Genomic DNA, 57,400 nt, shown 5'->3' on the forward strand with positions numbered 1-57,400 from the left:
TAGTCAGGATCGAAATTAGCATCTAAATTTTGTTTGATGATATTAACACCGCAGGTTTCAGCGCTCACTTCATACATGCCGTAAGTCGGTGGGTTGATTAGAATACTATCAATACCGGGCTCACAGAATGTGCGGATCAGTAATTCGATAGCTTCATCGGCACCACGAGTGGTAATTACATTATCCGGGTTAACGCCTGCATAATCCGCGTAACCATTAATAACAGCTGTAGGCTGAAATTCCGGATAACGATTCAAACGGCTGCAATCTAAAGCATAGTGACCTGAATCTGGTGCTTCATTGGCATTTAGCCAAATGTCACCTGTACCGCCAATCCTACGTGCTGACTGATACGGCGTTAACTCTTGTACAGTCTTTCTGGCGAGTTTCGTTATCTGCTGGCTCATGCTGTTTCTCCCAAGCGTTCGATTCTGATTGTGACGGCACGTTTATGCGCGTCGAGTCCTTCTGCATCAGCCAGACAAGTGACCGTCTTCGCCAAGCTCTTGAGACCATCTTGAGATAACTCCTGAACAGTAAAGCGTTTAGTAAAATCAGCAAGCCCTAAACTTGAATAGGTTTTAGTGTAGCCATAGGTTGGTAGCACATGGTTAGTACCACTTGCATAATCACCGACAGATTCAGGAGACCAGGCCCCTAAAAAGATAGAACCAGCATGTTTCAATTTTGGTAGTAAACTACGTGCATTTTCTGTTTGCACAATTAAGTGCTCAGGTGCGTACAGGTTACTAATTGAAATTGACGTGTCTGTATCTGTAGTGATAATGATTAAACTTGATGCAATAGACTGTACGGCAATGTCTTGACGAGAAAGACAGGCCAATTGTTGCGATATTTGTTCAGAGACTTGAGCAGCAAGTTCACTTGATGATACAACCAAGATTGATTGTGAGTCTGGACCATGCTCTGCTTGTGATAATAAATCAGCAGCGATAAATCCGGCATCAGCCTGTGCATCAGCAATCACTAGAACTTCTGATGGACCGGCTGGCATATCAATTGCCGCGCCGTTTATATCAGTACTGACTTGGCGTTTTGCCTCGGTAACAAATGCATTACCTGGACCAAAAATCTTATCTACTTTAGCTATTGATTCAGACCCATACGCCATTGCTGCGATAGCTTGAGCACCACCAAGTTTGTAAATTTCGGTAACACCACACAACTGGGCAGCAAATAAAATCTCGTCTGCAATCGGTGGTGGTGTTGTTAGTACAATGCGTTCACAGTTAGCAATGTTAGCGGGTGTTGCAAGCATGAGTACAGTTGATGGTAGCGGTGCACTGCCACCCGGGATATATAAACCAACAGCATCAATTGCAACGGTATGCATTTCACATACAACACCTGGCATCGTTTCTACACGAATTGTATCTTGAACTTGTGCTTCGTGGAAAAGATGGATGTGTTGCTGCGCTTGCTTGATCGCTTGTTTAGTTTCATAATCTACTCGTTGACTTGCTGCTTCTATCTCTGCCGCTGTTACGCGTAAATTATCGACTTCAACTTTATCAAACTTTGCTGTGAGTGCTTTTAATGCGTTATCACCTTCATTTCTCACTTGCGCAATAATGTCGGTAACAATGCTACCAATTTTTGCTGAGTTTGATATTGCAGGGCGCATTAATAATGCGGATTGTTCTACCTGGCTTAGTTGATCCCATACTACTGTTTTCATGCTTGATCCTCCCTTAACATTGCTGCTGCATGCGTGCTACTAACCTAGCATTTTCTCAATTGGTAATACTAAAATTGAACTTGCGCCTAACTGTTTAAGTTCTTCCATCGTTTCCCAGAATAGTTTCTCTGTACTTACTAGGTGTACTGCAACCGTGTCTTCAGTTGATGCTAATGGTAATACCGTTGGGTTTTCAGCGCCAGGAAGTAGGGCAATGACAGTATCGAGTTGTGATTTAGGTGCGTGTAGCATGATGTATTTGCTTTCTTTTGCTTGCATTACACCTTGGGCACGAACCATTAAGCGGTCTACTAATGCTTGTTTATCTGCTGATAAAGCCGCTTTAGCTTGAATTAAAACCGCTTTAGAGTGGAAGATATCTTGTACTTCTTTAAGACCGTTTGCCTCAAGCGTTGCACCTGTAGATACAAGGTCACAAATTGCGTCCGCAATACCAGCACGTGGTGCAACTTCAACAGAACCATTAAGCATGACTGATTTAAAGTTAACACCTTGTTCATCTAAATAACGTTTTAGTAATTCAGGATATGACGTTGCAATACGTAAGCCTTCTAAAGAGTGGGGACCTTGGTAATCAAACTCTTCTGTTGCAGCAATTGATAAACGACAGCCACCAAACGTCATACGTTTAAGCAGTTTATATTCAGCTGGTTCACCCAGGCGTTGACGCTCTAGTTCTTTTTCTTCTAATTCGTTTTCGCCAATGAAACCAAGGTCAGCAACGCCATCCATGATTAAACCAGGGATGTCATCATCACGTACACGAAGTAGGTCAACTGGCATATTTTCACAGTGCGCGATCAAACGTTGTTCGCGCATGTTAATTTTAAGGCCCATTGCTTTAAGTAGGTTTTGAGATTCAGTGCTAAGACGGCCTGATTTTTGAATTGCGATTCTTAGTCTTGGTTGGTCATTTTTTGTGTCTAACATAGTCATCCTTAAACCTTGTCAAAATAATTGTCTATAAACGAAAAAACCCCCGAAAGTTCAATCTTCCGAGGGTTTTTCTAAATAAGTTCCGGAAGCTTGCATGCATACACCTCCAGTTAACAGCCTGAAAGCTAATCAAATATGATGATGGTGATGCACGTTTACTTTCAGATTGTTATTCATATGAGTTATCCAGTTAGTATGTTGTTACTAATAAGTGTGGTTGAGTTCACAATAGCAATCTAGGATAAAATTGCAATGCTTTTTTAACGATTATTTGTAACTATTGTTTATAAAGTGTTTATATTAAAACCATATGAAAATAATATTCAAACATTACAGTCATAAAACGTAGGGTGATTATTCATTTGAATAAGCAAGGTCGATGTCTTTGTTCATCTGTAATTTAAGGTTTTCAAGATTAACGTTTGCTTTAACAAAGTAGCTAGGAGAAAGTTCGATTGCGCGCTCAATAAAGTACTCGGCTTCACGATATCGACCTTCTAGTATCAGAAAGTAACCGATGTCATTATAAGCATGCTCGGTAGGCATAACTTGCTTTAATGTTTGCAATGCTTTGCTATACATACCTTTACGCGTGTAAACCAACCCTAAATTTAGCCAGGCGCGTTTAAATTTATTATCTATGTCAATCGCTTTCTTATATTGAATTTCGGCTTCAACAAAATTACCTGCTAAATAATAAGAGTAACCGATATTAGTGTAAACGGAGGGGGTTTGTTCAGATAAAGGGATCACAAGCTGTTGAGTTTCAATGGCTTGTTGGTGCTTTCCTTCTAGATCTTGTATCACAGCAAAAGCACTGTAAGCGGGCAAGGGCGAGTTGCTATCAAGAGATACGAACTTGTAATCGTTGTTCAGTGTATTTCCTAGTCTTAATTGGTCGGCTGTAATTGCCTTGATTAATAATTTAGTTGCTTGTTTTTTTTGTTTTTTCTCTAGATATAATATCCCCAGTTGTGCTTGAGCTAGGTGATGATTAGGTTCTTGTAATAGCAAATGTTTAAAAGCCGTTACAGCGAGTTCATCATGGCCTTGTTTTACTTCCAGCATGCCAATATTATAAAATATTTGTGTGTTAGATATTTTATTTACTTCAGCTGTGTCGTCTTCGTACTCTTGATCTAGTGATTTAATATACAGCACTATCGCCTTATCAAACTGCTGATTTTGCTCAGCATAGCGAGCATTTTTTATTAACGTTTCGCGTGATTCTGGGGGGATGTCAGCGAGTGATCGTAATTCTGGTTGCCCGCTTGTTGTCGTACAACCAGATAGCAATATGATCAGTATTAGGTACAGTTTAATCATTGTCATTATCCTTAATATTAAAATGCTTTATCCCAAACCTTTATTACATTTAGCACTGCCGGACCAATGGCGACGATAAAAAAAGACGGCCAAATACAGCACATCATAGGGAATATCATTTTCACACCTAATTTAGCGGCTTGCTCTTCAGCTCTTTGTAAGCGTTTTTCTCTGTATTCGTCAGCGTATACTCTGATAGTGGCTGCCACACCAGTACCTAACTTTAAGCTCTGTACTATGACCGAATTAAGCCCGCGAATATCTTCAAGACCTGTTCGGTTGCTGAACTCTTGAAGTGCTTGTTGTAATGTTAGGCCGTACCTTACTTTGCTACAGACAAGGCCAAGTTCAAAAGAAAGATTAGGGTGGGAAAGTTGTAACTCTCTGCTTACTCTTTGAAATGATTCAAGTAAACCAAGGCCTGCTTCACAACATACGACAAGTAAATCAAGTGCGTCAGGAAAGTATTTACGTAAATCATTCATTCGACGGGTTGCAAGTTTAGATAAAATTATACCTGGCAATAAATAAGAGATACTTAGAGCAGCAAAAATAATGAATACAGCGACCTTATTAGACAAGTTTGGTATCTGCCTCACACTAAAAATCGCAATTGTTAACCCGACTAATAAAGCGAATAATTTTATGGCATTATAAATCTTCAATGCACTTTGGGAGTGAAACCCTGCATGAATGAGTAGCTCTTTTGTAGATGAGTCTCCCTGGTAGCGTTTATTAATAAATGGGATAGAATCAAGTTTCTTCATTGTATGCTCTAGTGATGATTCATATCCTTTACTCACGTCTACTGAGGAGGACGGTGTGTTAGATAGTTTGTTAAGTTGTGCTCTAACAGGTGAGTACAGACCGGAAAATAAATAAGAGAGGGCAACCGCTAACGTAATACCTGTTATGCCTGCAACTAAATAAATACCCCATTCAATCATATCTGGGTTAGATGTAATTGATGCAATTATTATTTGGATTTGTTCCATTGTTTAGACCTCTATCTTAATAAGTCGGCTTATCCACCAGATCCCTATAAACATACCAATCCCACCCCATTTTAATAAATTTAGACCTTCTGGAGTGCCCATTAATACGTTGGCATAATCTGGAGATATGACATATAAACCAGCAAAAAGAATGAAAGGAGTCAGTGAGAGGATCCAGCCTGAAAGTCGTCCCTCTGCAGATAATGTTTTAACGCGTCTTTGGAAAGTAAAGCGCTGGCGAATGATTTTAGACAGGTTTTCTATATTTTCAGCTAAATTACCACCCGTTTCTTTTTGTATTGATACGGCACTAGAGAAAGCCATCGCGGATGTAGTTGGCACGCGTTTAACAAAAGAGAGCAAGGCGGTGTGAATATCATTACCATAATTAATACGGTTGAACATTATTCTAAATTCATTAGATAAATCACCATCCGTTTCTTCAAATACCAACTTCAATGAATCACTAAAAGCGTAACCTGCCTGTAACCCACGTTTTAAGACATCTAACGCTTCAGGAAATTCACGTTCGATGTTTTCCATACGTTTATTGATGTTTCTATTGATAATCATATGCATGATACACAGAGTGAAAATAATGGAAAATATGGACACAACAATATCGAGAGTGATAAACCATATTGAAGCAGCTACAATGCAGCAAGATGCTAGGGTTATCAATAAGTACTGATAACCCAACAAGTTAGAACCCGACAATTCCATTTTGTAGCTTAGGTTATTTATCCAAGGTCGAGATTCAAGCCATTGTAAAAAAGGGGGTAATGTCTCAATCTTTTTATTGAGTAGAATTTCAGCGGCAATATCATTATTTTCATTTGCTAAAGAGTTTAAGTGTTTACGAATGTTTTTGGCACTTGCGCGTTGTGGATTATAGACAGAGATAAATAAGCTTTGGAATAAAAGAACAACAGTCCCAAATACTAATAATAAAAATAACAGTTGATTATTCATAGACCCTCACCTAAAACCCATTATTTGCCAAGTCAGATGTGAATACACTTTGTGGAATTTCAATTCCTTTGGACTTTAAGTCTCGAATAAATGTAGGGACAACACCTGTCGCGATAAATTTACCTCGGATTGAACCATCTTCAGATTTACCTTCACGCCTAAAACAGAATATTTCTGACATGGTAATCATATCGCCTTCCATACCTGTTACTTCTTGAATACTGGTCACTCGTCGTTTCCCATCTTCTTGGCGTTGCAGTTGCACCACGACATCTATTGCTGAAGATATTTGAGTTCGGATATTTTTGATCGGCATATCAAAGCCTGCCATGCATACCATATTTTCTAATCGTCCGAGTCCATCTCGTGGGGTATTTGCATGCAAAGTAGTCATGGACCCTTCATGACCGGTATTCATCGCTGCTAACATATCAATGGCTTCACTGCCGCGGATTTCACCGATGACAATTCGGTCTGGGCGCATACGCAAGCAGTTCTTCACTAAATCGCGCTGATTGACTTCACCCGTGCCTTCTATGTTCGCGGGTCTTGTTTCTAGCCTTACAGTGTGTGGCTGTTGTAATTGAAGCTCTGCGGAATCTTCAATCGTGATGATCCTTTCATCATTAGGAATAAAGCCTGAAAGAATATTCAATAGTGTTGTTTTACCGCTACCTGTACCACCAGAAATGAGGATGTTAAGTTTACCTACAACAGCTGCATTGATTAAATCAGCCATGCTTTGACTAATAGAATCGTATTCAATGAGTTGTTCTACTTGTAATTTATCAACGGTAAATCGACGAATTGACAGCGCTGGGCCATCTAAAGCAAGTGGGGGTATGATTGCATTAATTCGGCTGCCATCTTTTAGTCGGGCATCAACCATAGGTGATGATTCATCAATTCGTCTTCCTACGCCAGATACAATGCGGTCAATGATACTGAGTAAATGCTTATCGTCATGAAATTGAACAGCGACTTGTTCTAGTTTACCGTTACGCTCAACAAATATACGGTCATAGCTGTTTACCAAGATATCGGCAATACTTGGATCTTCGAGTAGTGTTTCTAATGGGCCTAAACCAAGTATTTCATCTGTAATTAATTTAATTAAAATGTTTCTAATATTTAAATTTATAGGTCTAGTTTGTTTATTTAAAAATAAAAAACAGGACTCTTCAATTTTTTTCTTTGCTACATCGTGATCTAACGTTTCGAGTACCGATAAGTCAAGTTGAGTGAGGAGTTGGCTGAAGATTTCTTGCTTAGTTTCCATATCAATACTTGTGAGCATTGAAAAAGGGTCATTATGATTGTTGCTGACAAATTCCATTATTGTCTCCTAAATATTTTAGAAAGTATTGATTGCTCTTTATCTGGAAGATTGAGCGGGAACAACTCTCTTATTATGTTTGATATTTCAGTTTTAATTACTTTGTGGTTGGCGACTTTTAAAAGAGGTGATCCTGAATTTATCCCTTCATTTGCTAACTCATAGTTATTGCTTACAATAAATACACTGTCGACATCGAGAACGTTTTTAATATCATTGATTGAAATATTGTTATTTTTGCTTGAAAATCGGTTAACGATAATGTGCAGTTTGTTAGTTGGGATCCCGAGGTTCATTGTTAATTGCTGTATGAGCATCTTCGTTTCACGCAGACTGAGAATATTCTGTTGCACAGTGATGATGATGTTGTCTGATAGGTTAATTATCGGTATTGCGTATGGCTCAAGGCCTCGAGATAAATCAATTAATACTAAATCATGATTTAACTTTATTTTCCATATAAGTTGAGGAAGTTGGTCTAGGGCACCTATATTCGAATTTAATAAGGTGAAAGGCTTACTGGGCAGTAAGCCTAGATTTCCTCGTTTTGACATTATAGCGTTAATCGCAGTGTTATCTAATTGCTCTAATTCGGATAGTGCATCAGTGATAAAGTAATTAGGCTCGAAATTAAACGTATCAGCGAGTGTTCCGTAGTTTAGATCAGCATCTATGACCGCTATCTCTTCAGTACTTAAATTAGCACTGAGCTCAGCTAGGCAACTGGTAATAAAGCTTGCCCCTGAGCCAGGTTTACCATTTATGATTGTAAATACAGGTGCAATTTTACTTGTTTTTATCAGCTCATTTGCTGTTTTTAATAAAGATAAGTAGAGTTCTTTTTCGACATCTGCAATCGAAATTATGTCCTCTACATTGTAATTAATAGCTACCCTAACCAGATCGTTTTTAATCTTATCCGCCAGTATGATAAATTTTATATCATGATTTGAAATTGTCTCAATCATTAATTTAGTTATATTATCATCTACGGCCACTAATATTATTAGATTGAAATTGTTTAAATTGTCAGGTAACGATGCTGAATACGTGACATCGAAGTTAGATATTAGAGCACAATAATTTTTTAGTTCAGGTTCAATGCTTGTATTATTACAAACGATTAATACGCTTAAAGGGTAAGGTAATATCATTGGCTGAAATGTGACCTGATCATGACAAGGTAATGTTTTATCAAATCCAAGGATGTTATTTGAACTTGGCTTGTTCATGTTAGATTCCTTTTTAAAATATAAACTACAACTTAGGTGAGTTAATTAAGTTAAGTTTAAACAGGACTACATTGAGTCAATCCGAATCTTGTAACTCCAAGGCTTTCTCGGGGTAATGTGGTTGAAAAAGTGGGAGAGCTTAATGTAAAGGATAGACCTGGAATTAATAATTGATGCTGATAATTAATTATATTTGCTCTTACATAACGAATGGTACTGAAAGTTGTTACGGGTAGACCTGTTACGCCAAGATATTCAACTTGTATATTTTCTGCAGTTAAGTTTGTTATAAGCGGGTTATTATTAAATAGTGCTGCATTCATCATGTCCGTATGAGAGGCAATATTAGCTTGGTCTAAATCACACACGACAGCTAATCTAGCGCTTCGCCTAGTGACTTCAGTGAGCACATTCCAAGTGAAAAATAAGCGCGCTACTTCTAAAACTGCAAATAGTAATAGAAAAAATAAACTGCCGACTATCGCGAATTCAACAGCATATATACCACGTTGAGTGCTAAATTTCTTATGTTGGGCATATTGTTTGGTATTCATAAAGCCCTCATTGTATAAGTTGAAATTAATGGGAAACTTAAATCAATATCGTTGCCAAACCCAAATGTTGAAAGCGAAGTTGCAAAGATCGGCTGCCAAGGATAGGAGACATTGAGTGTAACGAAGTCTCCGCTTGTTGTAATTGTTATAACACTGGCTGATAAGTTAGGTAATAGCTCTGTCGTTGAGGTTAGATCACCATAAGTAATGAGTTTTTCGATATCAGCTTCAACCTCAGGTGAGACAGACACAATCCCAGTAGCGAGCCTCGCATTGGTCATTAAATAACGATTGGCGTTTCGGATAGTGTTATTTAGGGCTGTGTATTGATACAGTAAGCGCCCAAATTCTGCCGTCGCAAAAATGAAGAGTAATAAAAAAGGCACGATGATGGTGAACTCAACGGTAGCTAGCCCGGTTTGTTGCTTTTTATGTTTGATGAGCGTTTTCATAGTGCACCTTTACGAGTCTGTGCTGCCATTAACATGATATAAAACGTATTTGAATAAACCGTCCTCATCAACAGGGTCTCCTGAGGGGGCTCCTTCTGCGGCACAATTTTCGATAAATTCACCGACTACATATGACCCTGGTCCGGTATGCTCTGTTGTTTGAGTCAAGAAAAAGCAGGCGACCCCTAAATAATCTAAATCGTTCTGGCCGTTTGTTTCCCCCGTGCAACTGCCAATGACGACATTTAGTACTCTTCTATCTGTGAGAGCGGGACTGCTATCGTTTATAGATCCTCCCATGCCAGTAGCTGGACTATGACAAAAGCTGTTGTTTTCACTATAAGTTTCATAGCTATAGCGTTTGTCCAAAGCATCGGTCTCGAGGCCTGTACCTGCGACGTCTAATTCAATATGAGGTCCTTCGCAGGTATCAACATCTCTAGGGTGGTCATCTTCATTGAGTTGATTTCCATTGGGCCATTGGCCCATTCGTGTATTTAGTCCGTCAGATACTGGACCTACTTTATTGCCTGGTTCTGTTGGAACTGAGCCATTATTTTCACCTAAAGAAAAGCAAGACTCACCGTCGACTTCTCCAGCCAATGCTTTTTTTATATCATTAGCACCACTGGCGCCATCTAAACGAATGAGTTGGAAATTACCCGGACCAATAGGAGATGAACCTGTAGACCCCATCTTCATTACATGCAAGTCACCTTGGGTGAATCCGTAATTAGCATCGGCTGGATCGTCTGCGCATACAACTAATGGCACGAGGTCATCAAAGCAGTCCTCGAGGTGTGTACTTGGACCTGCCATGGCTGTTGCCGATATTTCCTTGTTAAAGCTTACCGCTTGGGCTAAAAAGTTGTTAAGTACCACTTGAGATAAAGTCACCATGACATATTTAGCGTCTGAACTTGTACTTGAAACAAATGGATCTGGTCGTAATGAAAATTCAACTTGAAGCTGATTCGTAATCGAATTACTTGTTATATTGATGTTCCCGTTACTGATATCAATCTCAGTGAGTAGTTCATGTTGGTCTGAATGCGCTAAATTAAGCCTGAGTATGTCTACTACGGCGAGTCTCGCTTCATCTTGGGTTGCGCTATCTCCAACTTCTTTCGCTGCATGTAGAGCCGCGCTATCAACAAGGTTTTGTATCTTACCTTTGTTTAATAACATATGACCCCCATCAAGCACTAACGCGGCCAAAATTACTAATGCAAATAAACTAACCGTGAACATGATTAATATATTGCCATGTTGCTTATAACGATTATTGAAATGTCGATTAGCTATCATATTCACACCTATTCCGCCTGTTCTATGTCACGAGCTGTCTTAGCGTCATACGTAGTTTGGTGGTAGCTCTTAATGATATTTTCGCCATAAATACCAGATATACCATTCACAATGCCGTCATTTGAAACAGGGGCTTGTGGATCTAATATCTGAAGTTCTTTAATGTGCAATGTCGATGCAGATAATTGATAGTCAGGTATCTGGTTACACGCGACAAATAATGGTGTTAATAAAAGTATAAGGCTAATGTGTTTCATGCTATTTCCTTAATTTAACTGATGACCATACTGTTCTTCTGTACCACCTGTATTCGGTGTGATAGCTGAACTATTGGAGTCATCTTTTTCATTCGGAGATGTGCTATTTTTAGCGCTTTCTTGATCGGTCATTTTCCCAAGTAAGTAGAATTCCATGTCAGATACAGGAACAAAACCATCGGTAGGCAAAGGCACACCTTCTTTATTAAACGGACGTACTAACCTTGGTGTAACCATGATGACTAGCTCCGTTTGGCCACTAATATATTCATGACTACTAAACAATTGGCCAAGAATTGGGATGTCGCCTAAACCAGGTACTTTAGATACCGAGTCTCTCAAGTTGTCACTGAGTAATCCGCCAATTGCGATTGACTGACCATCAGCAAGTTCAATGGTAGTTTCTGCTGAACGTTTAACTAAGGAAGGAACTATAATTGTCGCAGACGACCCAATTGGTGAGACACCTAAACTATTGACGTTACTAATTTCACTTACAAGCACTTTCAAGCTAAGGTTAATTTTTCCAGAGTCAAGAATAGTAGGGACGAAGCTTACTCCGACACCGAAATCTCTATACTCAATCGTAGTACCATCTTCACTTGGTACTGGAATTGGGAATTCACCACCAGATAAAAACTCCGCCTTTTGACCACTTAATGCCGTGATATTAGGTTCTGCTAATATTTTTGCTAGACCGTTACTTTTAGCAATATCCAAGGTGAAGTTAAATAGCATATCACCAGTTAAATAGCTGGCGAATATACCGGAATCTATAGAAGGAAAGATAGCTGAATTACCTGAGATTGCGCCGCCTGTGAAGTCCGAGCCGGTAAATGCTAATAAAGTATTTGCGTCTAAATTACGTGCTACTTCGGTGCTGACTTCTGCAACGGTTACTTCAAGCATGACTTGTTGTCCACCGCCAATCGATATCATATTAATAACAACACTTTTGTTTTTAGTTGTGGTTGCTGCTGTGGCATACCCCTGTGCGAGCTTAATTGCGGTATTCATTTTTGATAATGAAGTAGACTGGCCACTCACGAGTAGTTGTCCTTGGGATGTCTGCACACCTATTTCTTCATTAGGTAAAAATTGATGTAAGCGTTTTCTTAGGCTGTTTAGATCATGCGTGACTTCTAAATTCATTACCTCAACTAAATTGTCCTTTTCATCCCAAATCATGACGTTAGTTGTACCAAGTTGTTTGCCGACAATGTACAGCTCGCTACTACGCAGTATTAATATATCTGCTATAGCGGGGTTACCAACAGAAACACGATGTATTGGTTGTTTCATGTTTAAATTTTTAGATTTGAAAATAGGAATTTTAACACTATCATCATCTAACGCAGTTGGTCCGCCTGCAAAAGAGGTGCTTGTAGAGAGACAAAATACTAGAAATAATGAAAGACACTTTAACCGTTTACAATATAAATTTATAACTTGAAGAAATACCATCATATTCGTCACCTATCTAGGGCTTATCATTAGATCTTAAGTTGAACGGACTCTTGCGCCGTTCCACGGATGATTTCAACTTTTCGATTATTCGATTGCTTACTACGTACTCGAAGGGGTTGTATTTTTTTTATTGGTTTAATGACTGTATCGATAGGTTGTGTGGCTAACTCGGGATCGCTACTGTTGTTGGTGTTTACTGCAGTATGATTATCGATTGGATTGCGGAGTGCTAATTGTAAACTGCCTTGGCTTTTTGCTGTTAGCAGTGACTCAGCCTGTTCTAAGCCAACTTCGACGGTAACTGCTCTGACTAATTGTGGTGTATTTTCACTTTGTGCCGCACGTTGATCAATCGCTAAAATCTTGATATTTGCGAGAACAACTTCAGTCGTGATTTTACCGTTACTTTCCATCGTGCTGAGAATATCGACTCTGTTACCAGGTAAGAGAAACCCTGCTACACCGACAACGTCATTTACACGAATGGTGATAGCACGCATATTGGCAGTAATTAAACTGGCTAATGTACTGCCTTCACCTTTGACAAATAAGCGTTCTTTGCGAATCAGGTCACCTCTGTATATTGGATCTTTCGCGATCATACCGAATATATCTTCTGGGTTTTCAATGGTACTTTCAGTTGAGAGTGACTTAGGAAGTGCCTTGAGTATGATGTGCTTTGAATCAATTTGTGTTCCTATGCTTAAATCCATTGTTGCAATTGCGACATAGACTTCATTTTCTGCTGCTTCCGGTTTATTAATTTCTAACCAGTTACGTGCAACCATTATTGCACCAATACCAAATACGGCAGATAACAAGATAGAGAGTAGTGTTTTTTTATTCATTTGGTACCTACCTATCTGATAGATTAGTGGATTTAACTAACAAAATAATGTTTCCAAGCCGTATCGATCAATTGGTTATCAACTTCAGGATCAAGTTCGTTAAACTTGATTTGATCGCTGACAATACTCAATAAATCACTGGGAAAGCAGGGCAGGAACGGCTTCTTTGTTACCAAGTGATGGGTATTAATCAGATAATTGAATGTTTCAGTTGTACAGGATAATTTGAGGTCAGCGCAAACGTTAAACCACAACGTTTGATAATTACTTAGTGTAAGTGGGTTGAACTCAATTTTATAACCAAGACGACGTAAGAAGGCCTCATCAACAAGGGCTGCTGGTTCTAAATTGGTTGAGAATAATAATATAAGCTCAAATGGTATTTCAAAATGGACGCCGTTAGGTAAAAACAAAAAGTCTCTGCGTTCTTCTAATGGAATAATCCATCGGTTGAATAATTCCACTGGCGTAATCTTTTGCCTGCCAAGATCATCGAGCAATAAGATGCCGTTATTGGCTTTCATCTGCAAAGGGGCTTTGTAGGTTTTACTCGTCGGGTCGAAATTTACTTCTAGCATTGATTCTGTCAGTTCACCGCCAGTTACCAGTAAGGGACGATGACATAAATACCAACGCGGGTCATGGCCTTGATCTAGATTAAACAGCGTTTCTGAATCCTCGCTCGATGTACAGTCAGCAAGGTCGTGTACTTGAGGGTCATAAACTTGAATTATGTTATTGTTTATTTCAATCGCCGATGGTATTAGCACATCATCCTTAAATAATTTATTTAAATTACGACAGAGGTAGCTTTTACCTACACCTGGTTTGCCATATATCAATATCGGTTTTGTTGAGTTTAATGCTGGACCTATTGCGCTGGTTAATTCCTCAGAAAACATTAAATCTTTAAATGTTGCGTTCATACGTTGTTTTGTTATTTGGGTATGTCTACTGGTTTGCTGGGTGACAACACTAACGTATTGTATTAATGGTACAGGTGCAGGCCCTACATAGCCGTTATGAGAAAATGCTAATTCAGCTTCTTTTTCACCAATGCCAGATAATGCATAACGCATTTGACCATTGCTGGCACTTTGCTTGTTTTCTATCCAAGATAAATCTTTAGCTATATCCATTAACGATTGTACTATCCCACCACTCAATGCTAATGCGGCCGACAAATCTCTAATCGTGGCTATATTCAATTCTTGTATATGTTTTATTAACAACTGGATAAGCAGTTGGGTCGAAAGACCTGTCTCCTCAATTGTCGTTGGACGTCGAGCTAATTTATCAGGAGTGAGTGATAATAAGTTGGCACACTCTATCGAGGTTGAAATATTTTGGTTATTGTTCGTATCTGCGGATATTGCGGTCATGGCAATGCCTATGTGATTTAAACAGATGAGTCGTTTTTATACAAAAGAGTTTAGTAAGCGATTAATGCTGGGGTCTAAATAGCAGGCGAGTAACCAACCGAGCATTAACGCCGGTGCATAAGGTACTTGCACCGCACCCATATCACCTGGTTCGGGTTTAAAATATGTACGGGTGTAAATGCAATCTGTATAACGAGATATAGCTAGCTTAACACCATTAAACCCAACGGTTTTTATTGCGATTAATATACTTGTAAAGACGCCAAAAACTATCGCATATGCAATGGACCAAATAATGATGAGTGGGCCTGAAAGGGCGCCTATAGCGATCATTATTTTGACATCGCCAGCACCAAGAAGGCGGAAGGCGAAGGCTGGAAGTAAAACAACAAGTGCTAACGCTGCGCCTGATAATGATTGACCCAATCCGAATAGACCATTAAATGTAGTGTTGATTATTAACCCTAACAATAACGTTATTAGACATAACTTGTTAGGAATACGTTGATAACGTAGGTCAAAATATAAGGCAATACTTAGCATTATAATTGATGCTGTAACATTTATTAACAACGTATTATCGTCCATAATATCACCACGGTTGAGTATCATGTGTTGGTGTGCTTACACTTCCTAAGGAACAACAACTGTAGGCGTTCCACCTATTGCAGTGGTTAACGAGTCAAGTCGATCTGAAGCCGCACCACCTAAATCAGTGAAAGCAGTTACAAGGGCACCAACAACTAAACCACCAGCTACAGCATACTCAACCGCAGTTAGACCACTTTCGTCTTCGATAAAATCTTGGATAAACATTGATAATTTATTCATTTTTAGTACTCCAATAAATTGCTTTAAATACACAAATATAGATTAATACATTGATTTTATTAGTTTTACTTCTTAATGCTCCTTGCTTTAGAAGCATATACATAAAAGTAGAGCACTATCTGATTATTGGCTATTTTTTATTGTATTAATTTGTTAAATATGTATCAACTTGTTAAATATATATCAACTTGTTAATTCTTTGTTGGTTTGCTAAGCGTGTATTGGGTGTTATGGGCGTCTTTTTTGTAGAGGTCGTTGCGAAAGTTGATTCTCCCTAAGTGGTCAACCCATGTTGTTTGATAAGTGATAAAGACGGGCAGTGTTCTAGCAAGCCTTACGTGTGTAGTTTCAGATTTATTGTTATCGTGATTGATAAGTAAGCTAGTGAGTAAATTGTTTGGTTCTTGCAGGCGAATACAGCCATGGCTAAGCGCTCTATTGTATCGATTAAACAAGTGCTTAGTGGGTGTGTCATGTAAGAAGATAGCGTTGTTATTTTTAATATTAAACCGCACCTTGCCTAAAGCGTTATTATTGCCAGCTCGTTGAACTAAGCGGTATTGTCCTAACATATCTTGCAAGTTCACAGGTATCTCTTGGTACACTGTATTAGCACCATAACCCTTGGCTAAGTGGAAATTAAGATTTTTTAGCGCAGTGCTATTCTTGCTGTGCAAAGGTAAGAGCTCGTTATTGATTATGTTACGCGTAGGTGTCCATGTGGGATTGAGGGTGACGGAATTGACCTCTGTGATCATGACTGGCGTTTGGTTACTCGGTTTGCCAACAATGACTTTCATTTTCAAAACAGACTTACCCTTATCTACGAGCATTAAATCAAATCCGGGTATATTGACCATAATGTACTTACTTGGCGGAGTTCGCGGTAAAGAAAGCCAACGCCATAAGTTAACTTGGAGCTTGTTGATACGCGTTGCTATGCTTTGGTTTAATGCATCCGTTGTGTGTATATCAAGTTTCCCGGACGGCTTTAACCCATGACGGCGCTGAAAATGCTTTATACCGTTCATGATGCTCTGATCAAATATGTTTAACCTATGCTTTGATGTCGAACCTGTTTTCAAGTCATTCAATGTAACTAACTTATGTCTGAGTATCCTAACTTCTCTATGCGCTTGGCCTAGCCGTGGGTTAAATGTATCCGTGAGCGGCGGCCAGTCAATATCCTTGATGTGTCTGTATTTGTTAATCGCCTGCCTTAAACGTATCACCGCGTTAAATTGTGGCATTGCTGAGTCAATATAGGCTGGCAGCGTATCGTTTTTAATCGCGGCTTTAAAATCAGCGGGGTTATTTGCTACCGAACTTAATTGATTCCCCTGTGATTGCGAGGCTATGTAATACAACTCAAGGCTAAGTGCTTTGTCTGTTGCTTCCATGTTACTCAATTCATGGCGAGTGAGCTTAGGGTGTTCTCTAATGCCTAGGTCAGCTAATAAACTTAATAATGTAAGGCCTGATAGATTAATTCGATGCGCATCAAAAAATAATAACTTACCTTTATTGATACTTTGTAGCTCTGTGTATATATGTTGATCTGGCAGGGGGGAAGAAATCGTCTTTATTGGTTTGATACTGTTTGAATTGCTTGCATAAGTGTTTTTATGGAAAGAGATAACAATTAATGTAATGGCCAGTGTGTTGAATATTAATTTCGTTCGTGAATGTCGCTCATTACGCATCAGTCTATCCTTAGATTACTTTTTAAATAGGACTAAATATTAGTTAATCTTTTAAGTGTAGATGTGAATCTATTTTAGGAGGGGAGGGATTACGTTAACAATTTTAAAATGATGGGAAGTGAACTTGCTGGTGATTAAGTCATCATGAATTAAACGAGAGTTAATTAAGTCAGTCGGAGTTGAATAGGAGTTACTTAAGTGATTGCAAGTTTGTAAGTGAGGCTTCATCTGGGAGAGAATGCCTCTCTACTTACAGAGTAATATTATGTGATCTATTACTCGCGCTCTAATAATAATAGTTTGTTGTCTACATCAGCCCAATCGTCTGCATCTGCTGGTGGCTCACATTTTTCGGTGATAACTGGCCATTGTTCTGCGAGTTCTGCATTAATTGCGATAAACACTTGTTGATCTTCTGGTACTTCATCTTCCTGAAATATCGCATTAACAGGGCATTCTGGTTCGCAAAGTCCACAATCAATACATTCTATTGGATTAATAACTAAGAAGTTTGGTCCTTCATGAAAGGCGTCTGCTGGGCATACTGGAACACAATCACCATGTTTACATTTAATACAATTTTCGGTTACGACAAAAGCCATGATGCTTGATCCTCACATTTCAAAGTGGAGGCATTATACGTAAGCAGGCTTTAAAAGCAATTAACATCCCATTTAGAACCTAAAACAGGCATGAAAACAACCTAGATTCAAATAATAAAATGCATATTTCTTCATAATAACGTAAAATGCCCGCCCTAAGATTTTAGTTTACTAGCTAGTGCGCCAACTGCGTGATGCCTTTTCATATTTGGATAATTTTCTATGTTACGTTTAACCGATGTAAAACTTCCGTTAGATCATAATGATCAAGCAATTAATGAATATATTTTAGAGAGATTGTCACTTAAACCTGAACAATTAATTGAATATACTGTTTTCCGTCGTGGTTATGATGCACGTAAACGTAATGTAATTATCCTAATGTATACATTAGACGTTACATTGGCTGATAGTGTAAATGAAGACGCATTACTTGCTACATTTGAAAAAGATCAGCATGTTCGTGTAACACCTGATATGTCATATAAATTCGTTGCTGAGAAAACGGAAGAGATAGAACAGCGTCCTGTTGTTATTGGCTTTGGTCCTTGTGGTCTATTTACTGCATTAATCCTAGCGCAAATGGGTTTACGTCCAATTGTACTTGAACGTGGTAAAGAAGTGCGTGAAAGAACTAAGGATACCTTTGGATTTTGGCGTAAACGCGTATTAAATCCAGAATCAAACGTTCAATTTGGTGAAGGTGGTGCGGGTACATTCTCAGATGGTAAACTTTATAGCCAAGTGAAAGATCCAAAATTCCATGCTCGTAAAATTCTAACTGAATTTGTTAAAGCTGGCGCACCTGAAGAGATCATGTATTTAAGTAAACCACATATTGGTACATTTAAATTGGTGACTATGATCGAAACAATGCGTAAAGAGATTATTGAACTTGGCGGTGAAATTCGTTTTAGTGCGCGTGTTGATGATATTCTTATCGAAAACGATCAAGTCACGGGTGTAGAACTTGCTGGTGGCGAAATCATTGAAACAAATCATGTTTCTTTAGCGATTGGTCATAGTGCTCGTGATACATTTGAAATGCTGCAAAAACGTGGTGTTTACCTAGAAGCGAAACCTTTCTCAATCGGTTTCCGTATTGAACACAAGCAAGCTGCAATTGACGATGCGCGTTTTGGTAAAAATGCAGGCAACCCATTACTTGGCGCTGCAGATTACAAATTAGTTCATCATTGTAAGAATGGTCGTTCAGTATATAGCTTCTGTATGTGTCCTGGCGGAACCGTTGTTGCAGCGACATCTGAAGAAGGTTGTCTGGTAACAAACGGCATGAGCCAATACTCACGTAACGAAATGAATGCAAACAGCGCTATTGTTGTGGGTATTACACCCGAAGATTACCCAGGTAACCCATTAGCAGGTATCGATCTACAACGTAAATGGGAACAAAACGCGTTCGTTATCGGAGGTAGTAATTACGATGCACCGGGACAAACGGTTGGTGATTTCCTTTCTGGTAAAGGTGAGGGTGAATTTGGTGATGTTGTTCCATCATACAAGCCAGGGCTTAAATTTACAGACTTGAGTAAAACACTACCACCATTTGCTGTAGCTGCTATTCGTGAAGCGATCCCTGCTTTTGAAAAGAAAATTAAAGGTTTCTCTGCGAAAGATGCAACATTAACAGGTGTTGAAACACGTACATCATCACCAGTAAGTATTAAACGTGGTCGTGACTTCCAAAGTATCAGCACTAAGGGTCTATTCCCTGCTGGTGAAGGTGCTGGTTATGCTGGTGGCATTTTATCTGCTGGTATTGACGGTATCAAGGTTGCTGAAGCAATGGCGCTTTCTATGCTGGTAAAAGAAGACTAATTACGATTGACGATTGATTGTGAATCGTGAATACAAAAAAGGAGAGTCTACTTTTTAATAGTAAGTAGCTCTCCTTTTTTTGCAATGTTTTAATCTATATACAATTTAATACACGCTATATAATTTAATAGACGTAGGTATTAATCAATAAGATTGAAATCGTTACGTAATATCTCAATGATCTCAGCTTTCGGATTATCAGATAAGACGATCTTATTACCTGTAATTTTTTCTGCGATATTAAGGTATGTTTCTGAGATAGACATCAATACAGATGTTGGTAGTGCGTTATGTTCAGCAAGTGCTAAACGCTCATCCATTCTGTTTTTGTTAAGTAAGATGTCAGGTTCAGGGAAGTAGTTAAGTAATAACTGGCGGAAACCTTCTTTAGAATTCTCAACAACATTGCCTTCACGGAATGCTGGACCATCCCAAATACGCGATGAATCAGGCGTACCTACTTCATCCATATAGATGAGCTTGTCTTGGCCTTTTCTGTCTGTTACATAACCAAATTCAAATTTAGTATCAACAAACATTTGATCAACACCTGCAAGTGCATCACTGATCACATCAAAACCTTCTTTTAACAGTTTTTCGTAATAAGTAATGTCATCAAGCGATTTGAAGTTAAATGCTTCGTAGTTGTCAGAAATGTTTTCGCGTGTGATGTTAACATCATCAACAGCTGGTACACCTGGGATGCCTTCTAAAATACCTTTAGTAGACGGTGTGATAAGTAATTCTGGTAGTTTCTGGTCTTTAGTAAGACCCTCTGGTAGTTCGATACCACAGAAATTACGTTCACCTTGGCTATAAGCACGCCACATTGAACCTGTGATGTATTGGCGACAAATCGCTTCAATCATAACTGGCTTAGCTTTTTGAACGATCCAAATGAATGGGTGAGGAATATCAAGAATATGGCTGTCAGCTAAACCGTTTTCACGGAAAGACTTAAACCAATGGTTTGAAATTGCGTTTAACGCAGCACCTTTCCCAGGTACACCACGCATGCCGCCTTCACCGTGCCAGATACAATCAAAAGCAGAAATACGATCACTAATAACCATAATTGCAAGTGGTGCATCTGCCGCTACATCATAACCTTTTTCTTCGATTAGACGACGACTATCGGCTTCAGTTAACCAGTAAACAGAACGTACTTTACCACTGTGCACAGGCTTATCTGTACGGATTGGTAAATCATTGTTTACAGCTAATACTTTATCAGCAAGACTCATTGTTAACTATCCTTATTGAGTTTATCGTTTAAATACCTAAGTAACTTGGAAGAGTTTCTTTCTATTTCCCTGAAGGCTCTTCCAAGTTACTTTGGACTCATTTAGCTAGATTCGAGGTGTTGCTGTCGATTTGAGGGCGATTTTACCAGAAGTAGGGCGCGATTCCACTATTACTGACTAATTTTGTTAAAAATAACAAGTTATAAGTAATAGTATTTTGTTAACAGGGTTGAAAAACAACCATCAGTTTCGCTTTATACAACATGGATTTGATTATTGGTAAGAGTGATGGTATTAAATGCTGTCTAATAATAATAAATGGAAACTTGTTTGTGATAGAGCAATATTTTTTATCGGGTGGCGCGTTAGCCAAAGTCATCGATGGCTATACAGCTCGTCAACCGCAAATTGATATGGCAAAGGCCATTAACAATGTGATCGCAAGCAAGGGCAACTTAATTGTAGAGGCTGAAACGGGCACGGGTAAAACGTTCGCTTATCTTATTCCTGCTTTGATTAATGACAAAACAACAATCATAAGTACTGGTAGTAAAAACTTGCAAGAGCAGTTATTTAACCGTGATTTACCCTTTATTATTGATGCCTTAAACAGCAAGGCTAAAACAGCATTATTGAAAGGCCGTAATAATTACCTGTGCACAGAACGTTTAACGCGTTTAAGCCGTGAAACACAATATCAAAATCAAACTATATTAAGCGATTACGTTAAAGTCAAAGGTTGGTCTAATATTACGATTAGCGGGGACATGAGTTCCGTGCCAGGGCTTAAAGACGACGCTGAAATATTACCCTTAGTAACATCGACAAATGATAACTGTTTAGGGCGTGATTGTCCTGATTATGAAGATTGCTTCTTGGTTAAAGCCCGTCGAAAGGCTCTAGAAGCTGATATTGTAGTTGTTAATCACCATTTATATTTTGCCGATCTTAATGTTAAAGATTCTGGCTTTGGTCGGTTACTGCCGGATGCTGAAGTAATTGTTTTTGATGAAGCCCATCAAATTCCCGATATTGCATCAGAATATTTTGGTAAAAGCTTATCAAGTAAATTAATTCAAGCGTTATGCAAAGATGTGCAATACCTCGGGCGTACCGATTTAAAAGACACCATCCAAGTCACAAAAGCTGCTAATGGGCTAGCTAATGCGACGCAAGATTTACGCTTAAGTTTCTCAATGGAAACTGGCCGAGGTAACTGGCGTCATTTGCTTAACCAGCAAGCTGTCATGAAAACGGTGACGCGATTTCAAGACCAACTCGATTTTATCTACGAAGTACTGAAGTTATCGCTTGGCCGAACAGAGCTTGTGGATCAGTGCTTTGACCGTGTGGTTGAGATTAAAGCAATATTTCAACAAATAATGGCGGTAAATAATACCGGCGAGAGCTATTGGTATGAATGTACCAAGCGAAACTTTACATTAAATATCACGCCACTTAATATTGCTGAGCGCTTTAGTGCTGAGCAAGAAAAACTAAAATCTGCGTGGGTTTTCACGTCAGCCACTTTAGCTGTTGATCATTGTTTCTCACACTATCGCCAACAGATGGGATTAGTGAATGCAACAGAGCTTATTTTGGCTAGTCCGTTTGATTACCAGAACCAAGCCATGTTATGCGTCCCTCGTAATATACCAGAGCCAAACGACCCAAATATAGCTCGTATATTGGTGGAGAAATTATCCCCCGTCATTATTGCTAATAAAGGTCGATGTTTCTTTCTTTGTACGAGTCATTACATGATCAGGCAAGTGGCAGCGTTACTACAGCAGCAACTCTCGATGCCTATTTTCGTACAGGGCCAAGATAACAAACAAGTGTTACTTGATCAGTTCATCGAACATGGTAACGCCTTATTAATCGGTACTTATTCATTCTGGGAAGGGATTGATGTACGCGGGCAAACTTTAAGCTGTGTTATTATTGATAAATTACCGTTTGCATCGCCAGATGATCCGTTATTACAAGCTCGAATTGAAGACTGCCAACGTAAAGGCGAAGACCCTTTTGCACAGTTACAAATTCCCAAGGCTGTGATAAACCTGAAGCAGGGAGTAGGGCGTTTAATTCGAGATGTCAAAGACACGGGCTGTGTTATTATTTGTGATACTCGTATTGTATCGCGTGGTTATGGTGGTACGTTTATCAATAGCTTACCCGATATGCCGCGCACCAGAGATTTAAATAGCGTTTTATCTTTTATTAAGAAAACTAACAATTAGAAAGTGAATTTTATGAGTAATATTTTAGCACTAGATACATCAACAGAAAATTGTTCTGCCGCACTGAGCATTAACGGCGAAATATTAGTAAGAGAGTTTGAAAGCCCGCGTGAACACACAAAGCGAATCTTGCCTATGGTAGATAGTTTATTGGCTGAAGCTGGCATTAAATTAAAAGACTTGGATGCACTCGCATTTGGTCGCGGTCCGGGTAGTTTTACCGGTGTACGTATTGGCACTGGTATTGCGCAAGGGCTTGCCTTTGGTGCTGATTTACCTATGTTACCTATTTCGACATTAGCAGCCATGGCACAAGGTGCAAACCGATTACATAATGCCACGGATGTATTACCTGCAATTGATGCACGTATGGGTGAAATTTATGTTGCGCAATATAAACTCAATGCCGCTGGTGTAATGACACTTGTCGATAAAGAAATGGTTATCACCGCAGACGAACTTGTTGCTAATTTCAACAAGCCGGAACAAGCTTTCTACACGTTAGGAACAGGCTGGGCGACCTATGCACAGCAGCTTGCGGTTTTAAATGTTGCCAATTTAACTGCATGTGAAGGCATCCAATTTCCAACATCACACGATATGCTGGCAATTGCAGCTGCTGACTTTGCTAATGGTAAAGCGGTTGCAGTTGAAGATGCGATGCCTGTTTATGTTCGAGATACTGTCACTTGGAAGAAACTACCAGGTAGAGAGTAAATTCTAATGAATAACGTTAGTATAGAGATAAATGGCAGCATTATTACTGGTTTGCAGTGGGGCGATAACACTAAACCTGTTTTATTAGCCGTACATGGCTGGCTTGATAACGCTGCTAGTTTTATACCTGTTGCTAATGCTTTATTAACTAAATTAGAAGATGGTTCATTGCCTTATCAGCTCATTGCAATTGACTTACCTGGGCATGGAGCGTCTACGCATAAAATAGGACATTATAATTTTATTGAGTGGGTGGACGATTTATACCAAATTGTTAAAACCCAAAATTGGGGGCCTGTGACGATCATTGGTCACTCAATGGGGGCGATGATTACTTCAATTTTGGCTGCTACTTTTCCAGAGCTTGTAAACCGAATTGTACTCATCGAAGGCTTGGGTGCTATTTCAGCAAAAGCTGACGAAACTGTGAGCCAATTACGTAAAGGCATAGAAAGTCGTACTATTTACCATCGTAATATCAACGAAAGTACTAAGCGAAAAAATCATGCTTTAACGTTGGACAAGGTTGTCAAAGCACGTTGCCTTGTCTCTGATTTAAATGAAGAAAATGCAACGTTAATTTGTAACAGAAATTTAACGACTAATGATACAGGTGTCACTTTTCGCTCAGATCCGAAATTGAAAGTACGATCTCTAGTTCGTTTGACAGAGATGCAAGTAATTGATATTTTATCTTCTATTTCAACATCTTGTTTGATAATTGTTGGTAGTGAAGGATTTCCGCTGATTACACAGACGCTGGAGAATGAAATATTCTGCAAAGCCAACTTTACTATCGGAAAGCTATCTGGCGGGCATCATGTACACATGGATAATGCGGCAGAAACTGCAACGGCTATCGTTAAATTTGTTAATAATTAAATATAATGGTTCATTAAATCAACAAAAATAGAGTATTTGTTTCTAATTCTAAATTATGAAGATTTAAATAAACATGTAATGTCGATATTTCATTTGTTAATTGAGTGTTAATCAATTAAGATCTGATCACAATAAATAATTTCATCAATAGCAATTAGTTATTATTAAGGGATTAATAATGCCGACGTTGTTTTGTAAAATTACAAAGTAAATAAAAAGGAGTGTACGGTGGAAAAGGTTTGGTTAAAGAGATACCCGGAAAATGTTCCCGCTGAGATTGACTTTGGTTCATTTCGTTCTTTAAACGATATATTCGATCAAACAGTGCAAAATTTTGCAGATAACCCAGCATATGTAAATATGGGCTGTTCATTGACTTATGGTGAAATTGAAGAGAAATCTCGCGCTTTCGCTGCTTACCTTCAAAACGAGCTTAAATTAAATAAAGGCGACCGTGTCGCGTTAATGATGCCGAACTTGCTGCAATACCCAATTGCGTTATTTGGTGTGCTACGAGCTGGTATGGTTATTGTTAATGTAAATCCTTTATATACACCTCGCGAGTTAAAACATCAGTTAAATGACTCCGGTGCAAAAGCGATTGTTATCATTTCTAACTTCGCTAGTGTATTAGAAAAAGTAATTGAAGATTCACCTGTTGAACATGTGATCTTAACGCAGCTAGGCGATCTTTTCTCTCCTGTTAAAGGTGCTATCACCAACTTAGTCGTTAAGTATGTGAAAAAGATGGTGCCTAAATTTAGCCTGCCAAATGCGATCCCGTTTAACCGCGTATTGAATAAAGGACGTTCATTAGCGTTTAATAAAGTTGAATTGGGTTTTGATGATATTGCTTTCCTCCAATATACAGGTGGCACAACTGGTGTTTCAAAAGGTGCAGTATTAACGCATAAAAATATGCTTGCTAATGTATTACAAGCAGAAGGCGCTTACGGCAGCATCATTGATCCTGGTACTGAAACCGTGATCACAGCATTACCGCTTTATCATGTGTTCGCATTAACAGTAAATGGGTTGTTATTCTTCTTGGGCGGCGGTAAGAATATTCTTATTACTAATCCTCGAGATCTACCTGCGTTAATTAAAGAAATTGATGATCATAAACCGACCGCGATTACAGGTGTGAATACACTCTTTAATGCACTTGTTAATGATGAAACCTTTGCTAAAGTTGATTTCTCGGCATTAAAACTTTCTGTCGGTGGCGGCATGGCTGTTCAACGTTCAGTTGCTGAAAAGTGGAAGAAGATCACGGGTTGTCATTTACTTGAAGGTTATGGTTTAACTGAGTGTTCACCACTGGTAACAGTAAACCCATACGACCTGCATGAATATAACGGTTCAATTGGTTTACCTGTGTCATCAACAGATGTTCGTATCATCGATGATGAAGGTGGCGTGCTGACTAAACCTGGTGCTGTAGGCGAAATGCAAGTACGTGGTCCTCAAGTGATGCAAGGCTATTGGCAGCGTCCACAAGAAACAGCTGACGTGATCACTGATGGCTGGTTAAACACCGGTGATATTGCGCGCATGGATGAAGATGGTTTCTTTTATATTGTTGATCGTAAGAAAGACATGATCCTTGTTTCTGGCTTTAACGTTTTCCCGAATGAAATTGAAGATGTGTTAACGCTAAATGACAACATCCTTGAAGCTGCAGCAATTGGTGTACCACATGAATCATCAGGCGAAACAGTTAAAATCTTTGTTGTTAAAAAAGGTGAGATTTCGAAAGAAGAAATTGTTGCGCATTGTCGTGAACACCTGACTGCATATAAAATCCCGCGTATTATTGAATTCCGTGATGAGTTACCTAAGAGTAATGTAGGTAAAATATTACGTCGTGAACTGCGTGATTAAGAATATATCTAATTTAAAGTCATAAAACACTTATAATTAGTAATATATTTAGCTAAAATTAAGCCACTTTCTAAATTTTAAGAAAGTGGCTTTTTTTTTGAGGTTATAAGTGGAATATATTTTAGTTGAAGATCAAATAACATTGCAGAAAATGATAGCTCAATGTGCGGATGTTGAAGTTTTAGCAATCGACACTGAATTTATCAGACAGCGTACTTATTACCCTATTCTTGGATTGTTTCAGCTTTACAATGGTACTGAAACATATTTAGTTGATCCACTTTCCGTCGATGACCTAAGCACATTATGGCAACTTCTTGACCGTCAACCTGTGGTGCTTCATGCTTGTTCTGAAGACCTTGATGTATTCAAGACGGTTGCAAATAAAATTCCTGACTTTTTCCACGATACCCAGATCGCCGCCGCATTCAGTGGTCTCGGTTCTTCTCTTGGTTTTGGTGGCTTAGTATCTGAATTTCAAAAAATCACCTTAGACAAGGGAGAGTCTCGCTCTAATTGGCTGGCGCGACCACTAACAGAAAAACAGTTAAGTTATGCAGCGGCTGACGTGTATCATTTGTTACCTTGCTGGAATGAGCTAAAAGCTAAGCTTGTTGAACTAGGCTACTATGATTACTACCTGCAAGAGCTAGATAACTTACGCCGTCGTAAGTCGGAAAAGAAAAAACCTAGTACTGTGTATAAGCAATTCAAGAACGCCTCATTTCTATCTCCTCGCCAACTTGCAACGTTGCAAGCTCTAGGAGAATGGCGTGAAAACAATGCCGTTAATCGTGATATGGCGGTTAATTTTGTTGTAAAAGAAGCACACCTTCTTGAGGTGGCAAAACAACAGCCAAAATCGTTACGAGATTTAAATAAGATTGAATTGTTACCAATCGAAATTAAACGTCACGGAAAGCAAATTCTAGAAATAGTGAAACAGACGGAACAACTTGCTGATAGTGAGCTACCTGAACCTTTGACCCGTATTTCAGATCACCCTGGTTATAAAAAAGTTGTTCAAGCTATGCGCAATAAAATAGCCATTGTTGCAGAGAAAACGAATATTCCTGCAGAATTAATCGGTTCAAAGAAAATCATCAATGAACTATTGAACTGGTGTTGGAAGTTAACGGATGAACAGCGTGAAGTAGGGGTTAAACCTATCATGCTATGTAATTGGCGAGCAGAGCTAATTGGTAATGTGTTGTTCGAAAGTTTGATGGCTGACAAATAGTATTAAAACAAGTTAAGCTTAGATAAAAGTAAGCGCACAATGAAATGTGCGCTTACTTAATATTGCTATTTATCAGGAAGAGTTACATTCAACTCTAATACAGAGAGATTGTTATCTCTTTGATCAAGCTGAACATTGACTTGATCGGACGTTACTGCAACATATTTTTTAATCACTTCAAGGATATCTAGCTTAAGTTGCGGTAGATAATCAGGAGTGTTATCACGTAAACTACGTTCATGTGCAACAATAATCTGTAAACGATCCTTCGCTAGATTAGCTGATGTTACGTTCGGTTTTGATGAACGAAAGTAATCAAGTAACGCCATTTTAACCTCCAAAAATTCTGCTTAAAAAGCCTTTTTTCTCAACCGTAAGAAAGCGAAATTCGCGTTCTTCGCCCAGTATTCTTGCTACCGTATCAGCGTAAGCTTGGCCTGCATCGCTTTCAGTGTCTAAGATTACAGGTTGACCGCTATTTGACGCTTTAAGTACTGCGCTTGATTCTGGAATCACACCTGCAAGCGGCACAGCTAAAATCTCGGTAATATTCTCAACACTTAGCATGTCACCACGTTCTACACGCTCAGGCACGTAGCGGGTAATAAGTAGGTGTTCTTTAATTGGTTCAAGAGCGAGTTCAGCTCGACGAGAGCGGCTTTGTAGCATACCGATAATACGGTCTGAATCGCGCACTGAAGAGACTTCAGGGTTTGTCGTGATGATAGCGATATCTGCAAAATATAAAGCCATCATAGCGCCCGCTTCGATACCAGCAGGTGAATCACAGACGATGTAGTCATGATTTTCTGCAAGTTGATCTAAAATCTTGCCAACACCTTCTTTGGTTAACGCATCTTTGTCACGCGTTTGTGAAGCAGGTAGGATATGCAGGTTTTCAACACGTTTATCTTTAATTAACGCTTGAGATAAATTTGCTTCGCCATTGATTACGTTTACAAAGTCATACACAACGCGGCGCTCACAGCCCATGATTAAGTCTAAATTACGTAAACCGATATCGAAATCGATAACAACAGTTCTTTTCCCTTGCATTGCGAGTCCAGTAGCAATCGCAGCGCTGGTTGTTGTTTTACCTACGCCACCTTTACCGGATGTTACGACAATAATTTCAGCCATTTTAATTCCTTGAATTTAATCGAACTTTGTAATTTCTAATTTGTTATTTATGCAATTTATCTGAGTTTGTTTATTTAAAAATTCAGTTTGTACTGCATCGCTTAAAATATAAGTGCCATTAATTGACAATAATTCTGGGTCTAATTTATTACAAAAAATATGTGCGCTATCATCACCTTTAGCACCCGCAATCGCACGGCCACGTAACGCGCCATAAATATGGATAGAGCCATCAGCAATGACTTCAGCGCCGGCACTAATATTACCAAGAATAGTTAAAGATGCGTCCTGTGCATAAATTTGTTGGCCAGAACGTATCTGTCCTTTGTGCACTACAGTCTTTGTGACTGATTTTTCGACAATAACAGTCTGCACTTCAGGCTTAATTTGGGCCGCCGGTACCAGCTTAGTTACGCTATTTTTGGCCGTATTTGATATAACTGAAAGCCCAGCCTCACGCACTACTAATTTTTGCTCTGCCGTTTGACAACCTTCAATACCAACTAGATTCATGCCGTTTTGCGTAATCACCTGCTGGATAGTCATAAAGTCGATGTCTTCAGCTAAGTTAGCAACATTCACAACAACCGGTGCAGATTTAAAGAATGCAGGCGCTTGGCCTACTTTATCGGCAATAAAGGTGTGAAGATTAGCCATTGCAGCATCATTTTCGATATGAATGACCGAAAGCGTAAAGCTAGTCCCTTTAAATTTGATTGACTGTTCTGCCATGAATATTTCCTGATTGCTTAGTTTTTATGCCTGTTTTAGTATTTATCGTTATAGCACTTAGATAAATCATTATGCCATGTTATATTTTACTCGTAAAATAGGCAAGTTTATAACTTAAGAGAAATGCAATGCTTTGTTCAATATATAAAACAAATAAAAAAGAAGGGATGTATTTATTTATCTCCCGTCGAGACGATTTTAGCCAAGTACCTGAAACTTTAATGGGAATGTTCGGTCAACCTAAGTTAGTTGTCACCATGAATTTAACAGAAACACGTACTTTAGCGTTTGCTGATTCAAAATTGGTGTTAGAAGACCTCACAACAAAAGGCTTCTATTTACAAATGCCACCACCGCCAGTAGATCACTTAGTTGAATACAAAACATGGCGTGATAGTAACAAATAATCGCATTATTATTTAAATGTATTTATAAGGAGATAAAATGAAATTAGCAGGATTGGTATTATTTGCTTTAAGTACATCAGCTGTTTCAGCTAAACCGACATTTGATGAGTATTTATCTACCTTACGAACGGAATCCGAGACGCTAGGGTTGAGCTCGGAAACTCTCGATGATGCATTTGCCTCGATTAAATACCGCGAAAAGACCATTGTGCATGATAAAGCGCAGCCAGAACGTAAAAAAATCACCCTCGATGCTTATATCCCAAGAGCTGTTCCCGAGTGGAAAATTGCTGTCGCTCGTAAGCATTATGACGAAAACATTGAGCTTTTGCAGCGTATAGGTAAAGACTTTGGTGTTCAGCCACGCTTTATTATCGCGTTGTGGGGGGTTGAAACTAACTTTGGCAATTACACTGGCAATTTCTCTACGTTATCGGCATTAGCGACACTTGCCTATGATGGTCGACGTGAAGCATTCTTTAAAAAGGAATTATTCGCGGCTTTAAAAATTATAGATGAAGGTCATATCACGACCGAAAATATGAAAGGTTCGTGGGCTGGCGCAATGGGTCAAGTACAATTCATGCCATCTTCATTTAATGCTTACGCCGTCGATTATAATAATGATGGTAAAAAGGATATTTGGAATAGTAGAGAAGACGCATTAGCATCTGCAGCGAATTATCTAAAACAAGCTAATTGGGATGATACCTATACTTGGGGCCGCCAAGTTAAACTACCTGCGAACTACAATGCGGATATATCCGGATTGAAAGTAACCAAAAAATTAGCCGAGTGGCAAGATTTAGGGATTAGAACATTTGAAGGTAAATCTCTACCTAATGTCGATCTAGACGCATCACTTGTCATGCCGGATGGTGTGAAAGGACGCGTATACTTAGCGTATAACAACTATAAAAGTATTATGCGTTGGAACCGTTCAGATTATTTTGCTACATCAGTAGCGCATTTATCAGACGCAATAAAATTCAGGGATTGAAATGATGGACACGCTTTATCAGCACCAAGCATTAAATAGCGAAAAATTAGCACTGCCAGTTGGTAAAATTGTCTGCATTGGCCGTAATTATCTTGATCACATCCGTGAGCTTGGTAATGAGGTGCCAGAACAAGCTTTGCTGTTTATTAAACCTGCAACATCACTCGTTGCACTAGATAAACCGCTGCAATTGCCTGCTGATTTAGGTGAATGCCATAACGAATTAGAAGTGGCGTTATTAATTAAGTCACCTATAACCAAGGGCACACCAATCGTGCTTGCGGAATTAATTTGGGGTGTTGGCTTAGGACTCGACCTGACTTTACGTGATTTACAATCGTCGTTAAAGTCACAAGGACATCCTTGGGAAAGAGCCAAAGCATTTGATAAAGCCTGCCCGATATCTCCCTTTGTACCGTTTGCTGAGTTTGATGAACTGAATAATATTAACTTTACATTAACCGTGAATAAGCAGATTCGACAGCAAGGTTGTACTGCAAATATGATGCGCTCGATCGAGTCATTATTAATTGAAATTACATCATGCTTCACCTTGCTACCTGGAGATATCGTGTTAACTGGTACGCCAGCGGGCGTCGGGGTGTTAAATTCGGGCGATAAGCTTGCATTAACACTAGCAAACCGTTATAAGTTCGACTGCAAGTTCATTTAGAGATTAATTACATGGTTGAAAAATTTTGGCAGACTAAAACACTCGCTAAAATGACAGAAGCAGAGTGGGAATCACTCTGCGATGGATGTGGTAAGTGCTGTTTACATAAAATAATTGAAGATGAATCAGAAGAGATTCATTTTACCAATGTTGCTTGTGAGCTATTGAACACTAAAACATGTCGCTGTAAGAAATATGAAAAGCGATTTAAATACGTTTCAGATTGTTTTAAAGTCACACTTGATGACATTGAAGCATTTCACTGGTTACCAGAAACGTGTGCTTATAAGCGCCTTTTAGAAGGCAATGATATACCTGAGTGGCATCCATTACTGACAGGCAGCCAATCAGAGATGCATAAATTAGGGTATTCTATTCGTGGTAAAGCCGTTGCTGAATCACAAGCTGGTGATCTAGAAGACCATATTATAACGTTTAAATTATAAAATTTTGAGGCCCGTATGTCTGAATCTGTCCACGGTAGAGAAGTTGTAGCATTATTAGCAGCAAATCCTGCTGGTATGAGTGAAGTGGCGTTACTTGCATTAATTGAGCAAGCGTACCCACTTAATTTATTCCATACATGCAAAGTTAAAGGTATGGATAAAAACCAAATCTTAGTAAATATGATGACGAAAGGTCGTATTGTAGAGTCTGATGGTATTTTAACTGCTCAAACAAGTTGTGGTTGTAAGAACAACTAAAATAAAAGGGACATGTGTTGTCCCTTTTATTTAGCTTGCAACTTAGACCATCATGCAGTTTCAATTATACTGCTTAGACCGCGGACTTTAAATCTAACGCTTAGACAAACCTTCATCAAAGCATTAGATATAAATTGATTAGCAGGCCTTTAATTAAGCGCTTCTAACAGATCGCCAATTTTTTCAATTTGTATTATTTTAGCGCCATTTACTTCCATCGACTTGTGATAATTTGCCTTTGGAATATATATCACTTCAAAGCCATGTTTAATTGCTTCGTTTACACGTGGTACGCCACCATTAATCGGTCTTACTTCACCACTTAGCGATATTTCTCCCATAAAACAGTGTTTACGGGACATTTCCTTATCATTAAGCGAACTAATAAGTGATGCTGCGATGGCTAAATCAGCGCTGGTATCAGTTTCGGGTAATTTTAAACCGCCCACTAAGTTAACGTAGACGTCATGAAATAGCTTAATGCGTCCGTGTTTGCGTAATACCGCGGTGATCATTTTCAGACGATTAAAGCTCAGACCAATACTCACACGCTGTTGATTTTCAGCTTCACATTCTGACACTAAGCACTGCACTTCGAGTAGTAAGTTGCGATTACCATCGCGGATACAGGTAATCGCAGAACCGGCAACGTTCTCGTCAGCGCCTGATAGGAACAATTTACTTGGGTTATCAACTGACAACATACCTTTACTGTGCATCTGGAAGATACCAACTTGGTCTACGTCACCAAAACGGTTTTTACTGGCACGGATAGTACGAATAATACTGTCGTTAACTTCAATGTGGAGCAGGGTGTCGACAATGTGCTCTAAGGTTTTAGGACCTGCGAGATCACTTCCTTTCGTCACGTGACCGATAATAATTAAGGTGATGCCGTGTTGTTTGGAAAATCGGCTTAGTTCCTGCGCACAACCTTTTACTTGGCTAACAGAGCCGGCACTGCCGTTACAATGTTCGCTTTCAAGTGCTTGGATTGAGTCAATAATAAGAAATTTAACTTTTGCCTCAAGCGCACGCTCCATGATATTTGAAACGATGTACTCTGACATGAGCAGTAAGTTATCTTCAATGAAATCGATTTTCAAGCGTTCAATTGCGCGACTTTTGAATTGCTCAAGGCTTTCTTCGGCTGTGCAATACATAGAAACCATTTGTTTACTTAAGTTTGCGCACAATTGAGTTAGTATCGTGGTTTTACCTGCACCAGGATCACCGGAGATAAGCACGATTGAGCCTACGGTAAGGCCATTACCGAGCACGCGGTCTAATTCACCTATCTGAGTATCAATCTTGTTTAATTCAACATGCGATACTTCAGACATCTTTTTAACGGTGTTACCGAGTGTTCCGGCGTAACCACCTTGGGATGCAATCATGCGCTGCTGACTTGGCAGACTGGCTTCTTTAAATTCAGCTAGGGTGTTCCAGGCTTTGCAGGCATTGCATTGTCCTTGCCAGCGCGGGAAATTAGCGCCACATTCAGAACAGAGGAAACTTACTTTAGTTTTAGGTGTTTTAGCCATGATTTCGCTATCAATTTAACTATAAAAAATACTCATGCGATAATGATAGCATGAGTACATGGATGTATATACAGTTATTAAGGGAAGCTGATTACATTACAAACTTTTCTTTGCTGGTAATACAGCATTGGCTAAAATCATGCCCGCAAGGATTGCAATGAAGATCATAAAGACAAAGCCACTGTCATTGATGTTATTTATTATTTCATGACCTGATATATACGTGTTTAAGTCCATGTAGGTACGGCTACCAGGGACTAGTAAGACGATCCCTTGGATTAACACAATTGATGCAGGTCTGTTTTTAATAATGGCATAAATATTACTGAAAAGGCCTACGGCAAATGAGCCGACGAAGGTGCCTAATGTAAAGCCTAAATATTGTGCTGCAAAGGTACTGATTACATACGCGATCAAACCAGCTGCGATTCCCCAAAGCATATCTGATTTATGCACATTAAAGGCGACGACCAGACCAGTTGATAGTGCTGCTACCGCAATATAGTTTTTCCAATCAGGTAGCGCATAGCTCATATCTAATACTTGCAGATCGATAGTCCATATAAGATTACCAAGTGTAATACCAAGTAACGCACCGAAATACAATTTGAATAGCAGCATGGTCGCATCAACAAGTTTTGATGTACCTGATACGAGATCTTTATTGACGATTTCACTTAAGGCTACCGTGATGGCCAGACCTGGAATGAAGATAATGACAGATGATAAGATCACAAACGGTACGTTGATAGTGATGCCGAGACTGGCCACGAAGCATGCCAGTATCGCTGAGATAAATGGGGCGAAAAACTCAACGATGGATCCTAATCGCTGAGAATGAGCCGATAATTTGTATAAAATAAACACCAAGAATGAGAACAGGAACGAGCTAATTATATCTAAACTTGATGAGGATAATAGCATTGCAAATGCACCACCAGTAACACACCAACCTAGTGCTTCAGTTTTAACACCATAAAAACTAGGCTGTTGTTTGGCTTCGATTAGTAGATCCATTGCTTGGTCTAGCGTGACTTGTGAGTCAACTACCTTTTCAACAATTTCATCGATTCGCGCCAGTTTACCGAGATCATTACCAGAAGGTTGGACTCGGACAATATGTGTGTGTTGCTCATCAGGATTACTTGAAAAAATGAACGTAAAAGCAGTCGGAGTCACCAGGAAACTAGCTTCAATATTCCAGAATTTAGCCAAATTTATTAGATGATTTTCAATTCGGTAACTTGTTGCACCGCAACGATGTAACGCAAGTCCTAGCTTAATAATAAAGTTTATTTGCAGTTTATGGGTTTGGCTTGGCATAGTTAAATTCTGGAAAGTACAAAAGGATGCTTATTTTAGTGCTATTTAAGTTAATTTGTTAGCAAAAATGTTGATTTTTTTGCATTTAATTGAAATTTATTATCGTTATGTTTGTCACAGACTAGATTTAAGGTTGAGAGCTCGCGTAAGTATCTAAAACTTTGGAATGTATCTTCTAATTTACCTCGATAATATATGAGCTATAAAATTTATATTGTATTAGTGGCTTCAAAAAGGGTTATTTATGTCTAAAGTAATTACTGCAGCAAAACAAGTATGGTCTGCTAAAGATCAAATTACACGTAACATTTGGTTAGCTGGTCTAGGTGCCTATGATAAAGGTTATGAATCTGCATCGAACACTGTGACAAAAAGCCAATCAATCTTTGATGAACTTGTTGAACGAGGCCGCAAATTAGAAGACGAGACTACGCTGACATTCTCGACTCAGAAAGATAAATTAGCATCAGCAAGCCAGAATGCAACAGATGCATTACAGGGTAAAGTACAAAGTGCTGTAACAAGCTTAACGCATATTGATGCGAATGCATTTGATAATATCATTGATAAAATCGAGCAAATTGAACTTGCATTGGCTGACGCTAAACAACAGCCAACAGATATTGCTACGGAAGTAGAGGCTGTACAAGAAGTAATAGTTGAAGTTGCTGTGACAGAAAAAGTGACAGCCGTTGCAGCTGAAGTAACGTCTGTAGTAGAGAATGTTGCTGAAGTAGTATCTGAGGCAGTAAAGCAAGCTGCACCAGTTGTTGAAAAGGCTGCTGATGTTGTAACTCAAGTAACACCTGTTGTAGAAAACGTGACAAATACAGTTAAAGCTGTGGCTAAACCAGTTGTGATTGAAGCTACAGAAGTAGCTGAAAAAATCGCTGCTGTTAAGCCCGCGACTAAAAAAGTATCAAATCGCCGCGTAAAAAAAACAGTAGCAAAGAAAAAATAATATAAGCAACTGTAATATAGGCATAGTAGTATAAATAAACAGATTGTGGTGGTCATTAGAATTGTCACAATCTGTTTATGATTTTAATCACTTCAATTCATCACAGTTATCCGCAATTAAATAACTTCCAGTGCGTCATTTATTATTTATTGGTTTTAACATTTACTCCCTAGAACAATTCCAATTCCCCCAGATTAGAACTCTTAGTATGAGCTGATTTGTTGTTTATAATCATCTTAGTAGCTAATTTAAAATACGTATCACATTACACAAATTAATCGACTTAAACACTCATTTCACCGTGCCTCATAGACACAAAAATGATAAGGTTAATGCATGTATTATAATAAAGAGAAGTTAAATGTTTGACACCTATAACAACATAGTCATCCTCACTGGTTCTGGTATTTCAGCTGAGTCGGGTATTGAGACATTCCGTGCAAGTGATGGTTTATGGGCTAAACATCATATTGATGATATAGCAACTCTAGATGGTTATCGTAGAGATCCTGAGTTAGTTTATAGTTTTTATAATCAACGATTTAACCAATTATCTTTACCAAGTATTCAGCCGAATGATGCGCATGCCGCACTCGCTGAATTACAAAAGAATTATACCGGTAGTGTCACGATCGTTACCCAGAATATCGATAATCTGCATGAACGTGGTGGTTCTAGCAGTATCATTCATATGCATGGTGAGCTAGCTAAAGCACGCTGCGAAAAAACTCAGAAATTGTACCCGTATAAGCTATTAAGTAAGACATTGAAATGCCCATGCTGTAAAGAGCAAGGCAACCTGCGTCCGCATGTAGTGTGGTTTAACGAAATGCCTCTCTTTATGGATGATATCTATAAAGCATTAAGTGAAGCTGATCTGTTCATTGCCATTGGTACATCAGGATCTGTCTATCCTGCAGCTGACTTCGTTAATGAAGCGAATAAAGCATGCGCTCACACGATAGAAATCAATCTCGATGCAACTCATATCTCAGATAATTTTAAAGAACACCGTGTCGGCAAAGCGACCGAAGAGGTAAGAGAATTGGTTGAAGAGTTAATGGCTCGCGATAAACAGTTTTTCTAAAAAGTATGCTTTATTAGTTTGATCAAAAAAGGTGCATTGAATGCACCTTTTTTATTATCTAAACTGTTTTTAACAAAAGGTTGTACAGAAAAAGCCTGTTACATGTTTTGTGCTTTGAGTTTTTCGAAGTAACGTTCATAGATGATGTTCGCTTCACCGACATCTGAATGGAATTCACCGTTAGCAATTGTTTCAGCATCAGGGAATACTATTTTGTTGTCAGTAAACGTCTTCGGTAACAGTTTTTTAGCAGCTCGGTTAGGTGTTGGGTAACCAATCTCTAATGCGACTTCAGCGGCCACTTCTGGACGTAGTAAGAAGTCGATGAGCTTATGCACTGCATCTACATTTTTAGCGTTTTTAGGAATTGCTAAGCTGTCCATCCAGAACACGGCACCTTCTTTAGGGTAGACCATCGTAATGTCGCTGTCTTCTTGCTGTGCCATGTAGGTACTGCCGTTCCAGATCATACCAAACTCTACTTCACCTGCAATATATGGGTTAGCCGGCGTGTCAGAGTTAAATACCAATACATTAGGCATCAACTTCTTTAGTAACTCATACGCCTGGGCTAATTCAGCTGGATCTTGAGTATTTGCTGAATGTCCTTGGATCTTGAGTGCCATGTGGAAGATCTCACGAGCGTCATCCGTTAATAATAACTGAGCTTCCCACTTTGGATCCCATAAATCAGTCCAGCTTGTGATAGAGGCTAGTTCAATATCGGAAGTGTTCACACCAATACCTGTCGCGCCCCAGATATATGGGATGCTGTAACGGTTACCTAAATCATATTCTTTGTTTAACAAAGCAGGGTCTAAGTTTGCGTAGTTGGTTAATTTTTTATGATCAATTTCTTGAAGCATGCCTTCTTTTGTCATTTTACTAATGAAGTAAGTTGAAGGTACAACCAAGTCATAACCATTTTTATCGTATGTTTTTAATTTAGCATACATAGATTCATTGGATTCGTAAGTCGAATAAACAACCTTAATACCCGTTTCTTCAGTAAATCGAGATAATAGACCGGGTGGGATATATTCAGACCAGTTATAAAAATTAATTGTTGTTGCGTAAGCAGAGCTACTAAAAAGTAGGGCAGCTGCAAAACATTTTACTGATGTTTTAAACATTTCATTCTTCTTTTGTTTAAGTGTAAAAATCACAGTACGAGACTGCATAATCGATGATAGAGAGTGATTAAACAGTCTTATCATTTTTATTAATCAGGGCAGCTGCAATGACGAATGATATCGATATGACGATCATCATTGTTGCTAATGCATTAACCTCTGGCGATACGCCAACTTTCACCATGGAATAAATCTTCAATGGTAATACTTCAAAACTTGGGCCTGTAACAAACGAGCTCACAATTACATCATCAAGTGACAAGGTGAATGATAATAACCAACTGGCAATAATAGCCGGTTTTGCTATAGGTAAAATAATATGTCTAAAGATAGTGCCTTCACTTGCGCCTAAATCCTTACCAGCCTCTAATATTGAATTATCGAAATTGCTTAGTCGGCTATAAACAGTGATCACGACAAACGGGATACAAAAGGTTATGTGCGCGATAAGCAGCGTCACAAAACCAAGGTCTAAACCGAGTATGATAAATAGGGATAATAATGAAATTGCCATCACAATATCCGGTGACATCATCACAACAAAGAGTAGCCCAGATATAAACCTTTTACCTTTAAATTTGTGTTTAAACAAAGCGACAGCCCCCAGGGTCCCAATGACTACTGCAATTGATGATGCAAGGACCGCGATCGTGATCGAATTGAATGCAGCTTCAAGTAACGTGTCGTTTACCCACAATAATTCATACCATTTGGAGGTGAACCCGTTCCACTTTAGGCCATATTTAGATGCGTTAAATGAATTACCGATTAATATAAAAATAGGCGTATATAAATAAACATACACGAATAACAACAACACTTTAGATATATGACGTTTAAGCATCGTTGCCTCTGTTTTTAATCGATTGTCCTACTTTATAATAGAAGAACAGTAACGCAGCCATAAATAAGGTCAAAGTAATACTTGCGGCAGAGCCAAATGGCCAATCACGAATATTTAAAAATTGTGTTTTAATGGTATTTCCTATCAGTAAGTTCTTCGCGCCACCCACAAGATCGGCAATGTAAAACATCCCCATAGCTGGTAAAAACACTAATAACATACCTGCGATAATGCCAGGCAAGGTCAAGGGTAATTCAACTTTTAAAAAGGTCATCAACTTGGATGCACCAAGATCTTTCGCTGCCTCAATTAAGCTTTTATCAATTTTTTCAATGCTTGAATATAAAGGTAAAATCATAAATGGCAGTAGTATATATACTAAAGCAAAAATAACGGCGAACTCTGTGTACATAAGCTTTAATGGTTTATCGATAATATGTAAGTTAAGCAGTAGGGCGTTGAGCAGGCCTTTTTTAGCCAGTAATATTTTTATACCATATGTTCTGATTAATGAATTCGTCCAAAATGGAACGATAACCAGAAATAACAATATAGGTCTTAATTTTTTAGGCAACTGTGTGATCGTATAGGCAAATGGATAGCCGATGATTAAACAAATTAAGGTCGCAATACTCGCCATATAGACAGAGTGACTTAATACCTTAAAATATAGCGGATCAAATAATCGTACATAGTTGTCTAATGTAAAAGTGAGGCTAATTAAATCTGCATCATCACGAGTTAAAAAACTGGTCACGATAATCATTAAATTAGGCACAAGAACAAATACACTTAACCAGACTAACAATAGGCCAATTGAGAAGCGCTTAAACAGCGACGAATTAATCATTTGTTAAGATAACCTCCCAGCTTTCAACCCAGGACACAGCAACTTTCTGACCTAAACTATGGTCAAAATCAGGATCATCTTCATCAAAAAATTCACTGATTTGCACTCTTTCACCTGAATCTAAGCGAATAACTGAATCCAGCGTCATGCCCTTATAATTACGCTCAACAATATGGCCGGTAATTTGTGCTGACGTTGCACGATCGTCAATCTCTTTGATTCTGAGATCTTCTGGGCGTAGTAATATATTAATCGATTGGTTAGCTACTAATGCTTGGTCAGTTGAAATGGTATACTGACAGCCGTGTACATTCGCTAAATATTTATCAGATTCGATTTGTGATTCAATGACTGCAGGAAAAATATTGATCTCACCAATAAATTTAGCCACAAATAAGTTTATGGGTGTCTCATAAATCTCGCGTGGTGTACCTATCTGTTCTACATTACCGTTATTCATGACAATGATACGATCTGACATAGTCAATGCCTCTTCTTGATCGTGTGTGACGAATATGAAGGTAATATTAAGTTTACGTTGCAGCATTTTAAGTTCGTTCTGCATCTCTTTACGTAACTTATAGTCTAGCGCGCTGAGTGATTCATCCAATAATAGGACTTTTGGTTGGTTAACGACTGCACGTGCGATTGCAACACGTTGCTGCTGACCACCTGATAGTTGCGATGGTTTTCGATCGCTAAACTCAGTTAACTTCACAATAGCGAGTATTTCATCTACGCGTTTGTTGATTTCGAGTGCTGGTACCTTTTTCATACGCAAGCCGAAAGCAATATTCTCAAACACTGTCATATGTGGAAAGAGTGCATACCCTTGAAATACAGTGTTGGTATTACGCTTTTCCGCATCAAGATCGGTGATACATTTATCTTCGAGATATACGTCACCACTATCAAGTGTTTCTAATCCAGCAAGTACACGCAAAACCGTGGTTTTACCACAACCTGAAGGACCTAAAATGGTGACAAACTCACCATCATAAATATCTAATGTTAAATCATTAATAATAAGTTTGTTATCAAATGACTTTTTTGCGTTAGCAAGTCTAATGATTGAGTTAGTATTTTTATTAAGCATCAATAAACCTAAATGATAAGAGATTCATCTCATTGAGTAAGATGAACAATTTGCGTGAATTCTAATGCTATAACTCACAAAAATGAAGTATAAATTTGCACATTAATCAAAATAATGGATCTAAACCATATCCAGGTCATTTTTAAAACTTGAAAAGCAATAAAGTCGGAATATGTGCTCTAATTTATGACGTATTTTAGGTATACTCAGCGAGATATAAATTTTGGTTTTAGTTAGCCGTTTAGTTTTAATTAAGGATCCGTTCATGTTCAATAACCATTTCATTAAAGTGGCGCTTCTTTCAAGTCTACTTGTCCCTTCTTTAAGCGCCCAAGAATTAGTCGTTGGTTATGATGGCTTTTATAACAGAATAAAAAGCAGTAAAAAAGAACAGTACGACAATACGAAAATGGGCGTTTTTCTTAATAATAGTCAGACAGGTAAGCATTGCCAGATTGAAAATGCATTTATTAATTTTGAAGGTGCAATTACTGATGTTGAAATAGGTAAAGACTTTGAACTACTTTTACCTTTCAATAAACAATTACGTGATGATAAAGCTAAACTGCATGTGAATGTTACCGACACAGCATCTTGTGACCTAGCATTGCAGATTATGGCGGCTGAAATCAACAGTACAGAATATTCATCATTAGCCCTTGTTAAACAAATTGAAGAGTTTGATTTGTTCTTAGGGAATATGGCCGGTTATTTCGGCAGAATGAATTTACCTACGACTATCGGTGTTCAGTTTATTTTTGATGAACCTGTTGAGGCTTATACTACGAGCGGCAATCTATTTAAAAGCGGAGAGCAAATTTCATTGTCGCAAGATGAAATCATTCGCGATAAAATTGCTGGTATAAAATTTAGCAAGCAACCCCTGCGAATCATACCGTTAACTGAAATCTAATCTCGGTTTCAAATGAGTTTAAATAGAGCTCTTTAGATATATGTAAAAATGGTAAAAAAAGCACTGCGTTAAGGCAGTGCTTTTTTATCGATATGTTATTAGTTAAAGGTATTAACGACATGCGTTATTACCATTCAACCTCGGTATTATAATTCAACTATAGTAACCATTTCATTCGGGTCGAAACTTTCAACACCGGACTTAGATTGCTCAGTCGGTACCATTTCAATTTCATTATCGAACGCAGTGTCAAACTCAGTAAGTTCATCTGCGCGTTCAAGATCCATGTTCACAAAATCAAATGCGTTGGTATCTGCAAGGTGGCTTGGCACGATATTACGAATTGCGTTGAAACAATTGTTTACGCGACCTGGATTTGTTTCATCCCATTGTGAAAGCATTGCTTTCACAGCTTGGCGTTGTAGATTCTCTTGTGAACCACAAAGGTTACAAGGGATAATCGGGAATGCTTTGAATGCAGAGTAAGCTTTAATATCTTTTTCACGACAGTACGCTAACGGGCGAATAACAATGTTACGCTTATCATCAGAGATAAGTTTAGGCGGCATTGTTTTCATTTTCGCGCCATGGAACATATTCAAGAATAATGTTTCAACGATATCGTCAGCATGATGGCCAAGTGCAAGTTTTGTTGCGCCAAGATCTACGGCGGCGTTATACAAAATACCACGGCGTAAGCGTGAACATAAGCTACACGTTGTTTTGCCTTCAGGGATCTTTTCTTTAACGATGCTATAGGTATCTTTTTGAACAATCTTGTATTCAATACCAAGATTTTCAAGATAGTTAGGCAGGATGTCTTCAGGGAAACCTGGCTGTTTTTGATCTAAGTTAACTGCAATAATATCAAAAGTGATCGGGGCTGCTGCTTGTAACTGCAGCAGAATATCGAGCATTGTAAAACTGTCTGCGCCACCGGACAAACAAACCATGACTCTGTCACCATCTTCAATCATATTATAATCAATGATTGCTTTACCTGTTTCATGGCGCAGCTTTTTTTGCAGTTTAGCAAATTGCTTTTTTTCTAAAGCGGTAAAATTTTCAGGATTCATTCGGACACTCAGGATTAATATTGCTGTAAGCAGCGCAGTATACCCAAGCATGCCGGAAAAGCAAGTTTCAGCGCTTGAATGTACTGTGCAGTCTGAGTATCTAGGTTATTATTTTGTAATCATTTTAATGCTAAAAGGTCACAGTTAATTGAGTCAATGACCATTTCAGCGGTGTTGCCAATTAAAAATGCAGAGAACCCATTACGGGTGGGGGCTCCGAGAATAACGAGCTCAGCATCGACGTCTTGAACAATATCCGCGATCACATCTTCAGGCGCACCTGACTGTATATGGACATTTTCTTTGGCAATATTGAACTTTTCAGCGTGGTTATACATCGCACTTTTATGGTGATCTTCAATTTCCTGATTGTAAGCGACTGCATCGAAGTTAGGAATTTCAATGGAGATATGTTCAGGGGTGCTCGGATAGGCATTTGCTAAATGTATATTGGCATTTAACAATTGTTTTAGTTGTAACGCTTCTTGCGTGATACGCTCATTAATTGAATCATCGTCCTGTGCACTTAAATTAGTGCTTTCCAAAACTTGAATTGCAGCGACTATATTGCCATTGACTGGCCAGTCATGATCTTTAACTAATAATACTGGGCATTGGCTTTTACGTAATAGGTGCCAGTCGGTTGGTGTAAACATAACAGCACTGAGCTTGTTATGGTCATGGGTGCTTTTAACGATTAAATCGTGATTGTTAAGTTTAGCTTCTTCTAAAATTGACTCGAATGGACGCTTGTGCCAAACCAGCTTTAAATTTATTTTAGCATCGGGATAATCTTGTTCTAACTGTTTTGTGAATGACTTTTGTTCTTCGACTACGATCGCATCTTGCATCGACTGGCGTTCATCACTCGAAAATAGCGAGGTGAGTTCATAGGATAGGTCATAAATAACAAGGAGAAGTGAAATAGAAACGTTATCTTGTTGAGATGCAAGATACAAAGCACGTGAGAGTGCGACTTGTGGTGTGTTAACTGGATCTGCAACCACTAGAATATTTTTATATTTATTCATAAGGCACCTTGATAACAAATTTGATAGAGATTAAGTATATGTTTATTATATTGATTATACATAACCAATATTGTAACTATATCCCAATTTGTGATAGATGCCATAAATGTACAGCTTTTTTGTTAAGCGTGATGAGCAAAGCTCTTTAAATCATGTTCTTTAAACCAATCACGCTTAACTTGCCCGTTACTATTGCGGGACTTAAGACTCTTTCTTACCGGCCAGTGAAGCAAGGCTCTCACGATCGATAATACTAATGTATTTACCTTTCACTTCAATCATGTCACTGGTTTGAAAACGGCCAAGTAAACGGCTAATCGTTTCAACAGTAAGGCCTAAATAATTACCGATATCACCACGAGTCATGGTTAGACGGAACTCTTTAGGTGAAAAACCACGTTCAGAGAAACGCACAGAAAGATTATTTAAAAATGCAGCAAGACGCTGTTCAGCATTCTTCTTACTCAGTAATAAAATCATCTCTTGATCTGCAGCAATCTCGCCACTCATTAATCGCATAACTTGGCGACGTAACATCGGCATTTTACCAATTAAGTCATCCAGAGTTTCATACGGAATTTCACAAACCATTGATGTTTCTAACGCTTGTGAAAAGCTCGGGTGTACGCCTGAGCTTAATGCATCAAATCCGATCAAATCACCCGCTAAATGGAAGCCCGTGATTTGTTCATCACCTTGCTCCGTAATAGTGTATGACTTTACCGAGCCTGAGCGTATCGCATAAAGTGATTTAACTTTATCACCAGCTTTAAATATTTCATCATTCTTTTGAAAAGGCTTTTTGCGTTCAATAATTTGGTCGAGAGAATCTAGCTCTGAATCATTCAAAGAATATGGTATGCAGAGTTGGCTAATACTGCAATTCTGACAGTGAATTTCACACTTTGAAGCAGCAGTTCGTGTCGGTATCTTTTTATCTAAGGCCATAATTCCAATAAACTCTTTTGATATATGTCAATATTGTATCAAATTTATATACCATAAGCACTTAATTGTACTAACGCTATATAAATAATATGTAAACCGTATAAAACAAGCAATAAACCACTAAATCGTTTGAACTTGGTGTTTTGTATTAAGCTGTTGAATTTTGTGGAGAAACTGCCTACCAAGAACATGATCGGGAAAGTTCCCAAGCCAAATGCAAACATGGTCAATGCTGACGACAATGCAGAGCCAGTAGACAATGCGAGTGTTAATGCCGAATAAACAAGACCACAGGGTAACCAGCCCCATAAAAAACCTAATGGAAATGCATGGTAAGGTGTTTTCAAAGGCAGAAATTGACGCGCCAGTGGCTGAATAAAACGCCAAAGCAAACGTCCGACTTTTTCGAGTTGTAAAATGGCGGAATTAAGTTGCGCAATATACAAACCTATGAGAATTAAAGTCATACCTGAAACAAAACGTAGTATGACTAGAAAATCGTAACCTGCACCAAAATTTAAACCAATTTGTGCGGTTAAACCAACAATCGCACCAATTAAAGTATAGCTGGTGATCCGACCAAGATTATAAAAGAGTGGGGCGAGTGAGTTGGATTGAGTCGTCTGTTTATTTGCATGAGCAATGGCGCCTGAAATACCACCACACATCGCAATGCAATGACCAGCGCCTAATACTCCAATCATAAAGGCGGCAATAAAACTACTTATCATGCTTATTACTTTGTGAAGAGCTATCTGAGTTACTATCTTTGTTGTTCTGCTTGTTCAGTGGTACTTCGTTATTACCTTCGTCATCAAACAGAATATTACTGCCTTCACGTTCTAAATCCTCGAATTGATCGGATTTAACAGCCCAAAAGAAAACGGCGACTGCAATTGCAACAAAAATCATCGCAATTGGGATTAACATAAAAATAATTTCCATTACTTCAACAACCTTAATGAATTACCAATAACTAATAGTGAACTTAGTGACATACCTATCACGGCGATATACGGTGGTACACTGCCTGAGATTGCTAACGGTAAAATCAATGAATTATACCCCAGCGCCCACATTAAGTTTTGCTTGATTATTTTATAGGTTTTTGTCGCTGTAGCCAGCATATATTTCACAGCAATGAAATCAGTACTTAATAGCACCACATCGGCACTGTTTTTTGCTAAATCAGAGCCTTCACCCATCGCGATTGACACTGTCGCAGCGCTTAATACTGGAGCATCATTTACGCCATCACCGACCATAAGCATTAATTTACCGTCGGCCTGCTGGGCATTAATGTATGCGAGTTTACTTTCTGGAGACTGGCTTGTTTTCTTATTCTTGATCGCCAAACCTGCCGTTACTTTATCTGTATGATTTTTACTATCACCTGTAAGCAGGGTAACATCGAGTCCTGATTCTGCAATGTAGTCGAGTGTTGTTGCTACGTTCTCGCGCATTTCATCTTGAATATAAAAACGTGCGATCAGTTGCTCATTCTTAGCCAGGTAGACGAGAATGTCTTTACCGTCGGACTCTAAACTCACTTGTTGCGTAAATTTAGCGGAGCCGATCTTATAATTGTCTTCGCCAAGGCTTCCTGAGATGCCTAAGCCGATGTGATTTTCGGTCTTATCAAATTTTATTTTTTCTTCATCGGTTTTAAAAGCTGACGCAATAGGGTGTGTTGAGTACTGCTCAAGTGATGCCGCTATACGTAGTAACTCTGTCTGGTGTAGCTCTGTACCTGATTTGATCTTAGTAAGCGTAAACGCCCCTTTGGTTAAGGTGCCCGTTTTATCAAACGCGATCTCATCGACTTTGGTTAATGATTCGAGTACATGCTCTTTACGAATTAAGATACCTTGTCGAGATAGATTACTCGTCGCACAGGTTAATGCCGTCGGAGTCGCTAGCGATAACGCGCAAGGGCAGGTAGCAACTAAAACAGATAGGGTGATCCAAAATGCCTTATCTGGATCATAGCCAAGCCAGAATAAGTAAGTTCCAGCTGAAATAATTAATAATGCGAGTACAAAATAACGGGATATTTTATCAGCCAAAATTGAAATTTGTGGTTTTGACGATTGCGCTGTATTTTGTAAACGAATGATCTCTGATATTAGATTATGTTTGTGGGTTTTAGTTACACATACAACAATGGTTTGTTCGACATTAAGGCTACCAGTATAAACGTCACTTTCTACCGATTTAACGATAGGTAAAAACTCACCGGTGAGCATTGATTCGTCAACACTGCTTTCACCTTTGATAATAAGGCCATCACATGGGATGACTTCGCCACTTTTTACAATCACGCAGTCGTTAATTTTAAGCTGCTTGGTTGGTACCAGTTGTTCGCTTTCATCTTCATTAACACGTAATGCCATATTCGGAATAAGCTTGGCCATGTTGGCACTGAGTTCTGAGGTTTTTTTACGTGCTCTTAGCTCCAAGTAACGGCCAAACAACAAGAAAAATGTAAACATGGATATAGATTCAAAATAGACTTCACCCGTGCCTGTCATCGTTGCATAAGCTGACGCGGTATACGCACCGAGTAGGGCTATGGATACGGGAACATCCATGCCTAATGTTCTGGTTCGTAAATTACGCAGAGCGTTAGAATAGAAAGGTTGTGCTGAATAAAGTAGTACTGGCGTTGCAACAATCAAACTTACCCAACGGAAAAGTTGGCGATACATTTCTTCCATATCGCCAAACCAAGTCGAGTAGAGCGCAACTGCAAACATCATGACTTGCATTGTTGCCAGCCCAGCGAGACCTAATCGTCTGAAATAAGACTTAAGCTGTTTGTTGTACATCAACTCATGCTGGTCGGCCTGAAAAGGTGATGCACTGTAACCGAGGTTACTGATGCGTTTCAAAATATCACTGAGTTTGATTTGTTCATCGACCCACTTAATGGAAATACGGTTACTTGTCGCATTCACATTAATAAATTGAATGCCTTGGGTGTTACGAAAGCTCCTTTCGATTAACCAGGCACATGCGGCACAAGAAAGACCTTCAACAGTCAATGTGATCTCTTTTATGTCACCATCTTGATAGACAAACTCATCTTGAATTTCATTGTCATCGTAAATTTCTAAGCGTAATAATTCATCTGGTACTAATTGTTTTGCGGTAGGCGATAAATCAGTTCGATGCTCGTAGTACGAACTCAGCCCTGAGGCGACAATCATTTCCGCGACAGACTGACAACCTGGACAACACATCTCACGTTCTTCAGGGGCAATATAAACTTTATATTTATTTGTGTCTGCTGCGAAAACAGCTTCACCGCAGTGATAACAATTAGTACCGTTTGACATTAATCTTGCTCGCCGTCTAACTTAATTACAGAAGTATTTGGATATTGAACATATTCTTGCACGCGCCATGCGCCATCAAATGACTCTGCACGTACACGCCATTTACCTTGTAGCATATCCTCTGGGATCTCGATACGATAACTACCATCGCCAGATGCTGTCGCAAGTACCGAAATATCATGTTTTGCTAACGTCACATGGAAGAATGAAATATTCAGCGCTTCATTTTCTTTCATATCGCCAGTCGCTGGTTTTAATACCGCGAAACCGTCTTCGAATTTAAGCGAGAAAGTAATATTTCGAGCTAATGCCTCGTGGTATTTCGTTAAGTCTTGGTTAATCTTTTTACCGTCTTTATAGTAATCGTCAGAAACCATATCTGGTTGATTATTCTGAAAAACAAAAAAGGTAGATGTACCAGCTACGACGGCTAATGCAGGAAAGAAAATAACGAACCAGAACCATGGTTCTTTATACCAATAAGATTTCATTGTGAACTCCAAGAAGGGAAAGGTGAAATTTAACAAAGTTACAGCCAAAAAAAAAGCTCCATTCAGTAAATGGAGCTTTAAATTACTACTATTACGTTACTTTACACTTAAACTGTAAACATAACTGCTTAATAGCATTACTTTATCTTCACCAAGGATGTGACTCCATGCTGGCATTACACCGTTACGACCATACTTAACTGTTTGTTCGATAGCTTTACGAGAGCCACCATACAACCATGTTTTGTCAGTCAGATTCGGAGCACCTAGCATAGTCATGCCTTTAGCATCTGCGCCATGACAAGCTGAACAAGTTTGAAGGAATACTTCTTTACCTGCTGCTTCTTCACGTGCATTTACTTTACGACCAGATAAACCAACAACATACGTTGTCACTTGATCAACTTTCTCATCACCTAGAACAGGTAACCAACCCGGCATAACACCAGCTCGGCCATTCATGATAGTTGCTTTGATGTCAGCAGGATTACCGCCGTACAACCAATCACCATCAGTTAGGTTAGGGAAGCCTTTTGCACCACGTGCATCAGAACCGTGACACTGCGAACAGTTTTGTAAAAATAGGCGTTGACCTACTTTAACTGCTTCAGGATCTTTAGCGATGTCAGCAATTTCACGGTATTCAGTGAAGTCGCTACTTTCTGTTTTAACTAGCTTGTTAAATACAGCTGCATATTTTGCATCAGCTGATTCAATTTCACGCTCATACTCATTAGTACTAGTCCAGCCAAGTAAACCTTTATAGCTGCCTAGACCTGGATATAGTGCGAAATAGATAAAACCACCAATACAAGTGAAAATAAATAAGTATTTCCACCATGTTGGTAATGGGTTATTTAACTCTTCGATACCATCGAAAGAGTGGCCCATTGATTCGCCTTCTTTAACGCCTGTATCATTCTTGTTACAGTACCAAAGTAAAGCTAAGCAACCAAAAATGCTGCCTAGTGTGATCACTGTGATCCAAATACTCCAAAAAGTACTCATAATCATAAACTCCTAAATATGAGCAGATTTGTTCTTCTGCTCTCCATTAAGTGAATCAGTGTGAGCGGCTTCATCAGCAAATACTAAATTAGCAGCTTCATTAAAAGCACTTTTTTGTCGTTTGCTGTAAGCCCAAGCAATAATAGCGATAAAAATGGCCATCAGTACTAGGGTGTAAATCCCTTGAAACATAATTACATCCTTATTTTAATGCATGACCTAATGATTGCAGGTAAGCAACCAACGCGTCTAGTTCAGTTTTACCTTTAACAGCTTCTTCTGCACCAGCAATATCTGCATCTGTGTAAGGAACGTCAAAGTAATCTTTAAAGATACTTAGTTTCGCAGCAGATTCTGAACCATCCAATACATTCTCAGCTAACCAAGGGAAAGCGGGCATGTTTGACTCTGGAACAACACTTCGTGGGTCAATTAAATGCGCTCGTTGCCAATCATCAGAATAACGACCACCAACACGGGCTAGATCTGGACCAGTACGTTTAGAACCCCACAGGAACGGATGTTCCCAAACAGACTCACCAGCAACAGAATATGCACCGTAGCGCTCTGTTTCTGCACGGAAAGGACGGATCATTTGACTATGACAAACGGCACAGTTCTCACGCATGTAGATATCACGGCCTTCCATCTCTAACGCCGTATAAGGACGTAAAGTATCAAGCGGTTCCGTTGTATCTTTTTGCCAGAACAGTGGTGTAATTTCAACCATCGCACCCAAACTGATCGCAAAGACGATGAAGATTGCTAATAAACCAATGTTCTTTTCAATTAATTCATGTTTCATAAGATATCTCCTTTTTATGCGACTTCAGCGTCAGCTTTGATTGATTGATCAGCCGCAGAGATTGTCTTAAAGACATTGTATGCCATCAATAGCATACCAGTCAGGAAGAACACACCGCCCAGGAAGCGTACGAAGTAGAATGGATATGAAGCTTGAAGTGACTCAACGAAGCTATACGTTAAAGTACCATCAGCATTTACCGCTCTCCACATCAGACCTTGCATTACACCCGAGATCCACATTGCAACAATATAAAGTACAGTACCAACAGTTGCTAACCAGAAGTGAACGTTGATCAGCTTAACGCTGTACATACGACCTTGGTTAAATAACACAGGGATTAAGTGGTAGATAGCACCGATAGATACCATTGCAACCCAACCTAGCGCACCTGAATGTACGTGACCAACAGTCCAGTCAGTGTAATGCGAAAGTGCATTTACACTCTTAATTGCCATCATTGGACCTTCGAACGTAGACATGCCGTAGAAAGATAAAGAAACAATTAGGAAACGTAGGATAGGGTCATAACGCAGTTTATGCCATGCGCCAGAAAGTGTCATGATACCGTTGATCATACCACCCCATGATGGAGCAAATAAGATTAGCGACATAACCATACCAACTGATTGAGTCCAATCAGGAAGTGCTGTGTAATGAAGGTGGTGAGGACCAGCCCAAATGTACAGCGATACTAATGCCCAGAAGTGAACAATTGATAAACGGTATGAGTAAACAGGACGGTTTGCTTGTTTAGGAACGAAATAATACATCATGCCTAAGAAACCAGCTGTTAGTAGGAAACCAACTGCATTGTGGCCGTACCACCACTGAACCATCGCATCGATAGCACCACCGTATATAGAATAAGATTTCATCATATTCAGTGGGATCGCTGCACTGTTCACAATATGTAAAACAGCAACGGTTAAGATGAATGCACCAAAGAACCAGTTCGCTACATAAATGTGCGATGTTTGGCGTTTAACGATGGTGCCAAAGAATACAACCGCATAAACAACCCAAACTAGCGTGATTAAGATATCAATCGGCCATTCAAGTTCTGCGTATTCTTTTGTAGTGTTATAACCAAGTGGTAATGATATAACAGCAGAAAGAATAACTAGTTGCCAACCCCAAAATACAACCGCAGGTAAAACACCGCCAAATAGGCGTGCTTGACACGTACGTTGAACAACATAAAAGGATGTTGCCATTAGGGCCGAAGTACCAAATGCAAAGATTACTGCATTGGTATGTAGGGGACGAAGACGACTATAAGTTAACCAAGGTGTATCGAAATTTAGTGCAGGCCAAATTAGCTGTGCTGCAATTAGCACACCCACTGACATTCCAACAATACCCCAGATAACAGTCATCACAGTAAACTGTCGTACAACTTTATAGTTATAGTCAGTTTTTATAGGTGAATGAGAGCTCATATTTTGCTTCCGGTGCTACGAATTATTAAACATCTTTCGATGCGTGAATACCCAAAAAGAATATGTGTAAATCTAGGTAATCTAAATTGACAGTCATACTCAGATGGGGATATTACGCGATTTTACGTAACATTAACAGCGGAATTTGTTGGTTATATTGTTAAAAAAGCACGGATATATATCTATTGGGGTAGGCTTGATTTAGATCAATAAAATCAGGCTGGAAAAACTAATTTAGACCTGTGACTTGATAATGATCAACTAAAAATTATTTATGAATTTTATGTTTTTAATGTATTTTAGGGACAAAAATATGAATGGTCACAAAAGTTGATAATCGCGTAATAACGACGTTAACTTAATGTTAATTAAAAAGGCTGGTAACTCGAACTATAAAGTGAATTACCTGCCTTTCAATTGCGATAAAATTGACGCGTTATTCTAATGAGATATTAGCGTTGATTTATGCTTTTAAAGCTGCGGAGACAATTTCTTGTGCTTCGCTTAAAATTAACGCTAAATGTGCTTCATCTTTAAAACTTTCTGCATAGATTTTGTAAATTGCTTCAGTGCCAGATGGGCGAGCTGCAAACCAGCCATTTTCCGTTGTCACTTTCAAGCCACCAATTTTACCGTCGTTACCTGGCGCATTGGTTAATTTAGCGGTAATAGTTTCGCCTGCTAAGGTTTCAGCTTGAACGAGTTCTGGTGACAAGTTCGATAGAATTGCTTTTTCTTCAAATGAAGCGGGCGCATCAATACGGTTATAAACAGGTGCGCCGAATTCTTCGGTTAGTTCAGCATAAAGTTGTGCTGGATCTTTACCTGTTATTGCAAGTATCTCTGCAGATAATAGGGCTAAAATGATACCGTCTTTATCGGTTGTCCAAACAGTACCGTCAGTACGTAAGAACGATGCACCGGCACTTTCTTCGCCGCCAAACGCAAAACTTGCGTTGTGTAAACCATCAACAAACCACTTAAAACCAACAGGTACTTCACAAAGGGGACGTTCAATCTTCGCCGCAACACGGTCAATCATCGAACTTGATACTAGAGTTTTACCTACTTTTGCATTTACCGGCCAATTTGTGCGGTTAGTAAATAAGTATTGGATTGCAACAGCAAGGTAATGGTTTGGATTCATTAAGCCGCTTTTAGTGACAATTCCGTGACGGTCATAATCCGGATCATTACCAATTGCGATGTCAAAATCATCTTTTAAGCTGATCAAACTTGCCATAGCATAAGGTGATGAGCAATCCATACGGATCTTGCCATCTTTATCTAGGCACATAAATGAGAAACTTGGGTCAACGCGATCGTTTACAACGGTGATATCTAAATTGTATCTCGCTGCAATCACGTCCCAATAAGCAAAACCTGAACCGCCTAACGTATCAACACCGATCTTAATACCTGCGTCTGCAATGGCTTTTAGATTGAGCACATTTTCTAAGTCAGCGACGTAAGCTTCAACATAATCGATTTCTTGATAATGTGCAGACTCAGTCGCGATCGCAAAGCTTAAACGTTTAACAGCCACTAAACCTTCAGAAATAATGTCGTTAGCACGGTTTTCAATGATCTTAGTTACATCACTATCTGCCGGACCGCCGTGCGGTGGGTTGTATTTAATACCACCATCTTGAGGTGGATTATGTGATGGTGTAATTACAATGCCATCAGCTTGAATAGTGTTGCTGCTGTTATACGCTAAAATGGCGTGTGAAATAACAGGGGTAGGCGTAAACCCGCCATCAGCTTGAACACGTACATCGACACCATTTGCAACTAATACTTCAATCACTGAAATATTTGCAGGTTCAGATAATGCATGTGTATCTTTACCAATAAATAGAGGACCTGTAATACCTTGTTCATGGCGATATTCAGCAATTGCTTGGCTAATTGCGAGGATATGGTATTCGTTAAAAGAAGATGCAAAAGCGTTGCCGCGATGACCAGAAGTACCAAATGCAACACGCTCAGCTATTTTTGTTACATCTGGTTTATTGATGTAATAATTAGACACGAGTGCAGGAATGTTACAAAGATCTGAATTTTGCGCCTTTTGTCCGGCTCTTGGATGAACTGCCATGTGCGTTTTTGTCCTTAAATAAATGAAAGCTGTTATGAATTAAATTGTTATCATTATACCTCTAATAAGTTAATTTTGGCACATCCTTTCAATTGAAACTCTAACTTTGTGCTCCAAACTGGTCTAAACAGTTATTTTTGTGGTTTCTATAACCAGTAATTTAATCGGATTAATTTAGACTCTAGTCAGATACTGATAGCTTATGATAAAATCAGGATTATAAATTATTTATTTAAACTAGAGTTAATCATGGCCAGAACAGCTGCAGCACTACACATACTTGTTAAACACGAATCTAAAGCTTATGAAATATTGGCAAAACTAGAGAAGGGAGAGAACTTTCAAAAATTAGCAAAATCTCATTCCCTTTGTCCGTCTGGCAAAAAAGATGGTGGTAACTTAGGTGAGTTTAGAAAAGGAGCTATGGTTCCTGCTTTTGATAAAGTTTGTTTCAATGGTGAGATCTTAACTCCTCATCTTGTGAAGACAAAACATGGTTGGCATATCGTGAAGATCTTGTTTAGAACATAATAGAGCTGTTCTACCCGTCATAAAAAAGCCCTCAATTTTGAAGTGAGGGCTTTTTTTTGCCTGTGTTTTTAAGGGCATTATTTTTCTGAATATGCTTTTTTTACTTCGCGTGCAATGAGTGCTTTAAATGGTTCGGCACCAAATTCTTTTAGCGCGACACCATTAACGTAGAATGTAGGTGTTTTGAATACTTTAAGTGTTTTAGCATCTTGCGCATCTTTCGCCATACGTTCTGCGATAAGCGGGTTCTTCATATCAACTTTAAGTTTTGCGATGTCAATACCCGCATCCTGCAGATATGGATATAACAAATCTACATTTGCAGTGTGGTTTATTGCCCAATTACTTTGGTAATATAACGTAATACGCAGTGCATCCCAGAATTTGTTTTGCATTTTTGTTGCTTCTAACGCTGCCACAACAGGGCCTACGTTTTTATGGAATGCAACCGGTCGAGCAATTAAGTTAACTTTACCTTTATACTGTTTTATTTGGCTTTTAACGAGTGGGTAAAAGGCTCGGCAGGACTCACAAGCAGGGTCAAAGAATTCAACAATCGTTACTTTGGCATTTTTACTACCAAAAATAGGTGCGTTTTCACTATATAGATGTTGTTCAATATTTTTGTCTGAAGTTGACGGTATTAATAGGAATGCGCCGATGACAACTGCGATGCTTAATATTACGATGGATATGAGTTTATTTTTCTTTTGTTGCTCTAAACTTTTCTTTGTCGCTAATTTTTTCATGAGTAAACCTAAGTAGAAAGTGAAATATTTTTCGTATTTTAGATTTAAAATGTAATAACGTCTTGATCAAACTTCAATTTATGGACAAAAAATGCAGATAATGACTTATTCGGTGGGTTAAACTGACACTAGGCTAAGTTATAGGCACGTAGGATGTAAAAAACCAGCTACAAATTTAACATCTGTTGCTGGTTTTTTATGTAGCCTATACTTGTTTGCAGTATTGCTCCGTTAAGTAGTGAGGGTTATTAGAAACCGTACTCAAGACCTACACGCGCGAATGTTTCTTGGCTGTCGGAAGTTGCTGCACCCCAACCAAGTTTATCTGTCATACCAACACGAACGTAAGGTACAAAGCCGTTAACCACACCCATTACTTGTAGTGATGTGACTGAAGAACCTTCTCTTTCATTTAAGCTATCTTCAGAATCCACGTCTTCAGTCGCAGCGTAACCTAGTTTAATACCCAGCGGACCATTCCAATATTGTGCGATTAGAGAATAAGAGCCTTGTGAATCGACATCTTTAGAGGCAATGTTTTCTGCTTGACCGTATTTGTACGCACCCGAAATACTAATGCCAGTGCTTGCAATCGGCGCTTCAAAACCAACGAGATAGGTAAAAGTATCAGTTGTATAAGCAGCTCTAGTATCTGTTTTACCTACTTCACGATTATTACCGTATTCAAATGTCGCATGTAATGTAACAGTATCAAACGCTTTATATTTTGCTGCACCACCAACCCAATGTGCATTTTCTCCACTGCCAGCACGACCTGTGGCAACGTTGATGTTCAGATTACCCATCGCAGGGGCAAAATAACGAATTGATTCTGTACGATCGTACATGTACGCAATATCACCAGTTGCAGCAGGATCAAATACACGACCTAAACCAGGGTTTGTGAACGGCCAATCAACAACTTCATACATAGGGGTTAACTGACGACCAACTGTGACTTTACCGTAATCACCTTCTACACCCACGAAGGTATCACGGAAACCTAAACCACCACCAGCCCAATCATCTACATCAGTATAGCCAGATTCAACTTGGAATATCACATTGATATCATCAGTCATTTGCTTACTACCACGAAAGCCTATACGAGTTTCATTTTCAATCTTGTAATCTGTAATACTTGTGTTATCGCCTGATATTCCATAAGTAGAAACTGCGACTACACCGTAAACTTCAACATTACCGGTATTCTCGGTACCTAATACGTATGCATTAGCTGCTGTAGATAATAAAGCAGTTGAAACCGCTGCTGCAACCATGGATAAGCTTAATTTATTCATTCTAAATTCCTTTTAGTAGAGTTAAATGCTATTTATATTGATTTGTTAATTAATAATGAACTTTGTAACTTGATGGTTTGGAGTCTACCCCCTTGTTAATTCATCTTGCAAATTAAGCTATTCACAGTCGTGATAAAACTCACAATAATTTTAATAAAAAGACATAAACAACGATAAAGATCTCATTTATACCTATTTATAG

The 57,400-nt window shown here is 38.8% G+C and carries 58 protein-coding genes and 1 other annotated feature (1 of these 59 running past the window's edge); of the genes, 15 read left to right on the plus strand and 43 right to left on the minus strand.

Annotated elements, in window-relative coordinates; translation table 11 throughout:
• The 19 genes from hisC to fdxA form a co-directional block, all read right to left on the minus strand.
• Window positions 1–407, minus strand: partial view of a histidinol-phosphate transaminase gene (gene hisC / locus JFU56_RS19105; protein ID WP_198438851.1) — the beginning only. It extends 661 nt beyond the left edge of the window; only the first 407 of its 1,068 coding nucleotides appear in the window; its start codon is at window positions 405–407; its stop codon lies off the left edge, out of view.
• Window positions 404–1,699, minus strand: a complete 1,296-nt coding sequence (gene hisD / locus JFU56_RS19110; RefSeq protein WP_198438852.1) for a histidinol dehydrogenase — start codon at window positions 1,697–1,699, stop codon at window positions 404–406. Before hisD ends, hisC begins: the two co-directional genes overlap by 4 nt.
• A gap of 39 nt (window positions 1,700–1,738) precedes the next feature.
• On the minus strand, window positions 1,739–2,650 hold the full coding sequence (gene hisG / locus JFU56_RS19115; protein ID WP_198438853.1) for an ATP phosphoribosyltransferase: 912 nt from the start codon (window positions 2,648–2,650) through the stop codon (window positions 1,739–1,741).
• Between the two features lie 37 nt (window positions 2,651–2,687).
• Window positions 2,688–2,807 (minus strand) — a sequence feature (His leader region).
• 203 nt (window positions 2,808–3,010) lie between these two features.
• On the minus strand, window positions 3,011–3,982 hold the full coding sequence (locus JFU56_RS19120; RefSeq protein ID WP_242066030.1) for a lipopolysaccharide assembly protein LapB: 972 nt from the start codon (window positions 3,980–3,982) through the stop codon (window positions 3,011–3,013).
• Between the two features lie 17 nt (window positions 3,983–3,999).
• Window positions 4,000–4,977 carry a type II secretion system F family protein gene (locus JFU56_RS19125; RefSeq protein WP_198438855.1) on the minus strand — a complete coding sequence of 326 codons (978 nt, stop codon included), beginning with the start codon at window positions 4,975–4,977 and terminating at the stop codon, window positions 4,000–4,002.
• 3 nt (window positions 4,978–4,980) lie between these two features.
• Window positions 4,981–5,949, minus strand: coding sequence for a type II secretion system F family protein (locus JFU56_RS19130; RefSeq protein ID WP_198438856.1), 969 nt, complete (start codon window positions 5,947–5,949; stop codon window positions 4,981–4,983).
• A gap of 10 nt (window positions 5,950–5,959) precedes the next feature.
• Window positions 5,960–7,285 carry a CpaF family protein gene (locus tag JFU56_RS19135; protein ID WP_198438857.1) on the minus strand — a complete coding sequence of 442 codons (1,326 nt, stop codon included), beginning with the start codon at window positions 7,283–7,285 and terminating at the stop codon, window positions 5,960–5,962.
• Window positions 7,285–8,517 (minus strand): AAA family ATPase, encoded by a 1,233-nt coding sequence (locus JFU56_RS19140; RefSeq protein ID WP_198438858.1) that lies wholly within the window; start codon window positions 8,515–8,517, stop codon window positions 7,285–7,287. The genes JFU56_RS19135 and JFU56_RS19140 overlap by 1 nt, the downstream gene beginning before the upstream one ends.
• 56 nt (window positions 8,518–8,573) lie before the next feature.
• Complete coding sequence (locus tag JFU56_RS19145) at window positions 8,574–9,071, minus strand: TadE/TadG family type IV pilus assembly protein (RefSeq protein WP_198438859.1); 498 nt, start codon at window positions 9,069–9,071, stop codon at window positions 8,574–8,576.
• Entirely contained in the window at window positions 9,068–9,523 is a 456-nt protein-coding gene (locus tag JFU56_RS19150; RefSeq protein WP_198438860.1) for a TadE/TadG family type IV pilus assembly protein, read from the minus strand. The genes JFU56_RS19145 and JFU56_RS19150 overlap by 4 nt, the downstream gene beginning before the upstream one ends.
• 9 nt (window positions 9,524–9,532) lie before the next feature.
• Window positions 9,533–10,831, minus strand: a complete 1,299-nt coding sequence (locus tag JFU56_RS19155) for a TadE/TadG family type IV pilus assembly protein (RefSeq protein WP_198438861.1) — start codon at window positions 10,829–10,831, stop codon at window positions 9,533–9,535.
• A gap of 8 nt (window positions 10,832–10,839) precedes the next feature.
• The gene (locus tag JFU56_RS19160; protein WP_198438862.1) at window positions 10,840–11,088 is read right to left on the minus strand and encodes a hypothetical protein; all 249 of its coding nucleotides are present in this window, start codon (window positions 11,086–11,088) and stop codon (window positions 10,840–10,842) included.
• Window positions 11,089–11,097: 9 nt separating this feature from the next.
• Window positions 11,098–12,555: a type II and III secretion system protein family protein gene (locus JFU56_RS19165; protein WP_306341625.1), complete on the minus strand. Its 1,458-nt coding sequence runs from the start codon at window positions 12,553–12,555 to the stop codon at window positions 11,098–11,100.
• A 26-nt stretch (window positions 12,556–12,581) separates the two neighbouring features.
• Complete coding sequence (cpaB, locus tag JFU56_RS19170) at window positions 12,582–13,403, minus strand: Flp pilus assembly protein CpaB (RefSeq protein ID WP_198438863.1); 822 nt, start codon at window positions 13,401–13,403, stop codon at window positions 12,582–12,584.
• Between the two features lie 32 nt (window positions 13,404–13,435).
• Window positions 13,436–14,785, minus strand: a complete 1,350-nt coding sequence (locus tag JFU56_RS19175) for an AAA family ATPase (protein ID WP_242066032.1) — start codon at window positions 14,783–14,785, stop codon at window positions 13,436–13,438.
• 36 nt (window positions 14,786–14,821) lie between these two features.
• Window positions 14,822–15,373, minus strand: coding sequence for a prepilin peptidase (locus JFU56_RS19180; protein ID WP_198438864.1), 552 nt, complete (start codon window positions 15,371–15,373; stop codon window positions 14,822–14,824).
• Between the two features lie 45 nt (window positions 15,374–15,418).
• Window positions 15,419–15,616: a Flp family type IVb pilin gene (locus JFU56_RS19185; protein WP_198438865.1), complete on the minus strand. Its 198-nt coding sequence runs from the start codon at window positions 15,614–15,616 to the stop codon at window positions 15,419–15,421.
• 191 nt (window positions 15,617–15,807) lie between these two features.
• Window positions 15,808–17,319, minus strand: a complete 1,512-nt coding sequence (locus tag JFU56_RS19190) for a L,D-transpeptidase family protein (protein ID WP_198438866.1) — start codon at window positions 17,317–17,319, stop codon at window positions 15,808–15,810.
• A gap of 275 nt (window positions 17,320–17,594) precedes the next feature.
• Window positions 17,595–17,921 carry a ferredoxin FdxA gene (gene fdxA, locus JFU56_RS19195; RefSeq protein ID WP_198438867.1) on the minus strand — a complete coding sequence of 109 codons (327 nt, stop codon included), beginning with the start codon at window positions 17,919–17,921 and terminating at the stop codon, window positions 17,595–17,597.
• Window positions 17,922–18,143: 222 nt separating this feature from the next.
• Between fdxA and JFU56_RS19200 the strand changes: the two genes are divergently transcribed.
• A complete protein-coding gene (locus JFU56_RS19200; protein WP_198438868.1) occupies window positions 18,144–19,760 on the plus strand; it encodes an NAD(P)/FAD-dependent oxidoreductase in 1,617 nt (538 codons plus the stop codon).
• A gap of 140 nt (window positions 19,761–19,900) precedes the next feature.
• On the opposite strand, the gene JFU56_RS19205 is transcribed toward JFU56_RS19200, so the two are convergent.
• Window positions 19,901–21,004 carry a phosphoribosylaminoimidazolesuccinocarboxamide synthase gene (locus JFU56_RS19205; RefSeq protein WP_198438869.1) on the minus strand — a complete coding sequence of 368 codons (1,104 nt, stop codon included), beginning with the start codon at window positions 21,002–21,004 and terminating at the stop codon, window positions 19,901–19,903.
• Window positions 21,005–21,336: 332 nt separating this feature from the next.
• On the opposite strand from JFU56_RS19205, the gene JFU56_RS19210 reads away from it, so the two are divergent.
• From JFU56_RS19210 to rnd, 5 genes are all read left to right on the plus strand, one after another.
• Window positions 21,337–23,247, plus strand: coding sequence for an ATP-dependent DNA helicase (locus tag JFU56_RS19210; protein ID WP_198438870.1), 1,911 nt, complete (start codon window positions 21,337–21,339; stop codon window positions 23,245–23,247).
• 12 nt (window positions 23,248–23,259) lie between these two features.
• Complete coding sequence (gene tsaB / locus JFU56_RS19215; RefSeq protein WP_198438871.1) at window positions 23,260–23,964, plus strand: tRNA (adenosine(37)-N6)-threonylcarbamoyltransferase complex dimerization subunit type 1 TsaB; 705 nt, start codon at window positions 23,260–23,262, stop codon at window positions 23,962–23,964.
• Between the two features lie 6 nt (window positions 23,965–23,970).
• Window positions 23,971–24,846: an alpha/beta fold hydrolase gene (locus JFU56_RS19220; RefSeq protein WP_198438872.1), complete on the plus strand. Its 876-nt coding sequence runs from the start codon at window positions 23,971–23,973 to the stop codon at window positions 24,844–24,846.
• A 228-nt stretch (window positions 24,847–25,074) separates the two neighbouring features.
• On the plus strand, window positions 25,075–26,730 hold the full coding sequence (gene fadD / locus JFU56_RS19225) for a long-chain-fatty-acid--CoA ligase FadD (RefSeq protein WP_198438873.1): 1,656 nt from the start codon (window positions 25,075–25,077) through the stop codon (window positions 26,728–26,730).
• Between the two features lie 109 nt (window positions 26,731–26,839).
• Complete coding sequence (gene rnd / locus JFU56_RS19230; RefSeq protein ID WP_198438874.1) at window positions 26,840–27,970, plus strand: ribonuclease D; 1,131 nt, start codon at window positions 26,840–26,842, stop codon at window positions 27,968–27,970.
• Between the two features lie 65 nt (window positions 27,971–28,035).
• On the opposite strand, the gene minE is transcribed toward rnd, so the two are convergent.
• The 3 genes from minE to minC are packed head-to-tail and all read right to left on the minus strand — an operon-like array spanning window position 28,036 to window position 29,842.
• A complete protein-coding gene (minE, locus tag JFU56_RS19235; protein WP_198438875.1) occupies window positions 28,036–28,299 on the minus strand; it encodes a cell division topological specificity factor MinE in 264 nt (87 codons plus the stop codon).
• Window position 28,300: 1 nt separating this feature from the next.
• Window positions 28,301–29,110 carry a septum site-determining protein MinD gene (gene minD, locus JFU56_RS19240; RefSeq protein ID WP_198438876.1) on the minus strand — a complete coding sequence of 270 codons (810 nt, stop codon included), beginning with the start codon at window positions 29,108–29,110 and terminating at the stop codon, window positions 28,301–28,303.
• Window positions 29,111–29,125: 15 nt separating this feature from the next.
• Window positions 29,126–29,842: a septum site-determining protein MinC gene (gene minC, locus JFU56_RS19245; protein ID WP_198438877.1), complete on the minus strand. Its 717-nt coding sequence runs from the start codon at window positions 29,840–29,842 to the stop codon at window positions 29,126–29,128.
• Between the two features lie 128 nt (window positions 29,843–29,970).
• Between minC and JFU56_RS19250 the strand changes: the two genes are divergently transcribed.
• Genes JFU56_RS19250 through JFU56_RS19270 form a run of 5 tightly spaced genes read left to right on the plus strand, consistent with a single transcriptional unit; the run spans window position 29,971 to window position 32,626 of the window.
• Window positions 29,971–30,249, plus strand: coding sequence for a YcgL domain-containing protein (locus tag JFU56_RS19250; RefSeq protein ID WP_198438878.1), 279 nt, complete (start codon window positions 29,971–29,973; stop codon window positions 30,247–30,249).
• A 37-nt stretch (window positions 30,250–30,286) separates the two neighbouring features.
• The gene (locus JFU56_RS19255) at window positions 30,287–31,249 is read left to right on the plus strand and encodes a lytic transglycosylase domain-containing protein (protein ID WP_198438879.1); all 963 of its coding nucleotides are present in this window, start codon (window positions 30,287–30,289) and stop codon (window positions 31,247–31,249) included.
• A gap of 1 nt (window position 31,250) precedes the next feature.
• Window positions 31,251–31,922 (plus strand): fumarylacetoacetate hydrolase family protein, encoded by a 672-nt coding sequence (locus tag JFU56_RS19260; RefSeq protein WP_198438880.1) that lies wholly within the window; start codon window positions 31,251–31,253, stop codon window positions 31,920–31,922.
• A gap of 11 nt (window positions 31,923–31,933) precedes the next feature.
• Entirely contained in the window at window positions 31,934–32,368 is a 435-nt protein-coding gene (locus JFU56_RS19265) for a YcgN family cysteine cluster protein (protein ID WP_019440253.1), read from the plus strand.
• A 15-nt stretch (window positions 32,369–32,383) separates the two neighbouring features.
• Window positions 32,384–32,626 (plus strand): DUF2492 family protein, encoded by a 243-nt coding sequence (locus JFU56_RS19270; protein ID WP_198438881.1) that lies wholly within the window; start codon window positions 32,384–32,386, stop codon window positions 32,624–32,626.
• 149 nt (window positions 32,627–32,775) lie between these two features.
• On the opposite strand, the gene radA is transcribed toward JFU56_RS19270, so the two are convergent.
• Both radA and JFU56_RS19280 read right to left on the minus strand, forming a co-directional pair.
• Window positions 32,776–34,170: a DNA repair protein RadA gene (gene radA / locus JFU56_RS19275; RefSeq protein WP_019440251.1), complete on the minus strand. Its 1,395-nt coding sequence runs from the start codon at window positions 34,168–34,170 to the stop codon at window positions 32,776–32,778.
• Window positions 34,171–34,266: 96 nt separating this feature from the next.
• Window positions 34,267–35,493 carry a threonine/serine exporter ThrE family protein gene (locus JFU56_RS19280; RefSeq protein ID WP_198438882.1) on the minus strand — a complete coding sequence of 409 codons (1,227 nt, stop codon included), beginning with the start codon at window positions 35,491–35,493 and terminating at the stop codon, window positions 34,267–34,269.
• A gap of 244 nt (window positions 35,494–35,737) precedes the next feature.
• On the opposite strand from JFU56_RS19280, the gene JFU56_RS19285 reads away from it, so the two are divergent.
• The gene (locus tag JFU56_RS19285; protein ID WP_198438883.1) at window positions 35,738–36,454 is read left to right on the plus strand and encodes a phasin family protein; all 717 of its coding nucleotides are present in this window, start codon (window positions 35,738–35,740) and stop codon (window positions 36,452–36,454) included.
• A 361-nt stretch (window positions 36,455–36,815) separates the two neighbouring features.
• The gene (locus JFU56_RS19290; protein WP_198438884.1) at window positions 36,816–37,541 is read left to right on the plus strand and encodes an NAD-dependent deacylase; all 726 of its coding nucleotides are present in this window, start codon (window positions 36,816–36,818) and stop codon (window positions 37,539–37,541) included.
• A gap of 98 nt (window positions 37,542–37,639) precedes the next feature.
• Here JFU56_RS19290 and JFU56_RS19295 read toward each other — a convergent pair whose 3' ends face one another.
• From JFU56_RS19295 to potA, 4 genes are all read right to left on the minus strand, one after another.
• Window positions 37,640–38,674 carry an extracellular solute-binding protein gene (locus JFU56_RS19295; RefSeq protein ID WP_198438885.1) on the minus strand — a complete coding sequence of 345 codons (1,035 nt, stop codon included), beginning with the start codon at window positions 38,672–38,674 and terminating at the stop codon, window positions 37,640–37,642.
• Between the two features lie 67 nt (window positions 38,675–38,741).
• On the minus strand, window positions 38,742–39,518 hold the full coding sequence (gene potC, locus JFU56_RS19300; protein WP_198438886.1) for a spermidine/putrescine ABC transporter permease PotC: 777 nt from the start codon (window positions 39,516–39,518) through the stop codon (window positions 38,742–38,744).
• A complete protein-coding gene (gene potB, locus JFU56_RS19305) occupies window positions 39,511–40,368 on the minus strand; it encodes a spermidine/putrescine ABC transporter permease PotB (RefSeq protein WP_198438887.1) in 858 nt (285 codons plus the stop codon). The genes potC and potB overlap by 8 nt, the downstream gene beginning before the upstream one ends.
• Window positions 40,361–41,464 carry a spermidine/putrescine ABC transporter ATP-binding protein PotA gene (gene potA / locus JFU56_RS19310; protein WP_198438888.1) on the minus strand — a complete coding sequence of 368 codons (1,104 nt, stop codon included), beginning with the start codon at window positions 41,462–41,464 and terminating at the stop codon, window positions 40,361–40,363. The genes potB and potA overlap by 8 nt, the downstream gene beginning before the upstream one ends.
• Window positions 41,465–41,729: 265 nt before the next feature.
• On the opposite strand from potA, the gene JFU56_RS19315 reads away from it, so the two are divergent.
• Window positions 41,730–42,377 carry a DUF2987 domain-containing protein gene (locus JFU56_RS19315; protein ID WP_198438889.1) on the plus strand — a complete coding sequence of 216 codons (648 nt, stop codon included), beginning with the start codon at window positions 41,730–41,732 and terminating at the stop codon, window positions 42,375–42,377.
• A gap of 146 nt (window positions 42,378–42,523) precedes the next feature.
• On the opposite strand, the gene ttcA is transcribed toward JFU56_RS19315, so the two are convergent.
• From ttcA to pgm, 12 genes are all read right to left on the minus strand, one after another.
• Window positions 42,524–43,453 carry a tRNA 2-thiocytidine(32) synthetase TtcA gene (gene ttcA / locus JFU56_RS19320; protein WP_198438890.1) on the minus strand — a complete coding sequence of 310 codons (930 nt, stop codon included), beginning with the start codon at window positions 43,451–43,453 and terminating at the stop codon, window positions 42,524–42,526.
• Between the two features lie 119 nt (window positions 43,454–43,572).
• A complete protein-coding gene (uspE, locus tag JFU56_RS19325; protein WP_198438891.1) occupies window positions 43,573–44,484 on the minus strand; it encodes a universal stress protein UspE in 912 nt (303 codons plus the stop codon).
• A gap of 201 nt (window positions 44,485–44,685) precedes the next feature.
• On the minus strand, window positions 44,686–45,432 hold the full coding sequence (locus JFU56_RS19330) for an FNR family transcription factor (RefSeq protein WP_198438892.1): 747 nt from the start codon (window positions 45,430–45,432) through the stop codon (window positions 44,686–44,688).
• 44 nt (window positions 45,433–45,476) lie between these two features.
• Complete coding sequence (locus JFU56_RS19335) at window positions 45,477–46,163, minus strand: sulfite exporter TauE/SafE family protein (RefSeq protein WP_198438893.1); 687 nt, start codon at window positions 46,161–46,163, stop codon at window positions 45,477–45,479.
• Entirely contained in the window at window positions 46,153–46,377 is a 225-nt protein-coding gene (gene ccoS, locus JFU56_RS19340) for a cbb3-type cytochrome oxidase assembly protein CcoS (RefSeq protein WP_198438894.1), read from the minus strand. The genes JFU56_RS19335 and ccoS overlap by 11 nt, the downstream gene beginning before the upstream one ends.
• On the minus strand, window positions 46,377–48,770 hold the full coding sequence (locus JFU56_RS19345; RefSeq protein WP_198438895.1) for a heavy metal translocating P-type ATPase: 2,394 nt from the start codon (window positions 48,768–48,770) through the stop codon (window positions 46,377–46,379). The genes ccoS and JFU56_RS19345 overlap by 1 nt, the downstream gene beginning before the upstream one ends.
• Entirely contained in the window at window positions 48,770–49,261 is a 492-nt protein-coding gene (locus tag JFU56_RS19350) for a FixH family protein (RefSeq protein WP_198438896.1), read from the minus strand. Before JFU56_RS19350 ends, JFU56_RS19345 begins: the two co-directional genes overlap by 1 nt.
• 96 nt (window positions 49,262–49,357) lie before the next feature.
• Window positions 49,358–50,269 carry a cytochrome-c oxidase, cbb3-type subunit III gene (gene ccoP / locus JFU56_RS19355; RefSeq protein ID WP_198438897.1) on the minus strand — a complete coding sequence of 304 codons (912 nt, stop codon included), beginning with the start codon at window positions 50,267–50,269 and terminating at the stop codon, window positions 49,358–49,360.
• A 12-nt stretch (window positions 50,270–50,281) separates the two neighbouring features.
• The gene (locus tag JFU56_RS19360) at window positions 50,282–50,461 is read right to left on the minus strand and encodes a CcoQ/FixQ family Cbb3-type cytochrome c oxidase assembly chaperone (RefSeq protein WP_017219957.1); all 180 of its coding nucleotides are present in this window, start codon (window positions 50,459–50,461) and stop codon (window positions 50,282–50,284) included.
• A 10-nt stretch (window positions 50,462–50,471) separates the two neighbouring features.
• Window positions 50,472–51,074, minus strand: a complete 603-nt coding sequence (ccoO, locus tag JFU56_RS19365; RefSeq protein WP_198438898.1) for a cytochrome-c oxidase, cbb3-type subunit II — start codon at window positions 51,072–51,074, stop codon at window positions 50,472–50,474.
• A gap of 14 nt (window positions 51,075–51,088) precedes the next feature.
• Complete coding sequence (gene ccoN / locus JFU56_RS19370) at window positions 51,089–52,516, minus strand: cytochrome-c oxidase, cbb3-type subunit I (protein WP_198438899.1); 1,428 nt, start codon at window positions 52,514–52,516, stop codon at window positions 51,089–51,091.
• 463 nt (window positions 52,517–52,979) lie between these two features.
• The gene (gene pgm, locus JFU56_RS19375; RefSeq protein ID WP_198438900.1) at window positions 52,980–54,617 is read right to left on the minus strand and encodes a phosphoglucomutase (alpha-D-glucose-1,6-bisphosphate-dependent); all 1,638 of its coding nucleotides are present in this window, start codon (window positions 54,615–54,617) and stop codon (window positions 52,980–52,982) included.
• A gap of 249 nt (window positions 54,618–54,866) precedes the next feature.
• On the opposite strand from pgm, the gene JFU56_RS19380 reads away from it, so the two are divergent.
• Complete coding sequence (locus JFU56_RS19380) at window positions 54,867–55,148, plus strand: peptidylprolyl isomerase (RefSeq protein ID WP_026032057.1); 282 nt, start codon at window positions 54,867–54,869, stop codon at window positions 55,146–55,148.
• Between the two features lie 77 nt (window positions 55,149–55,225).
• Here the strand turns inward: JFU56_RS19380 and JFU56_RS19385 are convergent, their stop codons facing one another.
• Window positions 55,226–55,897, minus strand: a complete 672-nt coding sequence (locus tag JFU56_RS19385) for a thioredoxin domain-containing protein (RefSeq protein WP_198438901.1) — start codon at window positions 55,895–55,897, stop codon at window positions 55,226–55,228.
• 248 nt (window positions 55,898–56,145) lie between these two features.
• Entirely contained in the window at window positions 56,146–57,198 is a 1,053-nt protein-coding gene (locus JFU56_RS19390; RefSeq protein ID WP_198438902.1) for a porin, read from the minus strand.
• Window positions 57,199–57,400 lie beyond the last annotated feature (202 nt).

Source organism: Moritella sp. F3, assembly GCF_015082335.1.
Classification (GTDB): domain Bacteria; phylum Pseudomonadota; class Gammaproteobacteria; order Enterobacterales; family Moritellaceae; genus Moritella.

Excerpts from the sequence above, each read along its gene's own strand:
- potA (WP_198438888.1), bottom strand. The coding sequence starts at position 41,464 with ATGCTTAATAAAAATACTAACTCAATCATTAGACTTGCTAACGCAAAA.
- JFU56_RS19260 (WP_198438880.1), top strand. The coding sequence starts at position 31,251 with ATGATGGACACGCTTTATCAGCACCAAGCATTAAATAGCGAAAAATTA.
- ccoP (WP_198438897.1), bottom strand. The coding sequence starts at position 50,269 with ATGAGTACTTTTTGGAGTATTTGGATCACAGTGATCACACTAGGCAGC.
- JFU56_RS19135 (WP_198438857.1), bottom strand. The coding sequence starts at position 7,285 with ATGGAATTTGTCAGCAACAATCATAATGACCCTTTTTCAATGCTCACA.
- JFU56_RS19130 (WP_198438856.1), bottom strand. The coding sequence starts at position 5,949 with ATGAATAATCAACTGTTATTTTTATTATTAGTATTTGGGACTGTTGTT.
- JFU56_RS19205 (WP_198438869.1), bottom strand. The coding sequence starts at position 21,004 with ATGAGTCTTGCTGATAAAGTATTAGCTGTAAACAATGATTTACCAATC.
- JFU56_RS19270 (WP_198438881.1), top strand. The coding sequence starts at position 32,384 with ATGTCTGAATCTGTCCACGGTAGAGAAGTTGTAGCATTATTAGCAGCA.
- hisD (WP_198438852.1), bottom strand. The coding sequence starts at position 1,699 with ATGAAAACAGTAGTATGGGATCAACTAAGCCAGGTAGAACAATCCGCA.
- JFU56_RS19165 (WP_306341625.1), bottom strand. The coding sequence starts at position 12,555 with ATGATGGTATTTCTTCAAGTTATAAATTTATATTGTAAACGGTTAAAG.
- JFU56_RS19200 (WP_198438868.1), top strand. The coding sequence starts at position 18,144 with ATGTTACGTTTAACCGATGTAAAACTTCCGTTAGATCATAATGATCAA.
- JFU56_RS19190 (WP_198438866.1), bottom strand. The coding sequence starts at position 17,319 with ATGCGTAATGAGCGACATTCACGAACGAAATTAATATTCAACACACTG.
- JFU56_RS19160 (WP_198438862.1), bottom strand. The coding sequence starts at position 11,088 with ATGAAACACATTAGCCTTATACTTTTATTAACACCATTATTTGTCGCG.
- JFU56_RS19180 (WP_198438864.1), bottom strand. The coding sequence starts at position 15,373 with ATGGACGATAATACGTTGTTAATAAATGTTACAGCATCAATTATAATG.
- uspE (WP_198438891.1), bottom strand. The coding sequence starts at position 44,484 with ATGAATAAATATAAAAATATTCTAGTGGTTGCAGATCCAGTTAACACA.
- potB (WP_198438887.1), bottom strand. The coding sequence starts at position 40,368 with ATGATTAATTCGTCGCTGTTTAAGCGCTTCTCAATTGGCCTATTGTTA.
- JFU56_RS19385 (WP_198438901.1), bottom strand. The coding sequence starts at position 55,897 with ATGAAAAAATTAGCGACAAAGAAAAGTTTAGAGCAACAAAAGAAAAAT.
- ttcA (WP_198438890.1), bottom strand. The coding sequence starts at position 43,453 with ATGAATCCTGAAAATTTTACCGCTTTAGAAAAAAAGCAATTTGCTAAA.
- JFU56_RS19185 (WP_198438865.1), bottom strand. The coding sequence starts at position 15,616 with ATGAATAAATTATCAATGTTTATCCAAGATTTTATCGAAGACGAAAGT.
- JFU56_RS19220 (WP_198438872.1), top strand. The coding sequence starts at position 23,971 with ATGAATAACGTTAGTATAGAGATAAATGGCAGCATTATTACTGGTTTG.
- JFU56_RS19125 (WP_198438855.1), bottom strand. The coding sequence starts at position 4,977 with ATGGAACAAATCCAAATAATAATTGCATCAATTACATCTAACCCAGAT.
- JFU56_RS19330 (WP_198438892.1), bottom strand. The coding sequence starts at position 45,432 with ATGGCCTTAGATAAAAAGATACCGACACGAACTGCTGCTTCAAAGTGT.
- JFU56_RS19295 (WP_198438885.1), bottom strand. The coding sequence starts at position 38,674 with ATGTTTAAAACATCAGTAAAATGTTTTGCAGCTGCCCTACTTTTTAGT.
- JFU56_RS19140 (WP_198438858.1), bottom strand. The coding sequence starts at position 8,517 with ATGAACAAGCCAAGTTCAAATAACATCCTTGGATTTGATAAAACATTA.
- JFU56_RS19390 (WP_198438902.1), bottom strand. The coding sequence starts at position 57,198 with ATGAATAAATTAAGCTTATCCATGGTTGCAGCAGCGGTTTCAACTGCT.
- JFU56_RS19175 (WP_242066032.1), bottom strand. The coding sequence starts at position 14,785 with ATGACCGCAATATCCGCAGATACGAACAATAACCAAAATATTTCAACC.
- JFU56_RS19145 (WP_198438859.1), bottom strand. The coding sequence starts at position 9,071 with ATGAATACCAAACAATATGCCCAACATAAGAAATTTAGCACTCAACGT.
- hisG (WP_198438853.1), bottom strand. The coding sequence starts at position 2,650 with ATGTTAGACACAAAAAATGACCAACCAAGACTAAGAATCGCAATTCAA.
- JFU56_RS19360 (WP_017219957.1), bottom strand. The coding sequence starts at position 50,461 with ATGTTTCAAGGGATTTACACCCTAGTACTGATGGCCATTTTTATCGCT.
- tsaB (WP_198438871.1), top strand. The coding sequence starts at position 23,260 with ATGAGTAATATTTTAGCACTAGATACATCAACAGAAAATTGTTCTGCC.
- radA (WP_019440251.1), bottom strand. The coding sequence starts at position 34,170 with ATGGCTAAAACACCTAAAACTAAAGTAAGTTTCCTCTGTTCTGAATGT.
- ccoO (WP_198438898.1), bottom strand. The coding sequence starts at position 51,074 with ATGAAACATGAATTAATTGAAAAGAACATTGGTTTATTAGCAATCTTC.
- minE (WP_198438875.1), bottom strand. The coding sequence starts at position 28,299 with ATGGCGTTACTTGATTACTTTCGTTCATCAAAACCGAACGTAACATCA.
- JFU56_RS19290 (WP_198438884.1), top strand. The coding sequence starts at position 36,816 with ATGTTTGACACCTATAACAACATAGTCATCCTCACTGGTTCTGGTATT.
- potC (WP_198438886.1), bottom strand. The coding sequence starts at position 39,518 with ATGCTTAAACGTCATATATCTAAAGTGTTGTTGTTATTCGTGTATGTT.
- cpaB (WP_198438863.1), bottom strand. The coding sequence starts at position 13,403 with ATGAATAAAAAAACACTACTCTCTATCTTGTTATCTGCCGTATTTGGT.
- JFU56_RS19315 (WP_198438889.1), top strand. The coding sequence starts at position 41,730 with ATGTTCAATAACCATTTCATTAAAGTGGCGCTTCTTTCAAGTCTACTT.
- JFU56_RS19255 (WP_198438879.1), top strand. The coding sequence starts at position 30,287 with ATGAAATTAGCAGGATTGGTATTATTTGCTTTAAGTACATCAGCTGTT.
- ccoS (WP_198438894.1), bottom strand. The coding sequence starts at position 46,377 with ATGGAAATTATTTTTATGTTAATCCCAATTGCGATGATTTTTGTTGCA.
- JFU56_RS19280 (WP_198438882.1), bottom strand. The coding sequence starts at position 35,493 with ATGCCAAGCCAAACCCATAAACTGCAAATAAACTTTATTATTAAGCTA.
- pgm (WP_198438900.1), bottom strand. The coding sequence starts at position 54,617 with ATGGCAGTTCATCCAAGAGCCGGACAAAAGGCGCAAAATTCAGATCTT.
- JFU56_RS19150 (WP_198438860.1), bottom strand. The coding sequence starts at position 9,523 with ATGAAAACGCTCATCAAACATAAAAAGCAACAAACCGGGCTAGCTACC.
- ccoN (WP_198438899.1), bottom strand. The coding sequence starts at position 52,516 with ATGAGCTCTCATTCACCTATAAAAACTGACTATAACTATAAAGTTGTA.
- fdxA (WP_198438867.1), bottom strand. The coding sequence starts at position 17,921 with ATGGCTTTTGTCGTAACCGAAAATTGTATTAAATGTAAACATGGTGAT.
- JFU56_RS19250 (WP_198438878.1), top strand. The coding sequence starts at position 29,971 with ATGCTTTGTTCAATATATAAAACAAATAAAAAAGAAGGGATGTATTTA.
- JFU56_RS19155 (WP_198438861.1), bottom strand. The coding sequence starts at position 10,831 with ATGATAGCTAATCGACATTTCAATAATCGTTATAAGCAACATGGCAAT.
- JFU56_RS19265 (WP_019440253.1), top strand. The coding sequence starts at position 31,934 with ATGGTTGAAAAATTTTGGCAGACTAAAACACTCGCTAAAATGACAGAA.
- JFU56_RS19380 (WP_026032057.1), top strand. The coding sequence starts at position 54,867 with ATGGCCAGAACAGCTGCAGCACTACACATACTTGTTAAACACGAATCT.
- JFU56_RS19120 (WP_242066030.1), bottom strand. The coding sequence starts at position 3,982 with ATGATTAAACTGTACCTAATACTGATCATATTGCTATCTGGTTGTACG.
- JFU56_RS19285 (WP_198438883.1), top strand. The coding sequence starts at position 35,738 with ATGTCTAAAGTAATTACTGCAGCAAAACAAGTATGGTCTGCTAAAGAT.
- JFU56_RS19335 (WP_198438893.1), bottom strand. The coding sequence starts at position 46,163 with ATGATAAGTAGTTTTATTGCCGCCTTTATGATTGGAGTATTAGGCGCT.
- minD (WP_198438876.1), bottom strand. The coding sequence starts at position 29,110 with ATGGCTGAAATTATTGTCGTAACATCCGGTAAAGGTGGCGTAGGTAAA.
- JFU56_RS19345 (WP_198438895.1), bottom strand. The coding sequence starts at position 48,770 with ATGTCAAACGGTACTAATTGTTATCACTGCGGTGAAGCTGTTTTCGCA.
- minC (WP_198438877.1), bottom strand. The coding sequence starts at position 29,842 with ATGGCAGAACAGTCAATCAAATTTAAAGGGACTAGCTTTACGCTTTCG.
- JFU56_RS19350 (WP_198438896.1), bottom strand. The coding sequence starts at position 49,261 with ATGAAATCTTATTGGTATAAAGAACCATGGTTCTGGTTCGTTATTTTC.